At 43.3% G+C, this 44,922-nt stretch carries 31 protein-coding genes and 5 pseudogenes; 16 read left to right on the plus strand and 20 right to left on the minus strand.

Features of this window, described 5'->3' with window-relative positions; translation table 11 throughout:
* The coding region (locus tag N0824_RS12745; protein ID WP_146184278.1) for a transposase family protein at nucleotides 1-239 on the plus strand (239 nt) is incomplete at its 5' end.
* Between the two features lie 190 nt (nucleotides 240-429).
* Here the strand turns inward: N0824_RS12745 and N0824_RS12750 are convergent.
* A pseudogene (locus tag N0824_RS12750) lies at nucleotides 430-975 on the minus strand (transposase); the annotation flags it as partial.
* An 848-nt stretch (nucleotides 976-1,823) separates the two neighbouring features.
* On the opposite strand from N0824_RS12750, the gene N0824_RS12755 reads away from it, so the two are divergent.
* From N0824_RS12755 to N0824_RS12770, 3 genes and pseudogenes are all read left to right on the plus strand, one after another.
* Nucleotides 1,824-2,192, plus strand: a complete 369-nt coding sequence (locus N0824_RS12755) for a hypothetical protein (RefSeq protein ID WP_108937036.1) — start codon at nucleotides 1,824-1,826, stop codon at nucleotides 2,190-2,192.
* Nucleotides 2,193-2,403: 211 nt separating this feature from the next.
* The gene (locus N0824_RS12760; protein WP_233256430.1) at nucleotides 2,404-4,830 is read left to right on the plus strand and encodes an FG-GAP repeat protein; all 2,427 of its coding nucleotides are present in this window, start codon (nucleotides 2,404-2,406) and stop codon (nucleotides 4,828-4,830) included.
* A gap of 398 nt (nucleotides 4,831-5,228) precedes the next feature.
* Nucleotides 5,229-6,247 (plus strand): annotated as a pseudogene (locus N0824_RS12770) (IS1634 family transposase); the annotation flags it as partial.
* A gap of 19 nt (nucleotides 6,248-6,266) precedes the next feature.
* On the opposite strand, the gene N0824_RS12775 reads toward N0824_RS12770, so the two are convergent.
* On the minus strand, nucleotides 6,267-7,346 hold the full coding sequence (locus tag N0824_RS12775) for an IS4 family transposase (protein WP_233256432.1): 1,080 nt from the start codon (nucleotides 7,344-7,346) through the stop codon (nucleotides 6,267-6,269).
* A gap of 301 nt (nucleotides 7,347-7,647) precedes the next feature.
* Between N0824_RS12775 and N0824_RS12780 the strand changes: the two genes are divergently transcribed.
* Together N0824_RS12780 and N0824_RS12785 are read left to right on the plus strand one after the other, a co-directional pair.
* Complete coding sequence (locus tag N0824_RS12780) at nucleotides 7,648-10,245, plus strand: HlyD family secretion protein (protein WP_108937039.1); 2,598 nt, start codon at nucleotides 7,648-7,650, stop codon at nucleotides 10,243-10,245.
* 272 nt (nucleotides 10,246-10,517) lie between these two features.
* Nucleotides 10,518-11,444: a PHB depolymerase family esterase gene (locus N0824_RS12785; RefSeq protein WP_233256433.1), complete on the plus strand. Its 927-nt coding sequence runs from the start codon at nucleotides 10,518-10,520 to the stop codon at nucleotides 11,442-11,444.
* A gap of 124 nt (nucleotides 11,445-11,568) precedes the next feature.
* Here the strand turns inward: N0824_RS12785 and N0824_RS12790 are convergent, their stop codons facing one another.
* From N0824_RS12790 to N0824_RS12800, 3 genes are all read right to left on the minus strand, one after another.
* Nucleotides 11,569-12,660 (minus strand): aromatic ring-hydroxylating dioxygenase subunit alpha, encoded by a 1,092-nt coding sequence (locus tag N0824_RS12790; protein WP_233256434.1) that lies wholly within the window; start codon nucleotides 12,658-12,660, stop codon nucleotides 11,569-11,571.
* 101 nt (nucleotides 12,661-12,761) lie between these two features.
* Entirely contained in the window at nucleotides 12,762-13,580 is an 819-nt protein-coding gene (locus N0824_RS12795) for a hypothetical protein (protein ID WP_108937041.1), read from the minus strand.
* A gap of 369 nt (nucleotides 13,581-13,949) precedes the next feature.
* Complete coding sequence (locus tag N0824_RS12800) at nucleotides 13,950-14,882, minus strand: lipopolysaccharide assembly protein LapB (protein ID WP_108937042.1); 933 nt, start codon at nucleotides 14,880-14,882, stop codon at nucleotides 13,950-13,952.
* Nucleotides 14,883-15,181: 299 nt separating this feature from the next.
* Here N0824_RS12800 and N0824_RS12805 point away from each other — a divergent pair, with 299 nt between their 5' ends.
* The 6 genes and pseudogenes from N0824_RS12805 to N0824_RS12835 form a co-directional block, all read left to right on the plus strand.
* Nucleotides 15,182-16,021 (plus strand): sulfatase-like hydrolase/transferase, encoded by an 840-nt coding sequence (locus N0824_RS12805; RefSeq protein WP_108937043.1) that lies wholly within the window; start codon nucleotides 15,182-15,184, stop codon nucleotides 16,019-16,021.
* Between the two features lie 27 nt (nucleotides 16,022-16,048).
* Nucleotides 16,049-16,933: a class I SAM-dependent methyltransferase gene (locus N0824_RS12810; RefSeq protein ID WP_002793312.1), complete on the plus strand. Its 885-nt coding sequence runs from the start codon at nucleotides 16,049-16,051 to the stop codon at nucleotides 16,931-16,933.
* 58 nt (nucleotides 16,934-16,991) lie between these two features.
* Nucleotides 16,992-17,945, plus strand: coding sequence for a GTP-binding protein (locus tag N0824_RS12815; protein WP_108937044.1), 954 nt, complete (start codon nucleotides 16,992-16,994; stop codon nucleotides 17,943-17,945).
* A gap of 20 nt (nucleotides 17,946-17,965) precedes the next feature.
* A complete protein-coding gene (locus N0824_RS12820) occupies nucleotides 17,966-23,881 on the plus strand; it encodes a type I polyketide synthase (protein WP_108937045.1) in 5,916 nt (1,971 codons plus the stop codon).
* Between the two features lie 29 nt (nucleotides 23,882-23,910).
* The gene (locus N0824_RS12825; protein WP_233256435.1) at nucleotides 23,911-26,370 is read left to right on the plus strand and encodes an SDR family NAD(P)-dependent oxidoreductase; all 2,460 of its coding nucleotides are present in this window, start codon (nucleotides 23,911-23,913) and stop codon (nucleotides 26,368-26,370) included.
* Nucleotides 26,371-27,136: 766 nt separating this feature from the next.
* Nucleotides 27,137-28,502 (plus strand): annotated as a pseudogene (locus N0824_RS12835) (IS1634 family transposase); the annotation flags it as partial.
* Nucleotides 28,503-28,719: 217 nt separating this feature from the next.
* On the opposite strand, the pseudogene N0824_RS12840 reads toward N0824_RS12835, so the two are convergent.
* A pseudogene (locus tag N0824_RS12840) lies at nucleotides 28,720-29,571 on the minus strand (IS630 family transposase).
* A gap of 276 nt (nucleotides 29,572-29,847) precedes the next feature.
* Here N0824_RS12840 and N0824_RS12845 point away from each other — a divergent pair.
* The 3 genes and pseudogenes from N0824_RS12845 to grrA form a co-directional block, all read left to right on the plus strand.
* Nucleotides 29,848-30,081, plus strand: a pseudogene (locus tag N0824_RS12845) (PQQ-dependent sugar dehydrogenase); the annotation flags it as partial.
* Between the two features lie 88 nt (nucleotides 30,082-30,169).
* Nucleotides 30,170-31,069 (plus strand): extracellular substrate binding-like orphan protein GrrP, encoded by a 900-nt coding sequence (grrP, locus tag N0824_RS12850; RefSeq protein ID WP_108937047.1) that lies wholly within the window; start codon nucleotides 30,170-30,172, stop codon nucleotides 31,067-31,069.
* 14 nt (nucleotides 31,070-31,083) lie between these two features.
* Nucleotides 31,084-31,458, plus strand: a complete 375-nt coding sequence (grrA, locus tag N0824_RS12855) for a GrrA/OscA1 family cyclophane-containing rSAM-modified RiPP (RefSeq protein WP_108937048.1) — start codon at nucleotides 31,084-31,086, stop codon at nucleotides 31,456-31,458.
* Nucleotides 31,459-31,517: 59 nt separating this feature from the next.
* On the opposite strand, the gene N0824_RS12860 is transcribed toward grrA, so the two are convergent.
* The 4 genes from N0824_RS12860 to N0824_RS12875 form a co-directional block, all read right to left on the minus strand.
* Entirely contained in the window at nucleotides 31,518-32,618 is a 1,101-nt protein-coding gene (locus N0824_RS12860; protein ID WP_108937049.1) for an alkene reductase, read from the minus strand.
* Nucleotides 32,619-33,376: 758 nt separating this feature from the next.
* The gene (locus N0824_RS12865) at nucleotides 33,377-35,221 is read right to left on the minus strand and encodes an AAA family ATPase (protein ID WP_108937050.1); all 1,845 of its coding nucleotides are present in this window, start codon (nucleotides 35,219-35,221) and stop codon (nucleotides 33,377-33,379) included.
* 83 nt (nucleotides 35,222-35,304) lie between these two features.
* Complete coding sequence (locus N0824_RS12870; protein WP_108937051.1) at nucleotides 35,305-37,206, minus strand: ArsA family ATPase; 1,902 nt, start codon at nucleotides 37,204-37,206, stop codon at nucleotides 35,305-35,307.
* A gap of 12 nt (nucleotides 37,207-37,218) precedes the next feature.
* The gene (locus N0824_RS12875; protein WP_108937052.1) at nucleotides 37,219-37,902 is read right to left on the minus strand and encodes a GvpL/GvpF family gas vesicle protein; all 684 of its coding nucleotides are present in this window, start codon (nucleotides 37,900-37,902) and stop codon (nucleotides 37,219-37,221) included.
* A gap of 92 nt (nucleotides 37,903-37,994) precedes the next feature.
* On the opposite strand from N0824_RS12875, the gene N0824_RS12880 reads away from it, so the two are divergent.
* A complete protein-coding gene (locus N0824_RS12880; protein WP_046662309.1) occupies nucleotides 37,995-38,333 on the plus strand; it encodes a gas vesicle protein in 339 nt (112 codons plus the stop codon).
* Between the two features lie 127 nt (nucleotides 38,334-38,460).
* Here the strand turns inward: N0824_RS12880 and N0824_RS12885 are convergent, their stop codons facing one another.
* The 10 genes from N0824_RS12885 to gvpA (N0824_RS12930) form a co-directional block, all read right to left on the minus strand.
* Nucleotides 38,461-38,721, minus strand: a complete 261-nt coding sequence (locus tag N0824_RS12885) for a gas vesicle protein GvpG (RefSeq protein ID WP_046662310.1) — start codon at nucleotides 38,719-38,721, stop codon at nucleotides 38,461-38,463.
* 14 nt (nucleotides 38,722-38,735) lie between these two features.
* Complete coding sequence (locus N0824_RS12890; RefSeq protein ID WP_108937053.1) at nucleotides 38,736-39,470, minus strand: GvpL/GvpF family gas vesicle protein; 735 nt, start codon at nucleotides 39,468-39,470, stop codon at nucleotides 38,736-38,738.
* Between the two features lie 15 nt (nucleotides 39,471-39,485).
* Nucleotides 39,486-39,959 (minus strand): gas vesicle protein K, encoded by a 474-nt coding sequence (locus tag N0824_RS12895; RefSeq protein ID WP_046663751.1) that lies wholly within the window; start codon nucleotides 39,957-39,959, stop codon nucleotides 39,486-39,488.
* 220 nt (nucleotides 39,960-40,179) lie between these two features.
* Complete coding sequence (locus tag N0824_RS12900) at nucleotides 40,180-40,329, minus strand: hypothetical protein (RefSeq protein ID WP_199224915.1); 150 nt, start codon at nucleotides 40,327-40,329, stop codon at nucleotides 40,180-40,182.
* Nucleotides 40,330-40,361: 32 nt separating this feature from the next.
* On the minus strand, nucleotides 40,362-40,673 hold the full coding sequence (locus N0824_RS12905) for a hypothetical protein (protein WP_046662312.1): 312 nt from the start codon (nucleotides 40,671-40,673) through the stop codon (nucleotides 40,362-40,364).
* The gene (locus N0824_RS12910) at nucleotides 40,630-41,040 is read right to left on the minus strand and encodes a gas vesicle protein (protein WP_108937056.1); all 411 of its coding nucleotides are present in this window, start codon (nucleotides 41,038-41,040) and stop codon (nucleotides 40,630-40,632) included. The genes N0824_RS12905 and N0824_RS12910 overlap by 44 nt, the downstream gene beginning before the upstream one ends.
* A 29-nt stretch (nucleotides 41,041-41,069) precedes the next feature.
* Nucleotides 41,070-42,110: a gas vesicle protein GvpN gene (gene gvpN, locus N0824_RS12915; RefSeq protein WP_046662313.1), complete on the minus strand. Its 1,041-nt coding sequence runs from the start codon at nucleotides 42,108-42,110 to the stop codon at nucleotides 41,070-41,072.
* Between the two features lie 581 nt (nucleotides 42,111-42,691).
* Nucleotides 42,692-43,330 (minus strand): gas vesicle protein GvpC, encoded by a 639-nt coding sequence (gene gvpC / locus N0824_RS12920; RefSeq protein ID WP_108937054.1) that lies wholly within the window; start codon nucleotides 43,328-43,330, stop codon nucleotides 42,692-42,694.
* 434 nt (nucleotides 43,331-43,764) lie between these two features.
* On the minus strand, nucleotides 43,765-43,980 hold the full coding sequence (gene gvpA / locus N0824_RS12925) for a gas vesicle structural protein GvpA (protein WP_002735503.1): 216 nt from the start codon (nucleotides 43,978-43,980) through the stop codon (nucleotides 43,765-43,767).
* A gap of 370 nt (nucleotides 43,981-44,350) precedes the next feature.
* Nucleotides 44,351-44,566, minus strand: a complete 216-nt coding sequence (gene gvpA, locus N0824_RS12930) for a gas vesicle structural protein GvpA (protein ID WP_002735503.1) — start codon at nucleotides 44,564-44,566, stop codon at nucleotides 44,351-44,353.
* Nucleotides 44,567-44,922 lie beyond the last annotated feature (356 nt).

The raw sequence follows: 44,922 nt of genomic DNA on the forward strand, positions 1-44,922 counted from the left end.
AAATTCATGAACTAAGTGAGATTCCTGTTAGGAAACCAAGAGGAAAGAATTACTCGGAGGAGCAGAGGAAATATAATCGGGAATTAGGGAGAATAAGAGTAGCTGTAGAAAATGTTAATCGCTGTTTAAAAATCTTCAAAATTCTCTCTTACCCCTATCGAAATCGCCGATATAAATTTGGATTAAGAAGTCATTTAATCGCTGGAATTTACAATAACGATTTAGGTTCAAAAACCTAAGCAAAAAACTAACTATATTCTTTTAATTTAGCTGATAATAACAAGCTAGATATCTTTGTCGTGCGAATAATGTATTGAGAGTTGATTAACCGTATCTGTGGAAAAATAATGGTGGAAAGATCATAAATTTAGAAGTTCAAAGACGAAATAGATAAACCTTTCATTATACCATAAAAAATTTTTGCAAGAGGTCTAATAGGTCTAAATCTGTGGGATACTTAATATCAGCGGGCGCACAAGTCGCATCTAATATTAATTTTCCTGCATTGGGCCGCTCACTTTCTTCTCCTCGCTCTTCTGTTCTGGCATCAGATTCTTTGTCTTCGAGAATTTCTCGTCCTTTTTTCACCATTTCTTGGTTAATTTTGTTGAGGAGATTTAACTTAATTCTTTTCCGAAAATATACCATCATTGAGGCATCAAATGGAGCTTCTGTTTGATAGTTTGTTAGCCCAATAAAGTATTGTATGTAAGGGTTTTCCCTAATTTGTTCGACGGTTTCTCTATCACTTATTCCTAATCTTTCTTGAATAATTAATGCGGACATTGCTACCCTAAATGGTAAGGCGGGCGCACCCTTGTTTTCGCAGAAGCTTTTTGCGTACTCTTCTTCAAATTTTTCCCGGGGAATTAAGTTGGCCATAATAACCCAACGGTTTTCATCTGATAGTTTTCCACCAAAGGGCAGTTCAAATGATTCGGGTTCTGATGGAGTTGCGGTCGAGATACGATACATTTGTACTAAAAAAGTGCTTGGCTTTTAGTGTATTTTACCTTTTTTTGGGCCTTTTTTCTCGACTTTATTGAGTCAAAACCTTTTTCCTATCGGCATTTCAGGCTTTTTCAGCCAGCCCTAGATAGATGTATTAAACGGGATTTTTTGTCTTTCTAAAACCTGCGTTTGTCCCGGGGTTGCACGGTTTATCTTTTTATAGGAAAAAAAGGAAGTTACTGTAGGGGTGAATTGCATTCGCCCCCTTTTTTCCGTTTTCTTCTGTTTTCTTCCGTCAGGGAATTAATTCTTCTGCAACTCTAGTTTTGACGGTCAAAACCATGAAGTTTTATCCCACATTCCGCACCCTAAAGTGTCACATTGAAAATTTTATCTAAATCGTCAAAACGATTGCCGGCTCTGAATTACAGGCTAATTTGTTAGCCCAGCAAATTCACAATTAGCCCTAAAAATCTGATAGCTCTGATACCAAATTATTGAGATAAACTCTCATTAAGCTGGCGATCATTGACTAGAGTGTGACACTTCATAATTCTTAGTAATCACTAAAAGTCTTACTATACAAGGGCTAGAGCAACTTTTGATTTCAACGACTAGGGTGCGGAATGTGGGTTTTATATATTTTTCCTCTCTTGATTAAAATTTTCTAATCACTGGGGAAATTTTTAAAAACCATAGCTTATATATCTGTCCAACTTTGACCAAAAAGCTTGGGTATATTTGTCCATTTATCGTGTAAGATGTGGGCAGGGGAAACCAGAAAGCGCGGTGATGGGCTTCGAGAATCCCTCGCCTCAGTGCTTAGGGTATTGTCAATCAGATAAACTTTTTTGATTAAGGAGACTTCTACCATGGCAATTCTAGGACAACCAGGTGTAAACGATAACCTAAAATATTTAGGTGACTCTGAGTTGCTCTACGGTGATATTAATGGGATTTTAGAACCTCCAATGCTGGCTGGAGATGATTCCCTAGCAGTAAGAGGAAACTATAACGCTCTCTATGGCGAAGGGAATGCCATGATTGAGTTTACCCAAGGCAGCAAAGATTACCTGAGAGCAACAGGGGATAGTAACGCTCTGTTCGGTGATGCTAGTCAAATGTTTGACAATAGCTTGGGGGGCGACGATACTTTGTTGGCACGGGGAAGGCAAAATTTCCTGAGAGGCGATGCCAATGAAATGCTTGATAATGCCCAGGGCGGCAACGACATAATCTAGTGACCGTAGGTAGTGATACTTACATCAACTATTACGAGTAATCAAACTCTAAAGATCTCATTGGAATTATCCAAGGAGTTACCAATCTAGATATCAATCAAAGCTATTTTCAATTTGTTGCCTAGTTTGAGAACAAGCGCATTTTCTTGAGCATGATTGATATCTGCCTTGTGGAATGACTTAATTACCACCACCTAAACAGGGATTCTATATGTTGTTTAAATATGATGATATTGGCATACTTGATGCCACCCCATTTCCTCAAACATTCTCTGATTCGGTAGGATTAAAAGATAAATATGATTTCTACCGTTTTGATCTGTTGACTAGGAGCAACTTAAGATTAGGTCTGAGTGGACTAAGTGTCAATGCCAATGTTTTTTTGGGAGATGCGACCAACTTCGCCGGAAACATTAAAAATAGTACTGAAGGTCAGTGGACCAAGTTCGAGACAATAACTTCTCCATTGACTGAATTACCATTCATTAATTATCCTGAGCCTTTTGTCTACAATGGTAAGTCTTACATTAGTATCCTACTTACTAAGAAAGCCCCTAGCGGGAAGATAGTATTCGATGGTTCTGAACAAGTATGGTTGGTAGACATAGATCCTCAAGAAAATTTCTATCGTAAGGTTAGTAATGACGGCAATCTCCATAGAGATACAGAACCATTTGTTGCTGAGACGGGAGCGTTTATTTACTATTCCGAAAAGACCCCTGAGGGTAACTTCATAGTTCACAAAACTGATACTGGCCTAGGTTCGCCTCAGGAATTAGTGATTGACGGCGATACCCTAGCCGTTAGTGCTTCTCAAAATGATAACGAAGTTCCTGATTCTGGTTCTGCATATATTTATTCCCTTTCTTCCCTCTTGTCCAATCCAGATAACTCGAGCCGAGAAACGGCCAATCCAGATAGCTTGACGGGAATTAAGCCAAAGGATACTCTCACTGGTGGAGCAAGCAATGACAACCTATTCGCTGGGGTTGATGATGCTCAGTTTTCTCCGCCGACTTTCAGCGATCTCTCAATTGAAGGAGATGAGATTAGTGATTTTGAACTGGCTGCTGATGGGCTATTCTCAAAACAATTTTTTACCGGCTTTGGTGACAGTGGCAATACTTCTATCGAAGATAACTCTTTAGTTAAAATCACGGCCAGCGACGGACAAGCCTATGATTCCTTTGGACAAAATGTCTCCCTCGATGGCAATACTCTCCTAGTCGGAACCGCTCGAGATGATGACAATGGATTGGACTCTGGTTCAGCCTACATATTTAATAACATTAATGGTGTATGGACGGAGAGAGCGAAACTCAAGCCAAAAGATGGCAGAGCAGGAGACCTCTTTGGTGACACCATCAGGCTGAATGGCAGCAGAGCTTTTGTCGGATCTTGGAAGAGAGGTTCTGGTGCCGTGTATATTTTCAGGGAGAGTGGAGGACTGTGGACGCAGACAGTCAAACTTAGACCGAGTGATGGGAAACAAGGAGATCGCTTTGGCAGTTCTTTTGATTCCACCGATAGTGGCACTATCCTGATCGGAGCTAGCAGCTCCGATCAGAAAGGCTTGGATTCAGGTTGTGTTTACGTTTATAACGTCGTTAATGGGATTTGGACAGAAACTGGCAAAATTTATGCCAGCGATCCCTCACCGGGGGCTCTTTTCGGTAGATATATCCATATCGATGGTAATCAGGCTGTCATCGGAGCAGTCAAAAGCAATGCATCACAACCAAACTCTGGCTCGGTTTATATTTATGAAAACCTTAATGGCATTTGGACAGAAACGGCAAAATTGAGTGCCAGCGATGGAAAAAATGGAGATGAGTTTGGAACACCCGCGGCTATTGAGGGTAACACCATTGTTGTCGGAGCATCTGAAAGTGGCGGAACTAAAGGTGCAGCCTACGTTTTTGAGAAAGTAAACGGAAAATGGCAAGAAACAGCTAAACTGACTGCTAACGATGGACAAGTGGGGGAAGAATTTGGTACGTCTGTTACTATTAGTAATAATACGATCGCCGTCAGTCCTCGCCACGATGATGATCGAGGAGTAGATTCGGGTTCGGTTTATATTTTTCAGAAAATCAATGGGGTTTGGACGCAAGTTTACAAACTTACCGCTATCGATGGAAAAGCGGGTGATGTTTTTGGCAAGCGGGTAGTAATTGATGGCGATACCCTAGCCGTGAGTGCTTTTCAAGATGATAACGAAGTTCCTCCAGTGCCTGATGCTGGCTCTGTGTATATTTATTCCCTTTCTTCCCTCTTGTCCAATCCAGTTAATTCGGGCCGAGAAACGACCAATCCAGATAGCTTGACGGGAATTAAGCCAAAGGATACTCTCACTGGTGGAGCAAGCAATGACAACCTATTCGCTGGGGTTGATGATGCTCAGTTTTCTCCGCCGACTTTCAGCGATCGCTCAATTGACGAGATGAGAGCTGATAAGCTATTCTCAAAACAATTTTTTACTGGCTTTGGTTACAGTGGCAATACTTCTATCGAAGATAACTCTTTAAAATTGGCAGAGATTGGCGCGGCAAGCGTCCAATTGCCAGTTCAGCTAGATAGTAGCCTTGGCTTGACTAATTTGGCGCTTTCTGAGTTCTGGTTCTATATATATTTATAGCGGTGTGCAGTTGTATGAGGTACAGTGTCACGAGCTATAAACCATGCTAGGCAAAGCTTGGTCTGTATCTCACTCAAGCGCTTACCGCTATATGCCCTTTCTTCCCTCTTGTCCAATCCAGTTAACCCGATCCAAGAAACGACAAATCCAGATAGCTTGACGGGAATTAAGCCAAAGGATACTCTCATGGACGGAGCCATAGTCCGGCTACCATTCCTAAGTGATCTAGGTTTTTAATTTTTACCTATCACTGAACTTCCCCCATACATATATACCATAATAGCCGAAAACCCTTATCCATCAATGGATGCACCCCCTTAACTTTTCTTAATGTACCCATGTAATTTGTAACATTTTTTAATGGACAAGAATTCTCTCCATTTGCTAAAATGATAGCCATGTATATAGAAAAAGTTCCTAACCGTAATTCCCCCCCCGCTGTTCTTCGACCAGATTCCTATCGAGAAGGAGATCAAGTCAAAAAAGAACCCTGGCCAATCTCTCAAAATTACCCGATGATATTATCGACAATCTAAAACTGGCTCTTAAAGGGGCAACACTGTCCATGAATGAAGGCATTCCCAATCATTTTGAAGTGATTAGAAGTCTTCCTCATGGTCATGTAATGGCTATTTTAGAGACGATTAAAAAATTGGGTTTAGATAAAATAATCAGTGAAAAATCCTCACGAATCAGAAACTTAGTGGTGGCGATGATTGTGGCAAGAATCATCAATCCTAAATCGAAACTAGCCACAGCGAGAGGGTTTAATAGTGAGACTGGCAGTCAGAGTTTAGGACAATTGTTAGACTTAGAGAAAGCCGATGAAGACGAATTATATAACGCCTTAGATTGGTTATTAGAAAAACAAGAGAAAATTGAGAAGCACCTAGCACTTAAACACTTAGAATCAGGCACATTAGTCTTGTATGATGTCACTTCTACTTACCTAGAAGGCAATGGTTGTGAACTGGGAAAATATAGTTATAATCGAGATAAAAAGAAAGGGGAAACTCAGATAGTTTTTGGTTTGTTATGTTCAGCTAAGGGTTGTCCGATAGCAGTAGAAGTATTTGAAGGAAACACCTCAGAAGGTGCTACTTTAAGCGGACAAATTGAGAAAGTCAGAAAGGGTTGGGGGATTGAGAATGTTGTCTGGGTAAGTGATAGAGGAATTTTAACTAACTCGAAAATCAAGGAATTAGTAAAACCGATAGAAGGATTAGACTATATTACTGGTTTAACTAAGCCTCAAATTCGGAAAATGGCTGAGGTAGAAGTGATTCAATTAGGATTATTTGATCAGGTAAACTTGGTGGAATTTGAGAGCGAAGATTATCCCGACGAAAGATTAATTGCTTGTCGGAATCCCTTCATTGCCCAGAAAAATCAACAACAAAGAGAGGCATTATTAGACTGAGAGGGGGACAAGCGAGCTAGAAGGTAGATAGGGCAAGCGATATAGCTCTTTGTCCTTTGATGTAATCCTTCAACCGATAGCGGCTAATTTGCATTAGCTCTTCTATATTTTTTGGGAACATTTGATGTAGCTGTAGCCAATGATAGAGATGTTGACCCACATAAAAACTGCTGTGTCTGCGTTGACCTTTATATCTTTTTTCAGGTCTTGTGACATATTTTTGGATTCCCATATCCTTAATTTTTTTACCTTGTAGTGTGGCACTTGTATAGGCGATAGCTATAAGAATTATCAGCTTTGATAAGTATTTTGGTGCTAATTGAGAACCTTCTAAGCTATAGCATCCCGACTTAAAATCTCGAAACATCTCCTCAATATCAAATCTTTTTTGATAGGCAATTATTGCCGTCTCTAAATCTCCAAAGTTAGTCAGAATATCCCAAGGTTCTTTTGTTTGAAAACCCCCATAGTTTTTTTCCCACTTACCAGCTAAGTTAAACTCTCCAAATCCCTGCTCTTTTGTAAGATTGACATCATTCAAAAATAGTTTAGTTCCTGGACTTAAACCCAATCCTCTCATTTCTTGATAAACTCCTTCTTTTGTCTTCACATTTGTACTTTGTTTTTGTCTTAAGCAAAAGTATAAACTCTGCTTCTGAAGCCACTTTCCAAGACTAACCGAGCAAAATTCTCTGTCTCCTAACACCACTATTTTATGACCTGATAGTACCGTCAATATTTTCCCCAATACTCGCTGCTGTTCTTCGAGATTACTACTTCCTTTTTTATCTAATATCTCCCAATAGATTGGGATGGCTCTCTTGTCATAAATTAGACTCACCATCAAGATATTTATTGCTGCCCAACTCGTCCGGTCTATGGCAATATATACTAATCCTTTTATTGTGAATCTCTCCTGCTGTTTTAACATCTCTTTTAGGCAGAGAAACCAGATTTTTTCAATATTCAGAATTTCCAGCTTTAAAAATCTTTTTAGTTTTTTTCTCCGGCTCTCAAACAGGATTGGTATTGGTAATGCTTCTGCTAATATCTCTAACTTAGCTTGCTTTAGTATTTGCAAGGTTCCAACTATCATTAACAACAGTAGATATCTGGCTCGCCCCAGTTCATTCTCTAAGACTTTCCGGTATAGTTCACTTATCATTTTCGTTATTTAGGTCATATATAGTAAATATGACTTATCTTTTTTTGGAGTCTGTGTCTGTATTCCATGCTACATAAGCTTTTCAGCTTGCTTGTCCCCCTGTCAGGAATTTTTTATTTGGGTAATTAATTTTGCATGACTACTTATAACATATAATTAATTTGCAAGAGTTCTACTATGCTTTAAAATAAATCTAGTATCATGTCTATAATTTTTTATTAATAGCTCTTCTATGCCTATGCCTCTCTCCAATTGCTTGCGTGAGGATTTGCTTGTCACCAGGAAAATAGATCGTCAAACCTCGGCCAAGCGTTATTTTATTCAAGATCCCATCTCTCAGGAAACTTTTGAATTCGGGGAAGAAGAATATTTTTTATGTCAACTTATGGATGGGATGACATCTGTACCAGAAATCTTGGCTAGTTTTCAAGAACGCTTTAATATCAGTCTCACTGAAGAAGATTACCAGAAGTTTGCTGGACAGATTGATAGTTTTGGACTACTAGAACCGCATCAAAACCAATTGCCATCCTCTCAATCCGAGGAAGGAAACGGTCACAAAAACTCCTCGCCAACCAAGAAAAAATCCAAGCAGCATTCGTTGCTTTTTATTTGGAAACATCCTAACCCTGATGCCGTTTTTACTAGCCTAGCCCGTTGGACTCACCCTTGCCACCGTTGGCTTAGATGGTCAACTTGGCTATTGCTGCCTCTTTTACCTATTGCTCTATTGACGTTTTGGAATAATAGGACGGTTTTATGGTATGACGTGGGGCGTTTTGTTCATGGCTTACCCTTTGTCCTAAGTTATTTAGTTGACATTTTAATCTTGAATTTATGCGGCCGTATTATTCAAGGGACGGTGTTTGCTGCCTATGGCGGACGTTCCAGCGTGTTTGGCATGACCTTGGCTTTAGGATTCAAGCCTCACTTCCATGTGGACCTGAGAGAGTATCAAAGCGTACCACGAAAGGCCCAACTCTGGATCTATGGGACTCCCTTGATCATGCGCCTTTTTATCTTTAGCTTTGGTATGATTTTTTGGTACGCACAGAGAAGTTCAGGAACAGCATTTCATATTTGGCTCCTCTTGCTCGCCCATGCAGCTTTGGCAACTTTTGTGTTGATGGCTTGCCCTCTCTGGCCTCTCTATGGCTATTATTTCTTGATCGCTTTTTTCCGACTGCCGGATAACTTTATGTCTCAGTCTTTCAGAGCGTGGGGGATGGTGATCAAGGGGCGGAATCTGCCTAGTTTTTTATCGACGAGAGAAAAATTGATGCTTGCTGGCTTTGGTCTGGGGAGTATCTTATTTTGTTTATTGATGATCTATTTGATCGTTACCAATTTTGCCAAAGGTCTATATACACTTTTTCCAGAAATTTTTGGGGCTGAATCAGCGATAATTATCGTCTCCGTCCTGGTATTCATCGGTTTTCGCAAACAGATTTCTCGCTTGTTCTTCAGGGGACGGAATTCCCAAGCTACGACTGGCCTTTCTTCTAACTTGACAGAAGAGACTAAGAACTCAAAAAAGCCATCAAGTCGCTCTCGCCAGGGCTTTCAGCCTTGGCTGAAGAAAAATCTGAAATTTTTTATCCTAGCTGGTTTGGTGGCGCTGCTTTTTCTGCCTTATCGGACTATGCCAGGAGGTCCCCTGCAATTACTCACTCCCGCCGAGGTGGCTATTCAGGCTGAAGTTGATGGTAAAAGCAAAATTACTCGCGTCATGTTCCCAGGGGGTAATGAGCAATTAATCCGCAAAGGAACGGTCATTGCCCAGATGGAAGATGTCGATATTGAAGATACGATAGAGACGCTGCAATCTCAAATCGAAAAAGCGCTAGGCGATGTCAAAATTAAGCAATCTTATCTAGCTAAACTTTTAGCCACGCCAAGAAAGGAAGATGTGGAAGTAGCCCGCAATCAGGTAAAGATAGCTCGAGAAGAAGTAGATAAAGCTAAGAAAGAGGTAGCAGTGGACAAGCAAAATTTAGAGGTAATCAAGAAGCAAATAGAAAGCGCGCTCACCCAAGCTGATTTTTATTTCCGTGAGGCTTCTCGCCTGGAAGAAGGTTACAAAGAGGGAGCAATTGCCCTAAATCTTGTAGAAGATGCCCAAAGGAACGCTCAAACCAAGAAAATTGAAGCGGAAGAAAAGAGCCAGGCTTTGTTACAACAGCAACAAGTAATCGAACAAGCACGCAGCCAGCTAGCAAGCAAGCAAAGAGTTTTGGAGACAAGTGAATCTCAACTCAAGTTACTGTTAGCCGGTCCCTACCCCGACGAGATTGAAGCGGCTCGGCAGGATGTGGAAGTGGCTCGTGCCGAGCTAGAACGCTTAAGGAAACAAGAGCAGCAAGAGCGCGATAAACTCAAACTCACCACCTTAGTCATGCCCTTGGATGGTTATCTAGTAACTCCTTATCTGGACACCAAAGTGGGTAGCTATTTGGATCAAGGACAGACCTTTGCCATAGCGCAAGATGCTACCAAGATCTTGGCAGAAGTGCAAGTTCCAGAGTACGATGTCGGACAATTTTCGATTGGTAAAAATGTTCAAATCAAACTCAATGCCTATCCCACGGAAACCATTATGGGGAAAGTTGTCTCCATTACCCCTGCGGCCAGCAACAGCACAACAACGGCCGATTTGTCTTCAGAACCAGTTGTGAAGGTTTTGGTGGAAATTCCCTATGGAAAACACCTTTTTAAGACTGGGATGACGGGCTATGCTAAGATTGAAGGGCCGATGAAACCCTTCATTGTCGCTTTTTCCAGTCCGATTGTGCGTTTCTTCCAGATCGAAATTTGGTCTTGGCTTCCTTAAATCCAATAACTCCCTTATAATGTTGACAATTTGCTTATAGCGGTAAGCGCTTGAGTGAGATACAGACCAAGCTTTGCCTAGCATGGTTTATAGCTCGTGACACTGTACCTCATACGACTGCACACCGCTATAAAATGAAAATTGGCAAGCTCAGGCGAATGACAAGCATGATTTTTCTTTTATGTCTGCTTACTCTCTTATGTTTGACCGCTTGTTATGCCAGCCAGCCACAAGGCCAAGAAAGTTTAAAGGAACAGTCACTATCGCAGAGAATGAGAAGAAGAAGTAGAGTTAATCTCAATCAAGATATGGTCTTGAGAACTTTATACAATCAAGGGTTAGAAAGAAGTTACTATCTTTACACTCCTGATTCTGATACTACGGACAGACCTATGCCACTGTTGTTAGCTTTTCACGGTGGTGTTGGTCAAGGTGATACCATGGCGGCGAAAACCGGGTTTAACGATTTAGCTGATAGAGAAGATTTTCTCGTTGTCTATCCCAACGGCATTAACTTAGGTGCTGCTGGGGGGCAATGGAATGACGGACGCAACACCCCTGAGGTTCACCCAGAAATTGACGATGTTGCTTTCGTTCGGGCCGTGATTGAAGACGTAGAAAAATTGAGGAATGTTGACAGAAAAAGAATCTATGTTACTGGGGGTTCCAATGGCGGGTTTTTTGCCCAAAGATTAGGGTGCGAAATGGCTAACCAAATTGCTGCGATTGCCTCTGTAAGTTCGACGATGGCAAAATCCCTCGAATCTAGATGTCGGCCCCAAAGACCCATTCCCATACTTATGATCAATGGCACTGAGGATAGACTTGTCCCTTGGGTAGGAGGGGAAATGACAGTGGGTGCCAGAGGAGAAATCCTTTCAGTTCCTGAGACGGTGGCATTTTGGCGCAAAAATAACGGCTGCTCGGCAACGCCAAAAGAAGAACGACTTCCTGACATGGAGCAGGATGGAACTACAGTGGTATCTTACCAGTATTCAGGTTGTCATCAAAACGCCACTGTCATGCTCTATCGCATTGAGGGAGGAGGTCATGGTTGGCCTGGAGGGCGAATCATGAGACGAGCTAACCAAAACGATTTTAGCAATCGAGACCATAAAAATCTAGTGGGCAAGAACAGTCAGGCAATAAATGCTAGTGAAGTGGTCTGGAAATTTTTGCAACAGTTTACTTTGCCTTGAACGAATGCGCTTTTCGGCGTTGCTGCATTTGATCTTAAACTGTGCCAAAAACGTTCAAAATCGAATTCAAGAGCAAGAAACCCACGCCAAATCAAAATTATGACGTGGGAAGATGTCAGATTTTTCAGGCAGCGGATGGCACCAAATTCATGAGCTTAAGATAAGGTTGTTGAAAAGTATGAAGGCGGCGCTCGTCACTGCTAAGAATTCCTTGTTTATAATCCCTTGAGTTATCGATTGAAACCATTCCTAGCTGGACTGATTCGCAGACAGGTTTGTCTTCATCCCAAACTTGAGTAACTAAGTTAGCTGAGGCTTTGCTACTCATATCAAATAGAATTTTCTCCAGACTGGCATTATCAAGTTTTCCCATAAAGGTATAGTTGGTAACTTTGGTTTCTGTAGAACTAAGAGGCGTGAAAACGTGCATATTTAAAGACATCCCAAACAGAGTGGACAAGGTTAAAAGTGGGAAAATCAAATAGTGCTGGTAGCCATCTATCTTCAGTTTTCGATCTGCAAAAGCTGTGGTAAACTTTTTGACTTTTGCATCTAGCTTTTTGGCTTTACTGAGGTAAGTCGAGTGGAAGTCGTCATTCCAATAATACCCGTCAACTGCTCCATACTTGCCGAGAGAGTCGGGATGGACATCCCAGATGTGGTAGCTATCTAAAGTATTTTCAACGATAATTTTCCAGTTGGCTTTAATGATCATTTCTTGACAGTCAACTTTCTCACCCATTGACTCTGAAAAATCTAATAACCGACTATACATCCCTCCTAAATACTCTTTGAGGGTCAGACCATCATCATTTTTTTTCACAAAAACAAAGGAGCCACAAGTATCAACTAACCATTGTTTCAATTGAAAAGATTCCGGTGTACAATCGGAAAAATCGAAGCGGGACTGTAAGGGAATGTTAATCGGGATGCCAGCACTGTCATAAATCCATCCGTGGTAGGGACACCTAACTGGCCCATTGCCTTTATCCTCTTGATGAATCTTACTAAAACGATGGGAACAGATATTATCAAACGCTCGCAATTCTCCATGAAAATTCTGGACAAAAATAGCTTGTCCTCCTAGATCTTTAGCAATATAATCATTATGATTTTCTAAGTCGGTGGTCAATCCGACAAAGTTCCAAAGGTTTTGAAAGAGAACTATTTGCTCTTTCTTGAAAATCTCGGGATCGGAATACCAAGAAATCGGCACAAGGGTCTTCATTGTTAATTCTCCTCTTCAAGATTCTAGTTTTTAATTATAAACCTCAATCTTTATGGACTTTCTGAAGTATGAAAAAATTAAACTTGTTTTTATAATTCATAGGTAATACAAATTAGTTTGAGTTCTTTTTCTGCATCTTCAAGTAGCGTCCGCAGCCAAGTAATGCGATATTCAAGCTCCTCCTTATACTGGACGATCTCTTCTAGGGAACTGGAAGTCAGAGAAGCAACCGACTTAGGTGCCTGTTGAAATTCGCCTTGCATCTGAGCGATAAAATCTCCGACTTCCCCTTCGGGTTGCTCGACTTCTGCTCTCTTTTGACTCACTTTTCTTGCTAGTGCTTGATTTTCTTCGAGAGCCTCTTCAAGTGCTTGTTGTATCCGAATTAGTCGAGATTGCAAACCTTCGTTGGAGAGCTTCTGCTCTGCAAGAGTATTCTCAAGTCCCGTCAGTTCAGCTTGCAAGCTTTCTCGGATTGTTCCTTGCTCCTCAAGTTTTTGTTGTAGCTCGCTCAAGCTTGTTGAGAGAGCTAACTTCAGATGAGGGAAATAGCTCCCTACTTCCCTCATCTCTTTGGGCAAAGCTAGTGACTCTAGATGAGTGGAAGGATTAAAATCTCCACTCCCTAATGCCCTCAACTCAAGCTGAATCTGATTGAAACCCCGCTCCATTTGATTAATTGTTATTAATTCCAAAGCAAAAGTAAATCCTCCTACAAGAATAGCCACAAGGAACGCTAGGAAAATCTGCCACGGCAGTTGGGATGGGAGAAGATTACTAGACTGCTGCTGAAGTTGGAGCGAGGCATGAATTGCTAGAAACACGCCTATAAAGACAGATAAAGTAACGATAATAGCTATCAATATCTGTTGTTTTTTGAGAGAAGCTCTCTGAAAATCAAGAAACATTATTTGGCTTTTTTGCGGGAACTAACAGTATAGTCTTTAAAGACTATACTGTCTGGGGATTTAAGGATTTTTACTAAATTGGGTTTGGGCAATTTGCTGCAGGGTGAGAGCATCTCAAAAGCTATTGACAATTGGCTAATTTTGTGATCCGCATGGGCATTTCAGCTGATACCAGTTAATCAGAATAGTTACGAAATCTTAACATTTGGTCGATTTTTGCTTAACAATTGAGATAGCAAATTATCCTCAAATATGCCAGAATCGCCCTCTGGGTAAGCAACTCACACAAAGTTTATTTTGTCAAGGATTGTTAAGATGCGCTTGCCCTGCAATTTGCTGAGTTGCTTTTTCTTTGTAGGTCTCGAGGATTTATCCTAATTTATCGTCATCTTCTTCTATCAGCATATCTAAAGTGGAAAGTTCGCTGGCGACCTCTCCTTGTTCTGCCGCCAGTAAATTGGCTGCTCGATAGGCTTCTGCAGCTTCTTTGGTAAATCCTTGACGAGTATAAAGATCCCCCCATAATTTTTGTTTTTTGGCTTCTATGGGTTTTTTGTTCGGCAGATCGCGTAAAATTGCGGATGCTTCATCGAGAGCATTGCTTGCAATTAAAGCCTCTATATAACCCATTTTGGCAACGACAGGAATTTTAGGATTTAATTGCTGAGCACCTTCAAAATTTTTGCGGGCGAGGTTATATTGTTTTTGTTTTAGGTAGATATTTCCTAGGGCTTGATAAGCACTCCAAGCTGTTGGATTCATCCTCAGTGCAGACTCGATTTCATCAATTGCTGCCTTTGTATTTCCTTGTTCTTGGTAAATCTGAGACATGAGCAAGCGCCCTGGAGTTAACTGAGGGTTAAAGACCAGTGCTTTTTGAACTTGCTCTTTAGCTTGAGGGTATTTCTTTTGCTTTAATAAAACCCTCCCCATCCCCAGATAACCAGCAGGGGTAGTAGGGTCGATATTAACGGCATCTTTAAAAGCTTCAATGGCCGAGTCCAGTTCATTTTGTTTGTAGTAAACATTGCCAACGGCAAGAGCAGCTTTAGCCATCATTGGGTCAATTCTCCTCGCCGACCCGAAGTGGATCAAAGCTCCTTCATAATCTTTTTGTTTTAAACAGATGCTGCCTATACCAAGATGAGCTTGCTTAGAGCCTGGGTCTTTTTCAAGGATTTCTTCAAAAGCCTCCCGAGCTTCATCATAGCGCTTTTCCTTCATTAGTTGAGACGCTGTTTTAATTGATGGGCTTTTTTGAGTAGGCTTGGTAACTCGCTTGACTTGGGGCGTAAACGACATTGAAGGATTCCTCTGCTGCATCAAATATTTCCCTTCCGATTATACCGCTTCTTTTCCTAGTAATGCAATACCCAAGATTAACAAGGTCATCGCATCTTAACAATTATTAACAAAATGAACTTTATGTGATGTAAGTTGCATACCCATAATTCAGGCATATTTGAGGAGAATTTGCCATCTCAGTTGTTAAGCAACAATCGACTAAATAGGTTAGGCTTAGGGTAAGCCTAACCGTTATCTCTTGACATTGCGGGATTTTTTAACTACATTGGTGGGGAACATTTTGTATATAGATACACATGATTAACCATCTCATCTATATTGTTATGGATAGCTGCCGTCATGACAGCTACTCTGCGGCATCAACTCCCAATATGGATCGGCTGGGTAAGGCTGAACGCCGGTATAGCTATGCTTCTTGGACATCCCCTTCCCACTATGCTATGTTGATGGGCATGGTTCCTCACAAAAGTCCTCGGGGCGTGTTTGCCTCTGAAGTTTATAAACAAGAATTTGCTAAATGGGTAGATCGTTTAGGAATCCCAGACTTGTCCTTTAAAACCTTTATTCCCCAACTCTCCTTACCGAAAGTCTTAAAAAACCAAGGTTATAAAACTATTGGCCGAGTTTCTCTACCTGTTCTCAACCAATTTACGAGTATTAATAAGTACTTTGATGACTATCGACTAATGCCCACTCACAATGAATTTGCCAAAATGGTTGAGGAAGTAGAATTTCGCGACGAACAACCTCAGTTTTACTTTTTTAACTTAGGAGAAACCCACTATCCTTATATGCTGGAAGAGGATGAACTGCCCCATATATCTGGAGTGCATGGAGTTTTTAAGAGAATGGACGATCTGCTGCAAACTGAAACCGAGACAGAAAAAAAAGCCGAAAAGTCATTTTTCAATTCAGCAGAAATGGAGCAGCTACACAAACAGCAAATTCGTTGTGTTGAGTATGTCGATGGTTTGCTAGGTGAGCTATTTCGTAAATGTCCTGCTAACACTCACATTATTGTCACCGCAGATCATGGAGAGTTGTTTGGAGAAGACGGTTATTTCGGACACGGGCCTGTGATGCACGAAAAATGCTTTGAAGTTCCCTTCTTAGAAGGATTATGTCCCCAAATTTAAAATAAAACCAAGACAAGGAATTGTTATATGCCAGTCATTACTTCTTATGAACCATTTTCCCTGCAACCCGAATACCTAGAAGCAAACCGAGAATTTCTACACAGTTTGCCCTTAGAAAATGTCAGCCAGGTTCTCGATCTTGCTTGCGGTACAGGAACTCTCAGTGAATTGCTCCTAGAAATCAAACCAGAGGTAGGGATTGTTGGCATAGATATTTCGACAGAATCTCTCGAGATTGCGCGGGAATTATTTAAAGAAAAAAAGATGCTCGTTCAAGACCATGACGCACTTAATTCAGCTTTAAAATCCGGGCAAAGTGCTGTGCTGCTAAAAGTCGGTAGTGCTGATGATTTTGACTTAGAACCGGCCAGCATGGATCTCGTCCTGATGGGCAATGCCATCCATTTACTTCCCGACAAAGAGAAATTAATCCAAAGGATCAGTCGAGTCTTGCGTCCTGGCGGAATTTTTGCCTTTAATTCTTGCTTTTTTATCGGCACCTATCCCGAGGGAACAGAATCGGTCTATACTGAATGGATGAAAGAAGCCTTAGCTATTGTCTCCGAGAAATTGCTCCAATTGCAGCAAGCTGGTCAAGAAGGCATCCGCAGAAAGCGAGGCAAGGGGAATCGAGCTTTCGGCAATGAATGGTTCTCTCCACTTCAATGGCGGGATTTGCTCAATAGTCACCATTTAGAGATTATTCAGGATAAGCAGCGTACTGTTATGCTGACACAGCAAAGTTTGGAAACCATTGGTGCCTATGCAGGGTTTGCTGAAGTCGCCCTAAGTGGCTATCCGGTAGAGATAGCTAGTGAAGCTTTGCAAGAAGCGGCGGGAGTTACTTTAAACAATCTACAAATCAAAGAAATTCCCCGACTTTGGTTGGAGATAGTAGCCATGAAAAACTGAACTTTCTAGAGGTGATTTGTGACTATTAATAACCTTAGATATTTATGAAAATTGGTTTATGCTTAAAACACCTTGCAACGCAATCGCTGGCTTTTTAGGAAGTGGCAAAACTACACTTTTAAGAAATTCCCTGGAAAAAGTCTTTCAAGAGAAGCGCGTGGCGATTATCATGAATGAAATTGGCGACTTGGGAATTGATGGTAAAGTAGTATCAGGATTTGAAAATATAGATAAAGTAGTAGAATTGAATAGTGGTTGCGTCTGCTGTAGTGTTGACATCTTCTCTTTACACAACGCCTTTCGGGAAATTCAAGAACAAATAAAGCCCGATTTAATAGTCATAGAAACCACTGGACTGGCAAATCCCTTTCCCCTGATCCAGCGCCTCCACTATCTCGATGTCGTCCTCGATTCAGTAATCACCTTAGTAGATGCTTCAGAGTTTTTGCGGTTGGCAGCCGAAGAAGAAGTACTCAACGAGCAGGTAAGAGCGGCAGATTTTCTGATCTTGAATAAGACAGATTTAGTGACAGAACTAGAAATTGAGCAAGTCGAAAGCCATCTCCGTCAATTGAATCAAAGAGCCCCCTTATTTAAAACTACTCACAGCAATATCGATCCCAAATTATTGTTCGCCCTAGGAGCTAATCTTTACAGAAGACAATCAAAACTACTGGAAACTCAAGTGACCAAATCTGCTCAGGGTTTCCGCGACAGCCATCAAGATTTTTCCTCTTTTTGTTATCAGACAGAACGATTGGTGAACTTGGATAAATTCAAGCAATTTCTCGGAGAACTTTCCCAAAAAGTTTATCGTGCCAAAGGAATTCTCAATTTAGATGATAGAGCAACATCCTGTCTGTTTAATTTTATTTGCGGTCGTTTTGATTTTCAGGTTGTAGCCCCGGAGATTTGCGGAAAAATGCCAACGCAAGCGGTTTTTATCGGTCGCAACTTAGAACAAGAGCAAACAGCTATCATCCAGCAATTACAGGCTTGTCAAGATAGTTAAATTAATCAAAATTAGAGGTTATGATGGATAAATTCAACTGCTTTTCTCTGAGTCCCATTGAGCTAGAACACCCTGGTTTAGCCATCGCCAGCATTCGGGCTGGGGGAATCGGGATACTCGATCGAGAATTTTGTCAACCAGAAAATCTAGAGCGAGCAATTAGTAATATAGAGCAGGTTTTAGCTTTAAAAAATGCTCCCGGAGCAGCCGGACTGAGACTGAATTTAACACAGATCGAGCAGAGCAGCCAACTTTTGGCTAGATTGGAACTAGAATCTCACTGGTTGATTCTCAGTGGCTGGCAAGAGGCAACTGCTGAAACGCTCAGAGAGAAATTACAGCTTCTTTCAGGGGAAAATCGCCTAATTTTGCTGGAAATAACCGATGCCAATCAACTGGCTCTCTTAGCTTCTCTGTTTCCTTTCTTAGCTGGATTGGTAGCCAAAGGACAGGAAAGTGGCGGTTGGGTAGGAGAAGATCCCGCTTTTATTCTCACTCAGAAATTATTGAAAACCTCCTCCCTACCCATCTATGTACAAGGAGGAATCGGTATTCATACCGCGGCCGCTTGTCGGGCTGCCGGTGCAGCAGGCGTTGTCTTAGACGATCAATTATGGCTGATGCCCGAATCTCCTCTGCCTGGAGAATGGCAGGAATACTTACGTTACTTAAACGGGCAAGAAGCGATCGCCATCGGTGAGAGGTTGGGGCGCGCTTGTCGTGTCTTGTCTCGTCCCGGTTTTGCTGCCGTTGCCAAGTTGCAAGAAATGGCAGCACAGATAGAGATTCAAGAAGAAACCTCAGTTTCTGGCCAGATCTGGCGGCAAAGAGCCACCTCCCTAATTGGCTGGGCAAATCCTGCTACTCAAGCTTGGCCAATGGGACAAGCGAGCGGGTTAGCGGCTGATTTTCGCAAGCGTTACCAGACCACAGGTAAATTTCTACAAGCTCTGCTCAAGGGCAGTCAGGAACAGGTGCAGACAGCCCAAGAGCTAAAACCTCTACAAGCGGAAACTCCCTTGGCAGTTTCCCACGGCACCAAATATCCTATTGTCCAGGGGCCAATGACTAGAGTCAGCGATACGGCAGAATTTGCCCATGCAGTTGCTCGCTCAGGCGGACTGCCCCTCTTAGCTTTGGCTCTGATGCGGGGAAAACAGGTCGGGGAACTGTTGCAGAAAACCCAAGCCCTTCTAGGAGAGCTACCTTGGGGCATTGGTATCCTTGGCTTTGTTCCACAGGCAATTAGGGAAGAACAACTGCAAGAAGTCCAGAAAATTAAGCCGCCTTTCGCCTTGATTGCTGGGGGCAGGCCAGATCAGGCAGCGAAGTTGGAAGCCCAAGGAATTGCCACCTACCTCCACGTTCCCGTGCCAGCACTCCTGAAAATGTTCCTCGAACAGGGGGCGCGGCGGTTTATTTTTGAAGGGCGAGAATGCGGGGGACACGTGGGGCCACTGAGCAGTTTTGTCCTCTGGGAAAGCATGATTGCTACCCTGTTAGAGAAAGTGTCAGCCGGAGCAGAGCAGCAAATTCACGCCATCTTCGCCGGTGGGATTCATGACGCCCTCTCGGCCGCTATGATCAGTGCCATGGCCACTCCTTTGGCAGTAAGGGGCATGAAAATTGGCGTGTTAATGGGCAGCGCCTACCTCTTTACGGAGGAAGCAGTAGCTTGTGGAGCAATCCTGCCAGAGTTTCAAGCCCAAGCCCTCAGTTGCCAATCGACCATCAACTTAGAAACCGGACCGGGCCATGCCAGCCGTTGCGCTGTCACCCCATTTGCCCGCGAATTCTACGACACCCGCCGGCAAATGGCGGCCCGGGGCAGTTCTGCCGAAGAAATTAAGAACGTTTTGGAAGACCTGACTCTAGGACGGTTACGCATAGCTACCAAAGGTTTGCGGCGCGATGAGACAGGGCAAATAGTCTCGGTCAACCAAGAGCAACAGGTTAGCGAAGGGATGTACATGATCGGTCAGGTGGCAACCATGCGCCATCAAGTGATCAGCGTCAGCAGCTTGCATCAAGAAGTAGCTGAAGGCAGCGGGCAACTCCTGACTTCTCTTTCTCCAGCGGGTGAAGAGAAAGTCCCCGCTCCAACCCGACCCTCAGATATTGCTATCGTTGGCATGGCGACCCTTGTTCCTAAAGCAGACGCACCGGAGACTTTTTGGAAAAACATCCTCTCCCGGGTAAAAGCTATTGGCGAAATTCCTCCTCACCGTTGGGACTGGCGTTTGTACTACGATGCTGACCCACAAACACGAGATAAGGTCTATTCCAAATGGGGTGGTTTCATCGATGAGGTTCCCTTCGATCCTCTGCGCTTTGGGATCCCTCCCGTATCTCTCAAGTCCATCGAACCACTACAGCTATTGACTTTGGAGGCTGTCCGAAGAGCCTTAGAAGATGCGGGTTACGGGGGAGGAGATTTCGATCGAGAACGTACCTCGGTCATCTTGGGTGCGGGTGGAGGGATAGGAGATCTGGGCGGGCAGTATGCGGCCCGAGCAGAAGTGCCGAGGGTGGTTGAAAATCCCTCCCCACAGATATGGGATCGTCTACCGGAATGGACGGAAGAAACTTTTCCAGGGTTACTGTTGAATGTGGCAGCTGGCAGGGTGGCTAACCGTTTTAACTGTGGAGGCTCTAACTTCACCGTTGATGCGGCCTGTGCTTCTTCCTTGGCTGCCATTGACCTAGCAGTGACGGAATTGGAAACGGGACGAAGCAATCTCTGTATTGCGGGGGGCATTGACACCGGGCAAAGCCCTTTCGCTTATTTTTGCTTTAGCAAGACCCATGCCCTCTCTGCCCAGGGTCAGCCTCGCTCCTTCGATAAAGCTGCCGACGGGATTGTCATCAGCGAAGGTATTGCCATCCTTGTTCTCAAGCGTCTGGCAGATGCGGAACGGGATGGAGACCGAATTTATGCAGTTATCAAAGCGGTCGCTGGTTCCAGCGACGGTAAGGCCTTGGGTTTAACTGCTCCCCTGCCGGCAGGACAAAAGCGAGCGCTACAGAGAGCTTACGAAAAAGCGGGATTTTCTCCCGCTAGCCTGGGACTCTATGAAGCCCACGGCACGGGAACGGTGGCCGGTGATCGAGCAGAGTTAGAAACAATTACCAGTTCTCTACAAGCCTCCGAGGCAGGGCAAAAATCCTGCGCTATTGGCTCCATTAAAACCTTGCTCGGACATACTAAAAGCGCCGCTGGAGTCGTTGGACTAATGAAAGTAGCCCTCTCCCTACATCACAAAGTCCTACCCGCTCACTTTGGGGTTGAGACACCCTTAGACCCGATTGTGGATCTGGAAAGCCCGGTCTATCTCTTAAAAGACAATCATCCTTGGCTGACTAATCCCAACCAACCTCGCCGGGGAGGGGTCAGTGCTTTTGGCTTTGGGGGGACGAATTTTCATGCCATTCTCGAGGAGTATGGGGGAGCAGTTCACAGACCAGCCCTGGGAGGAGATGACTGGCCTTGGGAATTGGTGATCTTGGCTGCCGAGAATCGCCAAGAATTATTGCCAAAAGTGCGGTCTCTGCTGACAGCTTTGCAAGGAGGAGCAAAACCGCGACTGGGAGATCTGGCCTACAGTTGCGCTTTAACAGCGACAAACCACCTAGGCAGGGGAGCAACCCTAGCCATCGTGACCAGTAATTTGTCAGAGTTAGTCGCCAGCTTGTCCTCGGCTCTTAGTTATCTGGCAGGCGATTCTGCCAGTCCCCTGCCCCCTGAGATTCAGTTCTCCGAAGGCCACACCCCCACTGGGACAAAAGCTCTCACTGCTTTTCTCTTTCCGGGGCAGGGGGCGCAATATCCCGGCATGGCCAGGGAAGTTGCTCTCTATAGGCAAGAGATGCGCCAAGCTTTGGAATTTGCCGACAGCCATCTGGGCGATCGCTTCCCAAAATTGCTGAGTCAGTATATCTATCCCCCCAGTGCCTATTCAGAAGCGGCAGAAATTAGCAATGAACAACAGCTTAAACAGACTCAGGTAGCTCAACCCGCTCTAGGAGCCGTGGAATCGGGCTATCTAGCCTTGCTGGCCAAGCTGGGCATTAAGGCAGATTTGGCAGCAGGACACAGTTATGGCGAATATACAGCCCTCTACGCTGCCGGTGTGCTATCCCAAGCTCAATTTCTCAATCTTTCTGCCCTTAGAGGCCAGATTATGTCCCAAGCTTGTCAGGGGGTTGAGGGAGCTATGGCTGCCGTGCAAATCACCCGCGAGGAATTGGCACAATATCTTGATAGTTTTCCAGGAGTTGTGGTAGCCAATCACAATGCTCCCCTTCAGTCCGTCATTTCTGGACCGCAAGCAGCGATCGAACAAGCAATCAACAGTTTGAACGCCAACGGCATTACCGCTAGAAAGCTGCCTGTGGCCGGAGCTTTTCACTCGCCCTTGCTGGCAGAGGTTCAGGAAGAGTTGACCCGTCAGTTAAATTCTGGCTGCTTTGAGTCCCCCCAGTTTCCTGTCTATGCTAACGCTACAGCCCTTCCTTACCCTTCAGATGCCGATGGCATCCGTGGCCAGTTAAGCCAACAGGCTCTCCGTCCAGTAGAGTTCGTCAGTCAAATTCAGGCTTTATATGAAGCTGGCGCTCGCACCTTTATTGAAGTCGGTCCAAAAAGCATCCTGACCAAGTTCGTCGGTCAAATTTTAGGAGACAAAGAGCATACTTGCGTATCTTTAGATGGCCAAGGGGGAGGACTGCGAGGCTTTCTGCTGGGCTTAGGGACTCTAATTACCAGAGGGCAAGAGGTGCAACTCCTTTCTCTGTTTGCTGGTCGCCAAGTCCAGCAGCTGGAATTATCTCGACTGGCAGAGCTAATGGGCCCTTCTCAATTAGCACCCACCACTTGGCTGGTCAACGGTGGTGGTGTCAGGTCATTAGGAGCTACCAATAGTTATAGCGGCAAGCTCCCCCCCCTATCCTTGGCAACGTCTATGCTAGGCAGACAAGAGAAAAAAGGGCAAAACGGTAACACCGAGGCGAAGCCAGACTTAGGGATAGAGCGATTTGAGCCAGTCAAGCCGCCTAGTCCTGCCCCTCATGCCCATTCCCCTTCCCAACTCACCGGGTTAAACCCCATAGTTCCTACTAATTCAAATCCGCAACCCAAAATCCAGCGAACAATGTCTGAACAAAATTTTCCCCCGCTCTCCCAACCAGCAACTCCACAAACTTATTCTACTAGCCAAGAACCCTCAGTTGCTGGCTCGGTGGCTTTACAAGCCTATCAAGCTTACCAGCAGACCATGCGTCAGTTTTTGACTCTTCAGGAGAAGGTAATGCTGCAATTTCTCCAAGCCAGTCAGGTAGAAGGAATGACTCCTTCAAGATCAGTGGCTATGCCAGAGCGGAGCCTGCCAGCGGCCCAACCTGTACTTTCCCTTGCCTCCAATGGAGGGGGAAGTGCTAACCTGTCCCCTGCTTCGCCGCCAGTACCCCCCCGAATTTCCCCACCCCCTTCCCGACCCGCTGCACTGCCTCAGATATCCGTTAGTCCCACACCGGTTAGTCCCACAATTCAGCAGCAAGAGCCTATGCTCAAGCCCCAGCCAGCAACGGCATCTCCCAATCTGCCCACTGCTGCCGATGCTGTTGTACCCTCTGTGCTGCTCGAACGGGAGAGTTTGACCAAAACTCTCTTGCAATTAGTCAGTGAACGCACTGGCTACCCAATTGATATGTTGGGCTTGGATCAGGATTTGGAAGCAGAACTAGGAATTGACTCGATCAAGCGAGTGGAAATTTTGGGAGCAATACAGAAAAGTTTGCCCGCTGCTGTCGCTGAGGGCATGCAGTCCCAGATGGAAAATTTGACCAAGGTTAAATCCCTCAACGGCATTGTTCAACAAGTCTTATCCCTCTCACCGTCTGGGACAGTGGAACCCTCAAAAAGCTTGGGAAAGTTCTAGCCCAGGGGGAATCGATTCCACGTTACCTGATGCAAGCACAGGCAGACCCCCTACCTACCGGTCAGTGGCCGCTTCCCCAAGGGCTTTTTCTTATTACTGAAGACGAACTTAGCGTTGCTCCCTACTTGGCAGAGTCTCTGCGGCAAAGAGGGCTGGCGGTAGCGCTGATTGAGCGAGCTAGTTTGCAAACACCAAAGGCGTTAGCTGAGGCAGTTAGCAGGGAACGGGAGAAACATGGGCTGGTCGCCGGGATTGTCCATTTGGCTGCTTTAAGTCAAGCGGCTGAGCCAACTACCCTATCTGAGTGGCGGCAATATACGCAAATACAGGCTAAGAGCTTGTTTTACCTGCTCCAGTTGTGTGCTGACGACCTCCGCAAAGGGCAACAGCCAGGCCGGGTTCTGATGGCTTCCTGTTTGGGGGGACAGTTTGGCCGGGATGGTAACTGGGGGACGAGTTTGCCAATTGCAGGTTGTGGCAACGGGCTTTTGAAAACCCTGGGGGCTGAGTGGCCTAACCTCCATGCCAAGGCAGTAGATCTCGATGCCCACCTTTCCCCAAAGGCGCTGGCAGAATGCCTCGTCTCAGAACTGTTATTACCTGGGGGGCGCATCGAAGTTGGCTATCCCCAGGGACAACGTACCACTTTCCGTACCCAGCCGGCTCCTTTCTCGTCCCGGGCAACTATTGCCAAATTTACACCCACTCCCGATTGGGTCGTTTTAATTACAGGCGGCGCTCGCGGCATTACTGCGGAAATAACCAGCGATTTAGCCTCCTTCGGCCTGACGATGATTTTGGTGGGACGGGCTCCTCTAGAGAACGAAGCAACAGCCCATATTGAGGATGTAACTGGCTTGCGTCAATTCCTCCTGGCTCAGGCTCGTTCCCAGGGCAAGTTGCCCACCCCCGTTGAGATCGAGCGCCACATCCAGTTAATCTTGAGGGAGCGGGAAATTCGGGCTAATTTAGCACGATTCCGACAAGCAGGGGCAAAGGTGGAGTATATAGTAGCAGATGTGAAGGATGAGCAGGCTTTCGCTGCCGTTATTGAGGGCATTTACTCCCGCTACGGACGGTTGGATGCTGCCATCCACGGGGCGGGAATTATTGAGGACAAATTGATTGTCGATAAGGAACTGGCTTCCTTTGAGCGGGTCTTTGATACGAAAGTGGATAGTGCCTTGATCCTCAGCCGCTATCTGCGTCCAGAGTCTTTGAAGTGGCTGGTTTTCTTCAGTTCAGTTGCCGGTCGCTACGGTAATCGTGGGCAATCTGACTACGCATCTGCCAATGAAATTTTGAATCGTCTGGCCTGGCAGCTTGACCAGCGCTGGTTGAATACCCGCGTAGTCGCCATCAATTGGGGACCCTGGGATACTAAGGGTATGGCCTCTGAAGAAGTGAAGCGTCAGTTTCGGGAACGGGGAGTAATCCCAATTTCTCTAGTCGGCGGTCGCCGCTTTTTCCAGGAAGAATTGAGTTATGGAGATAAGGGAACAGCAGAAGTAATTGCCGGGGAAGCTCCGTGGGAAACCCATGAAGCTGAAGCTGGAAAACTCGATCTCCTTCCCGCTAACCGTCCCTTTCCCTTCATTTCTAGTGTCCCTCAACTGCAATCTGACAGCAAAGTGACTCTAGAACACATCTTTTCTCTAAAGTCAGATCCCTATCTTGAAGATCACTGCTTGGATGGCAAAGCTGTTTTGCCAGCAACCGGGGCCTTGGAATGGATTGCTGAATTTACTCAAGCTGCCTGGCCCGACTGGCAAGTTTGCGAAATCGTTGACCTAAGAGTCCTGCGGGGAGTATCCATGGCCGTTGAAGGGAGCCGTAAAGTTCTCTTCGTCGCCCGTTCTTCTAGTCACGCGGATGCAACAACCTTGCAGGTAACTGCCGAAATCCTAGATCCTGAGACTAGGATGCCACTATATCGCGCTCTTGTTATTCTGCGCCCAGAGATAGAAGCTCCTCCTTCTCTTCATCCCGTCAAGCTCAAATCAGGCAGGAGTCTAGACCCTCAATTTGCTTACCTAGAGTATCTATTTCACGGCAAGCGATTTCAACTGATCAGTGAGATTATAGCGGTTGACGAACAGGGAATTGATGCTTGGGTGAAGCCGAGCCTGCCTTCAGCTTGGGTAAGGCAAGATTCTTCCACTGCTGTCCCCCCTTGGCTGTTCGACCCAGGCTTTATGGATACTATCCCGCAAATGGCTTTAGTGTGGTCTCGGCTCTATCAGGACAGTAGTGCTTTGCCTTCCAAGTTAGGCAGAGTCATCCGCTATGGTAGTTCGCCCCTAACAGGCAGGCTACGGGTAGCTTTTCGAGTTGTCAGAAGCGATGCTCAGATGATTGTTTACGAGGCATCTGTCTTTGATGAACAAGGTCAAGTCCGCTTTTACCTAGAAAATCTTGAAAGTACCTGTAGTGCTGCCCTGAATCGCCTGAATGTTCAGTGGCGGGAGTCCCTTGAGAATCCTTCTTGATTTATCGGAAATTTGGCTTGAAAACCCCGTCCTAAAAGGACGGCTTTCTATGGTAATACCAAATTAAATTGTATTCAGTGCAGATAGAGCATCGAGGATGAAGGGAAATGGCTCTTCTCGACTTTGTGTGATAATTTTTGCTTATGACCCACATTCCGCACCCTAGTCGTTGAAATCAAAAGTTGCTCTAGCCCTTGTATAGCTGGACTTCCCCCATACATAAATACTAAAAAATTAACAAAACCCTTACTGCAGGTCGCTTCTAAGAAAAAATTGAAAAGAGACTACTGGGTACATTTTTCACTTGAAAATGGCTGTACCGTTGACTGTATCTGGAGTAGAGCGATTCCGTAGAGTTGGCTGTATAGTGATCGCTAACCTGATTTTAACAGATAGTGTCATTAATCTCTAGAGTAAGGGATTCCCTCTGTAGCCATGTTTTTGCTGATTTTCTGCCCCGAAACAAGCTATAATGGTCTAAAGGTCAAATTTGAAAATTTTTGCCTCAAACCCTATCTGCGTAAGAACTTCAGGATTTTGTGTCCAGTAGTTCATTGGTATTTTATCGCTTGAACTCAGGCTCTGTAAGACTTTTAGCCATAGCTAGTATGTTTATACGGGGAAAGTCTAGGTACATATATACCATAATAGCCGAAAACCCTTATCCATCAATGGATGCACCCCCTTAACTTTTCTTAATGTACCCATGTAATTTGTAACATTTTTTAATGGACAAGAATTCTCTCCATTTGCTAAAATGATAGCCATGTATATAGAAAAAGTTCCTAACCGTAATTCCCCCCCCGCTGTTCTTCGACCAGATTCCTATCGAGAAGGAGATCAAGTCAAAAAAGAACCCTGGCCAATCTCTCAAAATTACCCGATGATATTATCGACAATCTAAAACTGGCTCTTAAAGGGGCAACACTGTCCATGAATGAAGGCATTCCCAATCATTTTGAAGTGATTGGGAATGCCTTCCTCATGGTCATGTAATGGCTATTTTAGAGATGATTAAAAAATTGGGTTTAGATAAAATAATCAGTGAAAAATCCTCACGAATCAGAAACTTAGTGGTGGCGATGATTGTGGCAAGAATCATCAATCCTAAATCGAAACTAGCCACAGCGAGAGGGTTTAATAGTGAGACTGGCAGTCAGAGTTTAGGACAATTGTTAGACTTAGAAAAAGCCGATGAAGAGGAATTATATAACGCCTTAGATTGGTTATTAGAAAAACAAGAGAAAATTGAGAAGCACCTAGCACTTAAACACTTAGAATCAGGCACATTAGTCTTGTATGATGTCACTTCTACTTACCTAGAAGGCAATGGTTGTGAACTGGGAAAATATAGTTATAATCGAGATAAAAAGAAAGGGAAAACTCAGATAGTTTTTGGTTTGTTATGTTCAGCTAAGGGTTGTCCGATAGCAGTAGAAGTATTTGAAGGAAACACCTCAGAAGGTGCTACTTTAAGCGGACAAATTGAGAAAGTCAGAAAGGGTTGGGGGATTGAGAATGTTGTCTGGGTAAGTGATAGAGGAATTTTAACTAACTCGAAAATCAAGGAATTAGTAAAACCGATAGAAGGATTAGACTATATTACTGGTTTAACTAAGCCTCAAATTCGGAAAATGGCTGAGGTAGAAGTGATTCAATTAGGATTATTTGATCAGGTAAACTTGGTGGAATTTGAGAGCGAAGATTATCCCGACGAAAGATTAATTGCTTGTCGGAATCCCTTCATTGCCCAGAAAAATCAACAACAAAGAGAGGCATTATTAGAGGCAACAGAGAAGGAACTAGATTTGATTGTTCAGGCGACTCAAAGGGAGAAAAGAGCTTTAAAGGGTCAAGATAAGATAGCTTTGAGAGTGGGCCAGGTTCTTAATCAGTTTCAAGTCAATAAATACTATAACTTAGAGATAACAGAAGAAGGTTTTTCCTATCAACGGAAGCTGGAATTAATCGCTCAAGAAACGGCCTTGGATGGTGTGTATGTGTTAAGAACTTCTCTGGAGTCCACCTTGATGGATGCAGCGACGACGGTTAAAGCTTATAAAAGTTTATCTCAAGTGGAGGAGGCATTTCGCTGTTATAAGTCAATTGATTTAAAGGTACGTCCTATCTATAGCAAACCTAAATGAGTTGTGAAAAGGCATCAAATCTTTTCAAGTTAGGAAATTTGAAAAGATTATATTTGGCAAAAAATTCAAATAAAAAATTAATAATCTTAAAGTTTTTGCAGAAACGATAAAACCTCCTGAGCAAATTTTTTAATTGAAACCAAATTGCTTCAACTGGATTTTCTTCTGGCGCATAAGGGGCAAAAAGTTCACAAGTAATTTTCTATTCTGATTTTGCTAATCCTTCATTTTGCTCTCCCAAAAAATTCTTCATATTTTCTCCTGTATGATGTCTAACTCCATCCCAAAATATCAACAATCTTTTTCCAGCATTTTTACTTTGTAAACTTTCTAGAAACTTCACTGTATTTTCTCCATTTCCTCTGGTATATTTTTCTAAAATTAAATCTGGCTCTAACAAGTTTAATGCACCATAATAAGTTGGTCTATCTTTATAATTATTAATTGGTATTTCGACTCGCTCTTTTGACTTACCCCAGGCTTCACCTACGATATCTTCCCCCATTAGATGGCATTCGTCTATCGCATATACCATAAGCTTTCCCGACTCTATCTCCTCTCTATGCTCTTCGAGAATTTGCTTAATTTCTTCATTTCTTTGTTTGACTTTTTCTTCATCTTTTCTTGGGTTTACTTTTTCAGCTTTCTGTCTAGTTATCTTCGCTTTTCTGTAAATCTTATAGTAACTTTCTTTTGATTCAAATACTACATCATACTCTTCTATTAAATAGATTTCTAGTTCTGATAAATCCCAATATTATTGGCATAATAAACATTTTATTGTCTCTTCTTCTTCCTCTTTAGTCAGCTTTTTTTTGGCTCCTTTGTAACCTAGTCTTATTCCTTGTATTCCTTGTTTAATAAATCTTTTTTTCCATTTACTTACATAACCTTGAGATACATTTAGTATATTTTCTATCGCTTTGTAGGCATAACCCTGTAGAGCCAATTTTACTGCTAAGGCTCTCTTCATCTCTCGCGAGTCTCCATTACTGTTTATAAAATTGATTAAACCCTCTATTTGTCTTTCTCTTTCATTTTGATTGGTTTCCATTTGCTTTTTTCTTTCATTTCTTGGCAGAACGTTTTTATTTTACCATAGCAAGCTCTATTTACGTATCAAATGGAATTGCTATATGCTTATAGGAGAGTCACTACTCCTCGAATTGTTGTGACTTAGTTTAACTCTTTGAGCCGAAAAAATATTTGGTATTTTATGATTTCTCCTCAACATCTGATTGGTTGAGTATTTTTTTTGATTATTCTGATTTTTTTTCTTTGAAAAGACCTGTAGTTTTTTATACTTCAAAGTGAAGTGCGGAATATGGGTTATACAGGTAATCGCTTTCCTAATTGGCAGGGAAATTTATTCGCTGGTGGTTTAGTTTCCAGGGATATTCGTCGTCTGGAACTGAATAAATCGGGTGAAATTATCAATCAAGAAGCGATTCCCATCGGTCAGAGGGTGCGGGATGTGCGTCAAAGTCCCGACGGATTTTTATACCTGCTCACCGATGAAGGTAACGGTCAATTAATTCGCCTGGAACCGCCATCTAATTTGTAAAAGTTCACAGAAATTATCATGGAAACCTTGAAGATTTTTTAGTGAATTCTAGTATAGTTATGTTTGTACGGGAGTAAGCACTCGATTTATGAAGAAAATTTTACAGTTAGTGGGACTAGGTTGTATATTACCTATGTTCCTCGCCAGTGCGAGTTTAGCGGAAACAGTGGTGGAAAAAGTGGCTCGCACGGGATTTTTGACCGTAGGAACCCGTTTTGATGCGATTCCCTACTCCTACGTCAATGATAAGGGGGAATTAGTCGGCTATTCTATGGATGTGTTGGAACGAATTAGAAAACGATTAGAAACTCGTCTCGGTCGTCCCGTCACCCTGCAAATGATTGAAGCTAACCAACCCGGAGAGAAAATTAATCTCATTCGTAGCGGGGAAATCGATATCGCTTGTAGTACGGCTTTTACTTGGGAAAGGGCGAAAGTTGTCGATTTTTCCATCAGTTACAGCATTTCTGGGATTAGGATTTTAGCTAAAAAAGGTAGTAATTTCTCCACTCCTCAATCCCTAATCGGTAAACGCATCGCCTTGGTTCCCACTTCTGCGGCCGTGGATGTGATTAAATTAGTACAACCGCAGGCAACAATTGTTACTACCTACAGCACCGTAGAAGAAGCCCTCGAAGCTTTAAAAACTGGTAAAATCGACGCAATAGCGGGGGATAGCATCTCTTTAGCGGGAACAATCCTCAGAGATAACCCTAAAATCTACGAAATCGTCCCCGAAGAAGCTCTAGCTAATTTTGGCATTGCTTGCATGGTTCCCGAAAATAACTCTACTTTTTTGGATGATGTCAACTATGCCATTGTTAAAATGATGCAGGATTACATCACCAATGATACGGCCACCGTTAGTCAAATCGATCGCTGGTTCGGTAGTCAAGGCATGGTTCCCATCCCCCCAGAATTATTAAAGGGGTTTTTTGCCTTCAAAGTTATCGAACACGCCCAAATTAATCCCCAAGAAGCCAAATAGGAGCATAAATTCAGGTGAATATCAGCAATAAAACTGGTTTAGTCGGCTTTCTTCTCGCTTTATCTGCCTTCGGTCTGACTAGCACTGCCCAGGCTGCCTCAGAGGAGGCTAATCCCATTGAAGCGCGTTTAAGTCGTCTATCTAGCGCTGTACGCGAACGAGTTAACCAACTGCCAGAAGGTACTGCCGATCCTAGTTTACAAGCTTTAGGCTGGGGAGATGGTGGCAATCGCGGTTGGGGGAATAGTCGTGTCGGTGGTTGGGTAGATGGTCGCGGTGGTAGTTTTGTTAATGGGCGGCCCTGGCGCAATGGTTGGTCTGACGGTGGTGGTTTCTTTAATTCCCGACCGCGCTGGGGTAATGGTGGCAGTTTCTTAAATCGTTGGTAAGTAAGGTTGGGTGAGGGGTTAACTTTATCCTCGTCCCCACCCCGGTTTTACGAGAAAATCTAGGGTTTATAGCTGGGAAAATCGATATAACCTTCCTTGTCAAAAGAATACCAATCTTTCATCTCAGCATCGGGATTAAGAGGCCAATTATTGGCGAATCTTTCCACCAAATCGGGATTACTGATATAGGGACGACCGAAAGCAATTAAATCCGCATCTCCTAACTGAATAGCGGCTTCAGCAGTTTCTTTTGTATAACCACAATTGCCGATTAAAGCACTATTAAAAACAGCCCGAAACTCGGATAAAAGCATCGGTTGACCCTTTTCATGAAAACCAAAAGCCAAGCCATCTAGCAGATGCAAATAAGCTAAATTGTACTCATTTAATCTTTGGGCAACATAGAGAAAAGTTTCTCGAAAATCCTCGGAACCCATGTCATTATAAACCCCATTGGGAGACAGACGCACCCCCACCCGATGACTGGGAAAAACAGTTAAAATTGCCTCGACTACTTCCTGTAAAAAACGATAGCGATTTTCCAAACTGCCTCCGTACTTATCCTGACGCTGATTAGTGGCCGATTGCAGAAAAGTATCGATTAAATAACCATTAGCCCCGTGAATTTCTATGCCATCAAACCCCGCTAATTTTGCCCTCTGAGCGGCTTGACGGTAATCGGCGACAATTGCGGGGATTTCGTCGGTTTCTAAGGCTCTAGGGGTCTCGTAGGGCTGTTTACCGATGGGTGTATGCAACTCCCCCTTAATCCTAATTGCGGAAGGGGCAACGGGTAAAGCCCCATTTTCCTGAAAACTCGGATGAGAAGCGCGACCGCAGTGCCACAATTGACAAAACAGTGGTGTTCCTTTTCTTTGGGCGATTTTTGTCACCATTTGCCATGCTTGCGCTTGTTCATCGGTGTAGATACCGGGGGTATTTTGCCAACCGTTAGCTTGGGGAGAAATTACCGTCGCTTCTGTAATCATTAATCCCGCACTGGCCCTTTGCCGGTAATACTCGGCCATTATCTCATTGGCCAGACGTTTTTCTCCGGCTCGCGCTCGCGTCATGGGAGCAAGCACAAGACGATTTTCTAAGTTTAAATCTCCCAATTTAAATTGACTTAAAAGAGTCAGGGAAGTAGTGAAGGCAGTCATCGAATTTGCCGATAGAGAATTTAGGTTAATTTTACCGCAATTATTTAAAACCAGACAATCGCACCTAAGTATCATTGACTGTCTCTCTGCGAGATTGTCCCTCTCCTAAGCTAGGATAATTAATCGGATTAACTAGCTGAATATATAGCGTTTCCTAAGCTAGTGAGGTACACCTGTTTTTCTTCCCCTTTGCCTTTTGCCTCTTGCATGAGTGCCTAAAACCCATAACTTTTGTACCTCAGCAGACTGAAAAACGCTATAATTGATATTGGTGATAAATTTGACTATAATTACCAGTTATTTAATTTATTCATCGTCCAAAATTAAAGAGACATAAACTATATTTTCTGGTAGTTGAGTCATGATAAATTTCTTGGCAACTTCGGCGGCAATTTTGTCATCAGAAATATTGCTTAAATCTCAAGAGATAGGAACCTCAACTATCCGATCACCCCAATAATACCATAGATACATCTGTCCCAACTTATGTATGAGGGGACTACCCCCATTCCATCACCTCCTTGACCATTTCTCTCAAGTCATCCTTCTTGGTTTTTCCCTCCCACTTGTCATAAACTAAACTTATACCAATATGGGTGGTGAATCATTTTATCTAAAAAAACTGTCAGTAGAAAAGGAGCGAACCGTCAGTTAATTAGACCCGTTATTGCAGACATTTTGGCAAATTTTTCTTTTTAGGATGGTTTTCCTGAGTTGAGATTATCCCCCCTTACTTTAAGTAAAGGGGGAAAAAAAAATCAATTGGCACGCTGTTCAACCAACAGTTGGTAAGCATGATTAAAATCAGCCGTTGTAATGCGAATATCAGCCGGGTCAGTCATTCCCTGATGGCGATAACGACGAATTGCCATCAGTGCGGCTTGGTTACATAATAACGCTAAATCTGCACCATTCCAGCCTTCGGTTGCCTCGGCCCAATGGCCTAAATCCACATCCTCTAAAGGACGTTCATCATTATGAACCCCCAGAATTGCTAAACGACTGGAGGCATTCGGTAAATCAACTTTTAACTGTAAATCTAACCGTCCCGCTCGCAATAAGGCTGGATCTAAGGCATCGGGGCGATTAGTGGCTCCAATCACTAAAATCGTTGCCCCCGTTTGCAACCCATCTAACTCCGTGAGGATTTGTCCCACAACCCGGTCACTCACTCCCGAATCCCCACTATAACGACCTCTTGCCGGCGCTAAAGTATCAATTTCATCAATAAAAACCACACAAGGTGCTGCCTGACGAGCTTTGGCAAACAACTCACGCACTGCCTGTTCACTGGCCCCCACCCATTTACTCAAAAGCTCAGGTCCATTAATACTAATAAAATTAGCTCGCGCCTGAGATGCAACCGCTTTGGCCAATAAGGTTTTTCCCGTGCCGGGGGGACCCCAAAGTAAAATACCTTTGGGAGCTTGGGCTTTGGTTTGCGTATATAATTGCGGATGGAGTAATGCTCCTTCCACGGACTCCTGTAGGGTTTGTTTAATCTGTTCAAGTCCGCCAATATTGTCCCAGGCCACATGGGGAGATTCCACCTCCACAGACCGCAATACCGCCGGTTTAACTTCTTTAAGGGCCTGCAAAAAGTCGGCTTGCACCACCGTCATTGTTTCGGGAATTTGCGAGTCAATCGTAGGAACCTGGCGTCGCAAAGCACTATAGGCCGCTTTCTGGCAAACGGCTTTTAAATCTGACCCGACAAATCCCACCGCATTATCGGCAATCAGAGCTAAGGAAACTGATTCATCTAGGGGCATGGAACGGGTGAGAATTTGCAGGATTTCTAAACGACCAGCCCGGTCAGGCACCCGAAAGAGGACTTCTCGGTCAAACCGTCCGGGGCGGCGGAGGGCAGGGTCAAGATGGTCGGGACGGTTTGTCGCCGCTAGAACAATCACCCCTTGACTTTGGGCAAAGCCATCCATTAAACCGAGCAATTGGGCCACCAGTCTTTTTTCTACTTCCCCTTCAACTTTACTGCGGTCGGGTGCCATGCTATCAATTTCGTCGATAAAAACGATACAAGGCGCATTCTTACTGGCTTTCTCAAAAATTCCCCGGAGTTTTTGCTCAGCCTCCCCATAATATTTGCTAATCACCTCTGGTCCGACTAAGGCAATATAGTTAACACCGAGTTCTTCAGCCAAAGCGCGGGCAGTCAGGGTTTTACCGGTTCCAGGGGGTCCGACTAAGAGAACGCCGCGAGTGGGTTCAAGTCCTAACTTGGCCAACAAGTCGGGGCGTTTCAGAGGAATGGCAATTAGTTCCTTGAGTTCTTTAATCACTTCCGTCAAGCCACCAACATCTTTAAGGGAAGCTGTGGTCGGTCCTTCGGGCGGTGTCACACTGTCTTCAACCCCTGAATCGGTGGGGGATGACCGATTGCGATTAACCTCAAAATCATCCCCACCAGAATTGTTCGGGCGATAAACTCCCCCTGGACGGGGAATACCGCCAGCGCGGGGAATGTTACTCAAGGAACGAGAGTTAAATTGCACTTCGGTTTTAATTTCCCCTTTTTCCAGTTTTTCTTCTAAGGTCTTAGCGAGTTCTACTAATTGCTCAAAGCCTTTGAATAATTCTACCATAAAATTTCTCCTGAATCAATTGAAGGATGGGGACTGGGTAATAGATGAGGTTGAGAAGTCCGACTTGAGCAGACTAATTACCTTTAAAATAACAGATCTGCCGCGCCTTTTACCCGGGCTAGAGGTTCTACTGACCGGGGTAAACTGGCTAAGCGGATCAAAGTTTGCTCTGGGAATAAATCCCGATCAATTTCCTCATTAGCGTGATAACGATTCTGCACGACGTAACGTTGATAGACTCCCTTTTTTTTCAAAGATGCTGTCAATCGCAGTTGTTCGGCAACGATGGCATCTTGGGCTTGCAAAACTCCAATAAATTCTGTATGTTGGGGGTCTTTGAGTTTGTTCTGGGCAGACATCACCTGTTGTCTTAAGATTCGCAATCGTCCCATTAAATCTACACGCCCTAATACTTTTTGATACTTTATCCAAAGCTTAAAAATCCAACTTAACCAATCTCCTAAAGCCGTTGGCATTTCTAAAAATCGCAGGAGATGACCGGTAGGAGCCGTATCTAAAATAATCAAATCTTGTTGTTTCTGGTCTAATAACTCCATTACTTTTACTAGGGACAACATTTCATCAATTCCTGGCAGAGATTGAGCCACAATTTGTCGCCAAGCTTCTGGAGTATAAGCTAGTTTGATGTTTCCTTCTTCCTTACCTTCACCACTAATCATTTCTGCCAGTTCCCATAAATAATCATCCCGAAATTTTTCTAAAATGATATTAGCATCAACTTCTTGACCACTTAAATTAGCAGTTAATTGTGTGGATTGATGTCCTAATTTTGTCCCAAAGGCATCTCCCAAAGAATGAGCCGGATCAATAGAAATAATTCTAATTTTTTGATCGGGATGACGATTAGCTAACGCCCAACCAATGGCCGCAGCAACGGTGGTTTTTCCCACCCCACCCTTCCCACCAATGATAATAAGTTGGCGTTTGTCGTCAATAAAATCACTAAAACTCGGCAGAATTTTTTGCGGCCATTGAATGGGAGGCGGGGTAATAAATTCTACTTTTTCGAGGATTTTAATTTGACTCATGATCTGATCTAGTGCTTCACCTCCTAGTGGCTCTTTTGCCTGTTGGGGCAGGGTAAAAATTGTCTCTTGACTTGGAATTTTTAGGAATTTATCGAGGAGTTGCTGTTGCTCACTATAGCGATCTAAATTTTGATTAGGATCCGTTAGAATGCGATTGATAAATAAGCTGCCGCAGGGAATATTTAAGTGATGCAAACTATTGAGTAATCGTTCGGTTTCTAATAAACTCATCGGTTCGGCAATTGCCACAATTAAACAAAGGGTAAAATCCCGATCTTGTAGGAGTTGTTTGCCTTCGGTTAATTCTGATTTTGTTTTGACTAAAAAGTCATCCACATCATCGGCATTGTAGGTTTTTGAAAAAGTTTGCGAAATAACACGATGTTTTTCTTGAAACAACTCTAAAGAATTGAGAATAATCTCTAAAAAGTCTTTAATTTCCAATAAATTCAAGGTATGACCAGAGGGAGCCATATCAACAACAATTCGGTCTACAACTTTCTCAATAAGTAATCTCTGAATCTCTAATAGACCCATGATTTCATCTAAACCTGGCCAGTCTAAATCCCAAACAGGAGTTAAATCTTCTCCCTCAACAAAACTGCCTCGTTCTACTAAAATTTCTAAAAATTTTCCGTATTTTTCTTTAAATTCTAAGAGCAATTTTTCCGCATCTAATGCCCTAACTTTTAAGTTGGGTAAGTCTTTTACAGGTGATGCCTCATCGCTAACTTCTGTTTGCAATACATCCCCTAAAGAATGAGCAGGATCGGTTGAGATTAATAGGATTTGTTCCTCGGGAAATAATTTAGCCCAACGGCGAGCAAATCCACAGGAAAGGGTAGTTTTTCCCACTCCTCCTTTGCCACTAAACATAACTAAATGTCGAGTGTCATAAGGACTTAGAGAGTTATTTGCCAAGTTAAAGTTAGTCATAGAGAAATCAAGTTAAGTAAAGTGATAGGGGGGAGAAACTTGTCCTAATTGTAATTCCCAACGGGGGCAGGCTTTCTGCCAATGCAAGACTTGCTCGATTAGTAAAGGTTCTTCTTGAAAATCAACTAAAAGATAAATTCGTGATTCTGTCCCTGGAGCAGTAATAATCCTTGTTGATGGATAGCTTTGGTTGACTAAATCCACGAGATTTTGCCATTCTGAACCCTGCAAAGTATAAAAATCCTGTTGGGCTTCATAATGCTGTTTTTTGGCTAAAAAATATTGTCTGCCCCTGCTTTCAGAAAAGAGTACAGGCTCCTCTAGCTTGCGGGGAATACATTTTAAAAGATATTCTCCTTTTCCCTCAAGTTCTTCAATTTTTTCTTGATATTCTTGGCCATGGGAACAAAGATGAGTCAGTAAATTTTCTGCCTCTAAAAAAGATGTGCCAAAACGTAAAGGTAAAATGGTGGTTTGTTGAAATAATTCACAGATGACTCGATCGTGACATAAAACGGATTGAATCAAGCGTTCATCATCATTTTGTAAAGTGTCTAAACTAACTTCGGGTTCGACTAAGGCCGAGAGGTCTCCACCAGTTATCAGTAACAATTGGTTAGCCATTCCAACGGGTAATGTTAGTCTTTCTATTGGGGTTTTCAAAAAAGCGTAAGTATATAAATTGTACAATTTCATAGGGTTTACCAAAAGAAAATTTACGATTTTTTACAAATTTTTATATTGGGACTTTGATATGCTAGAATATCCTAAGTTATTCAGGGATTTTTATGACAACCACTCGTCCACCCAGACCAATTAGATCTAAAATTAGCACTATGCCTCGGAAACAATCTGAAGCAGATCACCAACTTGAGCTTTATAAGTTAATTACTGAAAAACAACGTATCCAAGAAAAATTAGAAATGATGGAGCGGCAGATTCAGCAATTAAAAAATCGTCTCACGTTTGTGACAGAGCAAATTGAGACCACAGAACAAAGTATTCAAAATTTGCGTACAGCCAATCCTCCTAGTTTAAGTTTAGCTAAAAAACCTGATTCCCCCAAAACTGTTGCTCACTCCTCTAATGATTCTAGTAATTTCCAAGCTTTTTATCTAGAATATTAAGGCTTAATCAAGGGCTAGTTCTGACCGAGCTTCAACGAGTTCTTGAGCTTGTCAAAGCCGCCCTTACTAAGCACCGCTACAATCTTTGATTTTGTTCATGGGCTATCGGGTTGGAAAGATTGCCAGTTTAGAGAGAAGATTCAGATTCGTTTTCTGCCGCCTCTTCTTCTAAGGCTTGAATTTTTAATAAAAGTTCTTCTTCCCGAATTTCAAACTCCTCCTCAGAAATATTGCCCATATCGTAAGATAGTTGTAAGGATAATAATAATTTGTGCAAATTTTCCGCCTCATCATATTCTATATCTGCACGTTCTTGAATTTTCTCCCCAATCCAGATCAGACCACCAATAGGACCGGTAACAGGAAGAAGTAAAAGATCGAGAAACATAACTAATACTCTCCTTAGATAAGTTGGGCAAAGGTATAGGGTGCGGTTAAATTGTTATAGCGAATTCTTAGGCGATCACCAAACTGCTGATCGATTGCTTCAACCTTTTGGCTAAATTCTGGCTCTTGCTCCCAGGGAATTAAATAAGCTGCATTGTAAATCATGTCATCCGTCATCGGATCGCTTTCAATCACCTCTTGGGCGCGATGATTTAATTGCTCTCTAAAGACTTGAATAACGTCTTGTTTCCGTTGCAATACAGTGGCTTCAATGAGTTGACCTATATGGATAATTTCTTCCATATTTAAGTTTTTACCCATCATCGCATCCCGTTCTTGCTTTAACTTCGGATTAGACTCCAAAGCCGCTTGTAATTCCCACTGATTATCCCAAAAAATCTTAATGCTAACTTCTCGTTGGCCTGACAGTTTAGCAAATAATTCTTTCAGTTGGGTTTTATAGGGATTAATTAATTGTTCGGTGACGGATTCCCAGGTTTTGATAACTAAGCCAAACCGCAGGGGCAACAACGTTGTCAACCCTGCTTCCATGACACTTTCTAATACTTTTTCATGGCAAATTAAATAGCGACGGGATGCCAAATACTTCTCTTTATGAGCAGCGGAGTAGAGAAAACTAAAACCATCAATCATCTCACTGTGCACTGGCTCATTATCAATCCCTTGCAAAACCAGTCCGTCAGGAAGTGGTTCGGGAAATATTCCATATAAATAAAGACCCACTGTCATCAGTATTCTCCCAAATTAAAGCGGCTGAGAAGTTAAAACCAAACGAAGCTTGAGGTGAATTAGATCTAGTTGAGCTAAACCCAGATCAACATTTCCTTCCACAACAACTCCTGTATTGAGGAGTCTATCCACTAATTCTAACACAGAAGGCTTAATACCCTCCTTTCCTGGGTAATAACTCCCTGCTTCCGGTAAAAGAGTGCCAAACTCTCCTAGGTGGACATTTAACTCTTCTGGCTCAACCTCAAAAATTTCACACAAATAGAGAATTTGTTCTTGCAATTTTTGGATACTTTCTGCAGCTCTATCTAAATCAGACTCACTGAGAACCCCTTTTTCCATCCGGCGAATGATTTGGGCTTCGAGCAATTGGCGTACCAGCTCCACGACAGTTAACAGTAAAGGGGCTAAACCGGCTTGGCTATTACTTTCTGGACTGGTCAGCAAGGCTTGATTATCAGAATCGTAAGGTGTGCAAGCAAGGGTCATGGTTGGAATTGGTAAATTAGCAGTTTTTAACGGTGAGTCTCTAGTGAGGAGATTGGCCAAGAAATTTTATCTGAGGGAAAAAATGATGTAATTAAACAATGTCAAATTTCCTCTGCCTTGGCAAGATTCCAGTAAGAAACTTCGCCGACAGGAGGAATGTGCTTGATCATGGTTGACTGCTATCATGGCTCTCCATTGCCCTGGATTGGGGTAGGGATTTTCAGGCTTGAAGTTCAGTTTCTCGGGTTTGAAGTCGGCGTGAAAGTTCTTGGTTTTCTGCTAATAAAGCTTGGGATTGGCTATAGGGATAGGAGTCGCTTTCCCAGCCATTAATTGCCATCTCCCTTGCTCTATCAACAGAGGCAATCATTAACCGTGTAAACTTCTTTACCGTTTGAGGATTCAATTGAGAAATTTCACTGTATATGGAGAATGTGACTGATCGTTCCGACTGCTATCACGGCTCTCCATTGCACTAAATTTGGTTAAGGATTTTAAGGCTTGAAGTCGGCGTGAAAGTTCCAGGTTTTCTGCGAATAAAGCTTGGGATTGGCTAGGGAGGTAGGGATAACCTTGCAAGCCGTTAATCGCCGTTTCCCTGGCTTTATCAAGGGGGGCAATCGTCAACTCGTGTAAATTTCCTAACCTTTGAGGATTCAAGTGAGGAATTTCACGCATCTGAGGAATGTGCTTCATCGTTCGGACTGGTATCATGGCTCTCCATTGCACTCAATTGGCTTAAGGATTTTAAGGTTGCAAGCTCAGTTTCTAGGGTTTGGAGTCGGAGTGAAAGTTCCCGATTTTCTGCTAGTAAAGCTTGGGATTGGCTATGGAGGTAGGGATCCCCTTCCCACCAGTTGATTCCCATTTCCCTTGCTTTATCAACAGAGGCAATTAACAAACGAATGCGGATATTTATAAGTTCAGTGGAGGCGATCGAAACGGAAATATCGCCAGCAATCACAATTCCCTTATCTAAAACTCGCTCGAGGATATCCGCTAAACCCGAACCTTGAGTTGCTGTTTTCAGAGCGTTGTTTGATTGGGTTTTGAGCGAGCCAGCAAAAGTGGAAGAAGTCACGGTTGGTTTCACTCAATAAGAGTATAAAATTAGTCTTTCCGCTGGGGCAAGTTGCCTCGCAGTAAAGATTGAATGGCTTTTAACGATTGATTTCCTGTGGAAGGCTCAGAAGTTGACGCTTGGCCCTCGGAAGGCTCCGTTTCCTCTACAACGGATAGGGGTTCTACCAGATCGTCGTCGAGGATTTCCCATAAAATTGCTCTTGACTTATCAATAGATAAATTCGTGCGGGACAAAAGAACATCGGCGCAGATATCACGGAAGTCCGCATCAGAGGAGCTAGCCACAATATCGTGAGAGGCACAGACCTTAGCAATCATTAAACAAGAGCGCAAACCTGACGTTTTTTCAGCCTCGGTTTTCAAACGAAAGGTTTTGACGAGGTTGACAATAAATAAGGCATCATCTCGACCAATCCCCGTTTTTTTGGCAAGAATTTCGGTCTGAGTCAGTTGATCCGGCTCAGGCATATTAATGGTTACCAACCGATCCATTAAAGCATCTTGGGTAGCATGAACCCCGCAATATTCTTCTGGGTTGGAGGTGAAAATTGCCCGAAATTGGGAATTGACTTGTAGGTAATCGGGTTGATGGCTAGTGGGGGGCAGGGTGAGAATTTTCTCTTCCAAGGCAGAGAGTAAAACGTTGTTGACCTCAGGTCGAGAACGATTGAACTCATCATAAACTAGGGTAAAACCCTCTCGACAGGCCATTGTTAAGCGAGAATCCACCCAGTTGTGTTTTAGCTCGTCTTCAACTTTGAGAACGCTGTGGATATAGTTATCCGTCAGCTTTTTATGGGTATAACCAGATTGGCTACCAATTAAATCAGAACTGGTAAAGTCATCATCGCCAAAGATGAGCATCACAGGTCTGGCTAAACAATTGGCCAGATGCATTGCCAATGTGGTTTTTCCCGTTCCTGCTGGACCACATAGATGAACGGAAAAGCCGGAGTTTAGATAACGTAAGGCGCGGGTGGCAATTTGATCAATCGAAGGCGTAACAACAAATTGACCTGGGCGAAGGGAGAGAACGGCTCTTCTTGTTTGAGTTTCAGTAACTGTCATAGTTGAAATTTAGTAAATACCATTGATAATCCCCGCCTTAAGCGGACGGGTATTCTTGAGCTAACAACCGCCTGTTCAGGTTTTCTCTTAATAACCGAGTCGGCAAGGACGCTTGTGTCACCCGAATTTTACGGCAAGTTTAATCGTCTTTAGCTTTTAAGTCTTACCTCAATAATATCCGAAAATATTAGTAACTGTCATCAATTAGCCCTAGAACCTTGATTTTGAAGGTATTTCAGGATATTCATTAGTCAAGGAGCTAATTAAAAGCTCTAGGCAGATGCAGTCCTTTTCACTTACCTCCTTTGTCAATAAAAGACTATTAATGACAACATTAACTATAAACTAAGTGAAGTTTTATAATACTTCTCAATTTACCAAAGCCCTAGAGTCGCCCAAACAGTAACCCACCACTACTAGGTCGAGTCTAGAAACTTAAAAAAGCAGGATAACCATGGTAGGTGTCAAACCAGAGGCTTATTGTTGTATTTTCAGATAGTCCTCTAGTTTAGCCAGGAAAAGGGACTAGAGGGTTTTCACTCTAGCCCTAGGCTTAAGTGGGTTGGAATTAACCTAGAGATTTATTTGCCAAAAACATAGATAGACAACTCTTGACGAAATTGACGCAAATCGTCTTTTAGCTTTTTCGCTTCAGCTAAACGTTGTTCTTGAAATTGACTTAAATCGTCCTTTAGCTGTTTGGCTCGATCTAGATGAAGTTGACGTAAGTCGTTCTCCAGCTTTTTCGCTGCAGCTAAACGTTGTTCTTGAAATTGACTTAAATCGTCTTTTAGCTGTTTAGCTCGATCTAAACGCTCTTGACGTAAGTCGTTCTCCAGCTTTTTCGCTGCAGCTAAACGTTGTTCTTGAAATTGACTTAAATCGTCCTTTAGCTGTTTGGCTCGATCTAAACGCTGTTGACGTAAGTCGTCGTCTAGCTTTTTCGCTGCAGCTAAACGGTTTTCTTGAAATTGACGTAGATCCTCTTTTTGCTTTTCCGCTTGAGCTAAACGCTGCTTTTGGGTAGCTGTTAAAAACAAGTTGCTTTCTTGTTGAACTTTTTGGAAAGAGTTACGCAAAGCAGTTGCCTGTTCTTGCGCTTGTTGTCCTCTTTTAGTTTTGACATCCAACAGAAAACCTTGAACTTCTCGCGCGAGTTCAGCTACTTCTTCAGCAATCGATAAACGCTCCTCGCGGAACTTTTCCATGAGAGCAGGCATGGGGTTGTCCTCAATTACTAAATGCTATTGAATGGATTAGACCCAATCACCCGTTGAAAAAACATTCACGGCGACTGGGGGGAGAGACAATAGATTCCGACTTTTCTCATCATCCAAAAGTTGAGATAGTGAATTGCCCCAGAGCAAGGGGCGCCGCTCACTCCCCAAAGAGAGGCTTTCTATTGCGAACAATAGTCAACCTTCTAGTGATAGGAGGTAAACCTAGCTACAAAGGTCGAAATGACGGTTACAAAAATAACTTGTATGGGTCTAGCTTTGTTGTCGCTATCCGTTGCCGTGCCAACCTATCAATTATAGACTACTGCGCCCCAAGAGAGGGGTAATTAAACTCAATAGGGATCAAAGAAAAGCCGAGAATCTGGAAAACCCAGTAGGGTTTTAACTCAGTCGATGGGAGAATCTGTGATCGATCCTTAAGCAGGAACCGCCGCAGATTGGGTCAGACCAACGGCCTCAGCATATTTGAGGTAGGTTTCAACCGAAGCGATGACTACACGAGCTTCAATTGCTAATAATTCGATGCCCACCAGAGAGACACGAGCCCAAGCGTCAATAACGATACCTTTGTCAAGGATACGATCGATAACTTCAGCTAAGCTGGAGGAAGAGTTAGTTTTTTCAACTGCCATGGTAGATAGACCTTTTTGTTGTTTGTATAGAAAGTGTACAGTGCTGATCCAAAATTTGAGATATCGAACTACCCCAGATCGAGGGGCGTGGCTTCCTACCCAAAGAATGACTTTCTATTGCGAACAATAGCGAGCCTTCTATTGATAGGCGGTAAACCTAGCTACAAAGGTCAAAATCACGGTCACAAAAATAATTTGTCTCGGTCTAGCTTTGTTTTTGCTATCCGTTGCCGTGCCAACCCTATAAATTATAGGCTATTGCGCCCCAGGAGAGGGGTAGCTAAACTCAATAGGGATCAAAGAAAATCCGAGAATCTGGAAAACCCGGTCGGGTTTCCACTCAGCCGATGGGAGAATCTGTGATCGATCCTTAAGCAGGAACCGCCGCAGATTGAGTTAGACCAACGGCTTCAGCATATTTGAGGTAGGTTTCAACCGAAGCGATAACTACACGAGCTTCGATCGCTAATAATTCGATGCCCACTAGAGAGACACGAGCCCAAGCATCAATGACGATACCTTTGTCAAGGATACGATCGATAACTTCAGCTAAGCTGGAGGAAGAGTTAGTTTTTTCAACTGCCATGGTAGATAGACCTTTTTGTTGTTTTCATAGAAAGTGTACAGTGCTGAAATCATGGGAGATTCAGAAATCCATTTAGTTTTTCTGCCCCCATCACTTCGGCACTTTTAAGAGTAACACCCTTATTCCCGCATTTCTCACAAACTGAATTAAGAACCTAATTTGGAGGTTAAAAGTTGGTGTTTTTCAAAAATAAGAGAAACCCGCTTAGTTATCAAGGAATAATCTGACTAAACTAATCAAAAAATTCCTGAATTACTGGAAAAATTCCGTCAATTAGGGAAAATGTTCACGACAAAGTTAGCTGAATTTATAAGCAGCCATTTTTAAGACTATTTAATGATCTTTGAAAACTCTTC

Source organism: Microcystis sp. 0824 (assembly GCF_003112475.1).
Lineage (GTDB): Bacteria > Cyanobacteriota > Cyanobacteriia > Cyanobacteriales > Microcystaceae > Microcystis > Microcystis aeruginosa_C.

What these genes read in the sequence shown, in the direction of transcription:
- gvpA (WP_002735503.1), bottom strand. Translation starts at nt 43,980, where the DNA reads ATGGCAGTTGAAAAAACTAACTCTTCCTCCAGCTTAGCTGAAGTTATC.
- N0824_RS12815 (WP_108937044.1), top strand. Translation starts at nt 16,992, where the DNA reads ATGCTTAAAACACCTTGCAACGCAATCGCTGGCTTTTTAGGAAGTGGC.
- N0824_RS12795 (WP_108937041.1), bottom strand. Translation starts at nt 13,580, where the DNA reads ATGTTTCTTGATTTTCAGAGAGCTTCTCTCAAAAAACAACAGATATTG.
- gvpC (WP_108937054.1), bottom strand. Translation starts at nt 43,330, where the DNA reads ATGCCTGCTCTCATGGAAAAGTTCCGCGAGGAGCGTTTATCGATTGCT.
- N0824_RS12805 (WP_108937043.1), top strand. Translation starts at nt 15,182, where the DNA reads ATGATTAACCATCTCATCTATATTGTTATGGATAGCTGCCGTCATGAC.
- N0824_RS12890 (WP_108937053.1), bottom strand. Translation starts at nt 39,470, where the DNA reads ATGACAGTGGGTCTTTATTTATATGGAATATTTCCCGAACCACTTCCT.
- N0824_RS12900 (WP_199224915.1), bottom strand. Translation starts at nt 40,329, where the DNA reads ATGATTGCCTCTGTTGATAGAGCAAGGGAGATGGCAATTAATGGCTGG.
- N0824_RS12800 (WP_108937042.1), bottom strand. Translation starts at nt 14,882, where the DNA reads ATGTCGTTTACGCCCCAAGTCAAGCGAGTTACCAAGCCTACTCAAAAA.
- N0824_RS12785 (WP_233256433.1), top strand. Translation starts at nt 10,518, where the DNA reads ATGAGAAGAAGAAGTAGAGTTAATCTCAATCAAGATATGGTCTTGAGA.
- grrP (WP_108937047.1), top strand. Translation starts at nt 30,170, where the DNA reads ATGAAGAAAATTTTACAGTTAGTGGGACTAGGTTGTATATTACCTATG.
- N0824_RS12820 (WP_108937045.1), top strand. Translation starts at nt 17,966, where the DNA reads ATGATGGATAAATTCAACTGCTTTTCTCTGAGTCCCATTGAGCTAGAA.
- N0824_RS12775 (WP_233256432.1), bottom strand. Translation starts at nt 7,346, where the DNA reads ATGATAGTTGGAACCTTGCAAATACTAAAGCAAGCTAAGTTAGAGATA.
- N0824_RS12905 (WP_046662312.1), bottom strand. Translation starts at nt 40,673, where the DNA reads ATGATACCAGTCCGAACGATGAAGCACATTCCTCAGATGCGTGAAATT.
- N0824_RS12780 (WP_108937039.1), top strand. Translation starts at nt 7,648, where the DNA reads ATGCCTATGCCTCTCTCCAATTGCTTGCGTGAGGATTTGCTTGTCACC.
- N0824_RS12870 (WP_108937051.1), bottom strand. Translation starts at nt 37,206, where the DNA reads ATGACTAACTTTAACTTGGCAAATAACTCTCTAAGTCCTTATGACACT.
- N0824_RS12860 (WP_108937049.1), bottom strand. Translation starts at nt 32,618, where the DNA reads ATGACTGCCTTCACTACTTCCCTGACTCTTTTAAGTCAATTTAAATTG.
- N0824_RS12895 (WP_046663751.1), bottom strand. Translation starts at nt 39,959, where the DNA reads ATGACCCTTGCTTGCACACCTTACGATTCTGATAATCAAGCCTTGCTG.
- gvpA (WP_002735503.1), bottom strand. Translation starts at nt 44,566, where the DNA reads ATGGCAGTTGAAAAAACTAACTCTTCCTCCAGCTTAGCTGAAGTTATC.
- N0824_RS12865 (WP_108937050.1), bottom strand. Translation starts at nt 35,221, where the DNA reads ATGGTAGAATTATTCAAAGGCTTTGAGCAATTAGTAGAACTCGCTAAG.
- N0824_RS12880 (WP_046662309.1), top strand. Translation starts at nt 37,995, where the DNA reads ATGACAACCACTCGTCCACCCAGACCAATTAGATCTAAAATTAGCACT.
- N0824_RS12825 (WP_233256435.1), top strand. Translation starts at nt 23,911, where the DNA reads ATGCAAGCACAGGCAGACCCCCTACCTACCGGTCAGTGGCCGCTTCCC.
- N0824_RS12810 (WP_002793312.1), top strand. Translation starts at nt 16,049, where the DNA reads ATGCCAGTCATTACTTCTTATGAACCATTTTCCCTGCAACCCGAATAC.
- N0824_RS12760 (WP_233256430.1), top strand. Translation starts at nt 2,404, where the DNA reads ATGTTGTTTAAATATGATGATATTGGCATACTTGATGCCACCCCATTT.
- N0824_RS12875 (WP_108937052.1), bottom strand. Translation starts at nt 37,902, where the DNA reads ATGAAATTGTACAATTTATATACTTACGCTTTTTTGAAAACCCCAATA.
- N0824_RS12755 (WP_108937036.1), top strand. Translation starts at nt 1,824, where the DNA reads ATGGCAATTCTAGGACAACCAGGTGTAAACGATAACCTAAAATATTTA.
- gvpN (WP_046662313.1), bottom strand. Translation starts at nt 42,110, where the DNA reads ATGACAGTTACTGAAACTCAAACAAGAAGAGCCGTTCTCTCCCTTCGC.
- N0824_RS12885 (WP_046662310.1), bottom strand. Translation starts at nt 38,721, where the DNA reads ATGTTTCTCGATCTTTTACTTCTTCCTGTTACCGGTCCTATTGGTGGT.